Annotated in this window: 50 protein-coding genes (2 of these 50 cut by a window edge); 28 read left to right on the top strand and 22 right to left on the bottom strand. The window is 67.7% G+C overall.

Annotation, left to right across the window (positions count from 1 at the left end; genetic code table 11):
• Positions 1 to 374 carry the final stretch of a GNAT family N-acetyltransferase gene (locus tag OHA11_RS22895; protein ID WP_266499160.1) on the top strand. The gene continues 493 nt to the left of window position 1, outside the view, so the window shows 374 of its 867 coding nt (coding positions 494-867); the start codon falls outside the window, past its left edge; the stop codon is at positions 372 to 374.
• Positions 375 to 553: 179 nt separating this feature from the next.
• Here the strand turns inward: OHA11_RS22895 and OHA11_RS22900 are convergent, their stop codons facing one another.
• On the bottom strand, positions 554 to 973 hold the full coding sequence (locus tag OHA11_RS22900; RefSeq protein ID WP_266499163.1) for a heme-binding protein: 420 nt from the start codon (positions 971 to 973) through the stop codon (positions 554 to 556).
• Between the two features lie 150 nt (positions 974 to 1,123).
• Positions 1,124 to 2,350 (bottom strand): MFS transporter, encoded by a 1,227-nt coding sequence (locus tag OHA11_RS22905; protein WP_266499164.1) that lies wholly within the window; start codon positions 2,348 to 2,350, stop codon positions 1,124 to 1,126.
• Positions 2,351 to 2,489: 139 nt separating this feature from the next.
• On the opposite strand from OHA11_RS22905, the gene OHA11_RS22910 reads away from it, so the two are divergent.
• A complete protein-coding gene (locus OHA11_RS22910) occupies positions 2,490 to 2,954 on the top strand; it encodes a MarR family winged helix-turn-helix transcriptional regulator (protein ID WP_266499166.1) in 465 nt (154 codons plus the stop codon).
• A gap of 45 nt (positions 2,955 to 2,999) precedes the next feature.
• On the top strand, positions 3,000 to 3,452 hold the full coding sequence (locus OHA11_RS22915) for a GNAT family N-acetyltransferase (RefSeq protein ID WP_266499167.1): 453 nt from the start codon (positions 3,000 to 3,002) through the stop codon (positions 3,450 to 3,452).
• Between the two features lie 236 nt (positions 3,453 to 3,688).
• Here the strand turns inward: OHA11_RS22915 and OHA11_RS22920 are convergent, their stop codons facing one another.
• A complete protein-coding gene (locus tag OHA11_RS22920) occupies positions 3,689 to 4,912 on the bottom strand; it encodes an IS110 family transposase (protein WP_266491678.1) in 1,224 nt (407 codons plus the stop codon).
• Between the two features lie 544 nt (positions 4,913 to 5,456).
• Here OHA11_RS22920 and OHA11_RS22925 point away from each other — a divergent pair.
• On the top strand, positions 5,457 to 6,536 hold the full coding sequence (locus OHA11_RS22925) for an IS110 family transposase (RefSeq protein ID WP_266506901.1): 1,080 nt from the start codon (positions 5,457 to 5,459) through the stop codon (positions 6,534 to 6,536).
• Between the two features lie 79 nt (positions 6,537 to 6,615).
• On the opposite strand, the gene OHA11_RS22930 is transcribed toward OHA11_RS22925, so the two are convergent.
• Complete coding sequence (locus OHA11_RS22930; protein WP_266499168.1) at positions 6,616 to 8,001, bottom strand: serine hydrolase; 1,386 nt, start codon at positions 7,999 to 8,001, stop codon at positions 6,616 to 6,618.
• 74 nt (positions 8,002 to 8,075) lie between these two features.
• Positions 8,076 to 8,690 (bottom strand): class I SAM-dependent methyltransferase, encoded by a 615-nt coding sequence (locus tag OHA11_RS22935; protein WP_266499169.1) that lies wholly within the window; start codon positions 8,688 to 8,690, stop codon positions 8,076 to 8,078.
• Between the two features lie 131 nt (positions 8,691 to 8,821).
• Here OHA11_RS22935 and OHA11_RS22940 point away from each other — a divergent pair, with 131 nt between their 5' ends.
• On the top strand, positions 8,822 to 9,406 hold the full coding sequence (locus OHA11_RS22940) for a helix-turn-helix domain-containing protein (protein ID WP_266499170.1): 585 nt from the start codon (positions 8,822 to 8,824) through the stop codon (positions 9,404 to 9,406).
• A gap of 32 nt (positions 9,407 to 9,438) precedes the next feature.
• Here the strand turns inward: OHA11_RS22940 and dnaB are convergent, their stop codons facing one another.
• A complete protein-coding gene (gene dnaB / locus OHA11_RS22945; RefSeq protein WP_266499172.1) occupies positions 9,439 to 10,914 on the bottom strand; it encodes a replicative DNA helicase in 1,476 nt (491 codons plus the stop codon).
• Positions 10,915 to 11,373: 459 nt separating this feature from the next.
• Between dnaB and OHA11_RS22950 the strand changes: the two genes are divergently transcribed.
• Positions 11,374 to 12,711: an MATE family efflux transporter gene (locus OHA11_RS22950; RefSeq protein WP_266499174.1), complete on the top strand. Its 1,338-nt coding sequence runs from the start codon at positions 11,374 to 11,376 to the stop codon at positions 12,709 to 12,711.
• Between the two features lie 228 nt (positions 12,712 to 12,939).
• On the opposite strand, the gene rplI is transcribed toward OHA11_RS22950, so the two are convergent.
• The 4 genes from rplI to rpsF form a co-directional block, all read right to left on the bottom strand.
• Positions 12,940 to 13,386 (bottom strand): 50S ribosomal protein L9, encoded by a 447-nt coding sequence (rplI, locus tag OHA11_RS22955; RefSeq protein WP_055610620.1) that lies wholly within the window; start codon positions 13,384 to 13,386, stop codon positions 12,940 to 12,942.
• An 18-nt stretch (positions 13,387 to 13,404) separates the two neighbouring features.
• Positions 13,405 to 13,641: a 30S ribosomal protein S18 gene (gene rpsR, locus OHA11_RS22960; protein WP_003949403.1), complete on the bottom strand. Its 237-nt coding sequence runs from the start codon at positions 13,639 to 13,641 to the stop codon at positions 13,405 to 13,407.
• 57 nt (positions 13,642 to 13,698) lie between these two features.
• Positions 13,699 to 14,307: a single-stranded DNA-binding protein gene (locus OHA11_RS22965; protein WP_266499181.1), complete on the bottom strand. Its 609-nt coding sequence runs from the start codon at positions 14,305 to 14,307 to the stop codon at positions 13,699 to 13,701.
• Between the two features lie 79 nt (positions 14,308 to 14,386).
• Entirely contained in the window at positions 14,387 to 14,677 is a 291-nt protein-coding gene (gene rpsF / locus OHA11_RS22970) for a 30S ribosomal protein S6 (protein ID WP_010353482.1), read from the bottom strand.
• A 276-nt stretch (positions 14,678 to 14,953) separates the two neighbouring features.
• On the opposite strand from rpsF, the gene OHA11_RS22975 reads away from it, so the two are divergent.
• The 3 genes from OHA11_RS22975 to OHA11_RS22985 all read left to right on the top strand — a co-directional run bounded on the left by OHA11_RS22975 (position 14,954) and on the right by OHA11_RS22985 (position 17,716).
• The gene (locus OHA11_RS22975; RefSeq protein WP_266499187.1) at positions 14,954 to 15,274 is read left to right on the top strand and encodes a hypothetical protein; all 321 of its coding nucleotides are present in this window, start codon (positions 14,954 to 14,956) and stop codon (positions 15,272 to 15,274) included.
• A gap of 223 nt (positions 15,275 to 15,497) precedes the next feature.
• Positions 15,498 to 16,619, top strand: coding sequence for a peptidoglycan bridge formation glycyltransferase FemA/FemB family protein (locus OHA11_RS22980; RefSeq protein WP_266499190.1), 1,122 nt, complete (start codon positions 15,498 to 15,500; stop codon positions 16,617 to 16,619).
• Positions 16,620 to 16,684: 65 nt separating this feature from the next.
• Entirely contained in the window at positions 16,685 to 17,716 is a 1,032-nt protein-coding gene (locus OHA11_RS22985; RefSeq protein WP_266499193.1) for an alanine racemase, read from the top strand.
• 91 nt (positions 17,717 to 17,807) lie between these two features.
• Here the strand turns inward: OHA11_RS22985 and OHA11_RS22990 are convergent, their stop codons facing one another.
• Both OHA11_RS22990 and OHA11_RS22995 read right to left on the bottom strand, forming a co-directional pair.
• Positions 17,808 to 19,322 carry a glycosyltransferase family 87 protein gene (locus tag OHA11_RS22990; RefSeq protein WP_266507384.1) on the bottom strand — a complete coding sequence of 505 codons (1,515 nt, stop codon included), beginning with the start codon at positions 19,320 to 19,322 and terminating at the stop codon, positions 17,808 to 17,810.
• Between the two features lie 119 nt (positions 19,323 to 19,441).
• Positions 19,442 to 22,132 carry a transglycosylase domain-containing protein gene (locus OHA11_RS22995; RefSeq protein ID WP_266499195.1) on the bottom strand — a complete coding sequence of 897 codons (2,691 nt, stop codon included), beginning with the start codon at positions 22,130 to 22,132 and terminating at the stop codon, positions 19,442 to 19,444.
• Between the two features lie 374 nt (positions 22,133 to 22,506).
• Here OHA11_RS22995 and OHA11_RS23000 point away from each other — a divergent pair, with 374 nt between their 5' ends.
• The 4 genes from OHA11_RS23000 (at position 22,507) to OHA11_RS23015 (ending at position 26,277) form a co-directional block, all read left to right on the top strand.
• Positions 22,507 to 23,190, top strand: coding sequence for a PadR family transcriptional regulator (locus OHA11_RS23000; protein ID WP_266499198.1), 684 nt, complete (start codon positions 22,507 to 22,509; stop codon positions 23,188 to 23,190).
• A gap of 44 nt (positions 23,191 to 23,234) precedes the next feature.
• Positions 23,235 to 24,317, top strand: a complete 1,083-nt coding sequence (locus OHA11_RS23005) for an inositol-3-phosphate synthase (protein WP_266499201.1) — start codon at positions 23,235 to 23,237, stop codon at positions 24,315 to 24,317.
• A gap of 78 nt (positions 24,318 to 24,395) precedes the next feature.
• On the top strand, positions 24,396 to 25,661 hold the full coding sequence (locus OHA11_RS23010; RefSeq protein WP_266499203.1) for an MFS transporter: 1,266 nt from the start codon (positions 24,396 to 24,398) through the stop codon (positions 25,659 to 25,661).
• 115 nt (positions 25,662 to 25,776) lie between these two features.
• Positions 25,777 to 26,277 (top strand): hypothetical protein, encoded by a 501-nt coding sequence (locus OHA11_RS23015; RefSeq protein WP_266499205.1) that lies wholly within the window; start codon positions 25,777 to 25,779, stop codon positions 26,275 to 26,277.
• Between the two features lie 113 nt (positions 26,278 to 26,390).
• On the opposite strand, the gene OHA11_RS23020 is transcribed toward OHA11_RS23015, so the two are convergent.
• Entirely contained in the window at positions 26,391 to 27,857 is a 1,467-nt protein-coding gene (locus tag OHA11_RS23020) for a CCA tRNA nucleotidyltransferase (protein ID WP_266499207.1), read from the bottom strand.
• A gap of 235 nt (positions 27,858 to 28,092) precedes the next feature.
• Between OHA11_RS23020 and OHA11_RS23025 the strand changes: the two genes are divergently transcribed.
• The 7 genes from OHA11_RS23025 (at position 28,093) to trxA (ending at position 37,865) form a co-directional block, all read left to right on the top strand.
• Positions 28,093 to 30,471 (top strand): DUF6049 family protein, encoded by a 2,379-nt coding sequence (locus tag OHA11_RS23025; RefSeq protein ID WP_266499210.1) that lies wholly within the window; start codon positions 28,093 to 28,095, stop codon positions 30,469 to 30,471.
• Between the two features lie 46 nt (positions 30,472 to 30,517).
• Positions 30,518 to 32,791 (top strand): murein biosynthesis integral membrane protein MurJ, encoded by a 2,274-nt coding sequence (murJ, locus tag OHA11_RS23030; RefSeq protein WP_266499212.1) that lies wholly within the window; start codon positions 30,518 to 30,520, stop codon positions 32,789 to 32,791.
• A gap of 118 nt (positions 32,792 to 32,909) precedes the next feature.
• Entirely contained in the window at positions 32,910 to 34,637 is a 1,728-nt protein-coding gene (locus tag OHA11_RS23035) for a protein kinase family protein (protein WP_266499215.1), read from the top strand.
• Positions 34,638 to 34,663: 26 nt separating this feature from the next.
• Positions 34,664 to 35,377, top strand: coding sequence for an RNA polymerase sigma factor SigM (sigM, locus tag OHA11_RS23040; protein WP_266499216.1), 714 nt, complete (start codon positions 34,664 to 34,666; stop codon positions 35,375 to 35,377).
• Entirely contained in the window at positions 35,374 to 36,321 is a 948-nt protein-coding gene (locus tag OHA11_RS23045; RefSeq protein WP_266499219.1) for an anti-sigma factor, read from the top strand. The genes sigM and OHA11_RS23045 overlap by 4 nt, the downstream gene beginning before the upstream one ends.
• Before the next feature lie 195 nt (positions 36,322 to 36,516).
• Entirely contained in the window at positions 36,517 to 37,488 is a 972-nt protein-coding gene (gene trxB / locus OHA11_RS23050; protein WP_266499221.1) for a thioredoxin-disulfide reductase, read from the top strand.
• 44 nt (positions 37,489 to 37,532) lie between these two features.
• Complete coding sequence (gene trxA, locus OHA11_RS23055; protein ID WP_266499223.1) at positions 37,533 to 37,865, top strand: thioredoxin; 333 nt, start codon at positions 37,533 to 37,535, stop codon at positions 37,863 to 37,865.
• A gap of 127 nt (positions 37,866 to 37,992) precedes the next feature.
• On the opposite strand, the gene OHA11_RS23060 is transcribed toward trxA, so the two are convergent.
• The 9 genes from OHA11_RS23060 to rpmH form a co-directional block, all read right to left on the bottom strand.
• Positions 37,993 to 38,610, bottom strand: coding sequence for a GNAT family N-acetyltransferase (locus OHA11_RS23060; RefSeq protein WP_266499224.1), 618 nt, complete (start codon positions 38,608 to 38,610; stop codon positions 37,993 to 37,995).
• Between the two features lie 331 nt (positions 38,611 to 38,941).
• Entirely contained in the window at positions 38,942 to 40,045 is a 1,104-nt protein-coding gene (locus OHA11_RS23065; protein ID WP_266499225.1) for a ParB/RepB/Spo0J family partition protein, read from the bottom strand.
• Positions 40,042 to 41,115, bottom strand: a complete 1,074-nt coding sequence (locus OHA11_RS23070) for a ParA family protein (protein ID WP_323186775.1) — start codon at positions 41,113 to 41,115, stop codon at positions 40,042 to 40,044. Before OHA11_RS23070 ends, OHA11_RS23065 begins: the two co-directional genes overlap by 4 nt.
• Before the next feature lie 376 nt (positions 41,116 to 41,491).
• Positions 41,492 to 42,208, bottom strand: coding sequence for a 16S rRNA (guanine(527)-N(7))-methyltransferase RsmG (rsmG, locus tag OHA11_RS23075; RefSeq protein WP_266499227.1), 717 nt, complete (start codon positions 42,206 to 42,208; stop codon positions 41,492 to 41,494).
• 137 nt (positions 42,209 to 42,345) lie between these two features.
• Positions 42,346 to 42,858 (bottom strand): R3H domain-containing nucleic acid-binding protein, encoded by a 513-nt coding sequence (locus OHA11_RS23080; RefSeq protein ID WP_266499229.1) that lies wholly within the window; start codon positions 42,856 to 42,858, stop codon positions 42,346 to 42,348.
• 15 nt (positions 42,859 to 42,873) lie between these two features.
• Positions 42,874 to 44,160 (bottom strand): membrane protein insertase YidC, encoded by a 1,287-nt coding sequence (yidC, locus tag OHA11_RS23085; protein WP_266499231.1) that lies wholly within the window; start codon positions 44,158 to 44,160, stop codon positions 42,874 to 42,876.
• Positions 44,161 to 44,163: 3 nt separating this feature from the next.
• Positions 44,164 to 44,529, bottom strand: a complete 366-nt coding sequence (gene yidD, locus OHA11_RS23090) for a membrane protein insertion efficiency factor YidD (protein WP_266499233.1) — start codon at positions 44,527 to 44,529, stop codon at positions 44,164 to 44,166.
• Positions 44,526 to 44,897 (bottom strand): ribonuclease P protein component, encoded by a 372-nt coding sequence (gene rnpA, locus OHA11_RS23095; RefSeq protein ID WP_266499236.1) that lies wholly within the window; start codon positions 44,895 to 44,897, stop codon positions 44,526 to 44,528. The genes yidD and rnpA overlap by 4 nt, the downstream gene beginning before the upstream one ends.
• 18 nt (positions 44,898 to 44,915) lie before the next feature.
• Positions 44,916 to 45,053, bottom strand: coding sequence for a 50S ribosomal protein L34 (gene rpmH, locus OHA11_RS23100; RefSeq protein ID WP_006381191.1), 138 nt, complete (start codon positions 45,051 to 45,053; stop codon positions 44,916 to 44,918).
• Between the two features lie 397 nt (positions 45,054 to 45,450).
• Here rpmH and dnaA point away from each other — a divergent pair, with 397 nt between their 5' ends.
• From dnaA to OHA11_RS23140, 8 genes are all read left to right on the top strand, one after another.
• Positions 45,451 to 47,343, top strand: coding sequence for a chromosomal replication initiator protein DnaA (gene dnaA / locus OHA11_RS23105; protein ID WP_323186614.1), 1,893 nt, complete (start codon positions 45,451 to 45,453; stop codon positions 47,341 to 47,343).
• Between the two features lie 1,032 nt (positions 47,344 to 48,375).
• Positions 48,376 to 49,506: a DNA polymerase III subunit beta gene (gene dnaN, locus OHA11_RS23110; protein ID WP_033321309.1), complete on the top strand. Its 1,131-nt coding sequence runs from the start codon at positions 48,376 to 48,378 to the stop codon at positions 49,504 to 49,506.
• Between the two features lie 128 nt (positions 49,507 to 49,634).
• Positions 49,635 to 50,516, top strand: coding sequence for a phosphogluconate dehydrogenase (NAD(+)-dependent, decarboxylating) (gene gnd, locus OHA11_RS23115; protein ID WP_266499242.1), 882 nt, complete (start codon positions 49,635 to 49,637; stop codon positions 50,514 to 50,516).
• A gap of 93 nt (positions 50,517 to 50,609) precedes the next feature.
• Entirely contained in the window at positions 50,610 to 51,734 is a 1,125-nt protein-coding gene (gene recF, locus OHA11_RS23120) for a DNA replication/repair protein RecF (protein WP_266499244.1), read from the top strand.
• The gene (locus tag OHA11_RS23125) at positions 51,731 to 52,276 is read left to right on the top strand and encodes a DUF721 domain-containing protein (RefSeq protein ID WP_266499246.1); all 546 of its coding nucleotides are present in this window, start codon (positions 51,731 to 51,733) and stop codon (positions 52,274 to 52,276) included. Before recF ends, OHA11_RS23125 begins: the two co-directional genes overlap by 4 nt.
• Positions 52,277 to 52,562: 286 nt before the next feature.
• Entirely contained in the window at positions 52,563 to 54,647 is a 2,085-nt protein-coding gene (gyrB, locus tag OHA11_RS23130) for a DNA topoisomerase (ATP-hydrolyzing) subunit B (protein ID WP_323186615.1), read from the top strand.
• Between the two features lie 42 nt (positions 54,648 to 54,689).
• Positions 54,690 to 57,290 (top strand): DNA gyrase subunit A, encoded by a 2,601-nt coding sequence (gene gyrA / locus OHA11_RS23135; protein WP_323186616.1) that lies wholly within the window; start codon positions 54,690 to 54,692, stop codon positions 57,288 to 57,290.
• Between the two features lie 18 nt (positions 57,291 to 57,308).
• Positions 57,309 to 57,671: the 5' end (the start) of a DUF3566 domain-containing protein gene (locus OHA11_RS23140; protein ID WP_266499248.1), read on the top strand. Its footprint extends 462 nt past the window's final position; only the first 363 of its 825 coding nucleotides appear in the window; it begins with the start codon at positions 57,309 to 57,311; the stop codon falls past the right edge of the window.

Here is a 57,671-nt window from a genome sequence, read left to right on the forward strand (position 1 = left end):
AAGAGGTCTTCGGTACCGATCGCACGCACATGATCACGCGCCTGCCCGCCTTCGCCGACCAGCTGCGAGTCGCCGAGCAGGACGGACGGATCTCCGGGTATGCCGCCGCCTGGCCCAACATGGACAACCACGTCGTGGGCCCGCTGATCGCTCAGGACACGGAGACGGCCAAGGCACTCATCGCCTCGCTGGCCGCCCGAACCGACCGCGTGCTGCGCACCGACATCGACGTACGGCACGAGGAGTTGCTGGTCTGGGTGAAGGAACGCGGGCTCGCCTCCGCGGGCTTCAACGCGGTCATGACGTTCGGCATCGGGGAGTTGCCCGGCGACTGGACGCGGCGATTCGCTCCGCTCACGGTGGCGGCGGGCTGAGGAGTCGAGGAAAGGCTGAGCCGAGGATGAGCTGAGCGGAAGGTGAACTGAGCGAGGTGAGCTGAGCCGACGGCTGGGAGTTCGGCGGCCAACGCCGAAGCGCCTGCCCTGGATGGGCAGGCGCTTCGGCTTTCCCGGCGTTCGGGTGTTTCTTGGCGCTCCAGCGCTTCCGATGGCTGCTAGGCGAGCGCCTTCACTGCCGCGGTGGCAAAGGTGTGGTCCTGCTCGGGCGCGCCGCCGCCGACTCCGATCGCGCCGATCAGACGACCGTCACGGTGGACAGGGACACCGCCCGCGATGAAGAGAAGCGGGCGGTCGAGCGCGGTGGGCAGGGTGTGGAAGAGGCCACCCGGCTGGACCGCGTCGACAAGGTCGGCGGTGGGGGTGTCCAGCTGCAGTGCCGTGTACGCCTTGCGGGTGCTGGTCTCACCGGAGATCAGTACGGCCCGGTCGTCACGCCGGAAGGCAAGCAGATGGCCGCCCGCGTCGAGGACGGTGACGCTGACCGTCACATCGGCGGCTTCCGCGGCCCGACGGGCGGCGGTGACGAGAACCTCGGCGTCCTGGATGGTCAGCGGGGCGACAGCGGTGGTGCTCATGAGGGGTTTCTCCTTGGTGGGGTGGACTGTGTGAGTGGGGGACTTGTTCAGGTTGGGAGGTGGCTTGTTCAGGGGTGTGGTGGGACGCGGGGGCGGGCCTGACCCCACGACTGACCACGTCAGGACAGATACCGCCACCCAGACAGCGAGTCAGGGGTGGACTGTGGCCTTCTGCTGTACGGACTCGGTCGGCGCAGCCCCGGTGACAACCAGGCTGTCGACGTCGTCGGTGGCGGCCCGGCGCTCCAGAGCGGCCGAGAGGACGGCGAGCACCAGGGCAGCGGCCGCGAGAACGGCACCGACCCAGTTGGGAGCGGTGTAGCCGAGGCCGGCTGCGATGACGAGGCCGCCGAGCCAGGCGGAGAGGGCGTTGCCGAGGTTGAAGGCGCCGATGTTCACGGCGGAGGCGAGCGTCGGGGCGCCGTGCGCCTGGTCGAGCACCCGCTTCTGGAGCGGCGGCACGGTGGCGAACCCGAGGGCACCGATCAGCGTGATGGTCACAGCCGCCGCGATCTTGTTGTGCGCGGTGAGCGTGAAGAGGGCGAGTACGACCGCGAGCGCGCCCAGAGAGACGTACAGCATCGGCATCAGGGCACGGTCGGCGAACCTGCCGCCGACGAGGTTGCCGCCGACCATGCCGAGGCCGAAGAGCACGAGCAGCCAGGTGACGGAGCCGTCGGCGAAACCGCCCACGTGCGTCATCATCGGCGCGATGTAGGTGATCGCCGCGAAGACACCGCCGAAGCCGAGGACGGTCATCGCCATGGCCAGCAGCACCTGGACGTTCTTGAACGCGGCCACCTCGTGGCGCAGGCGCACGCCTTCCGGCTTGGGCATGTCGGGGACGAGCTTGGCGATGCCCGCCAGGCCGAGAACACCCAGGACCGCGACGATCGTGAAGGTCACGCGCCAGCCGACGGACTGACCGATGAGGGTGCCCAGCGGTACGCCGATTACGTTGGCGACGGTCAGGCCCGTGAACATCATCGAGATGGCGCCTGCCTTCTTGTCAGGCGCGACGAGGTCCGCGGCGACGACCGAGCCGATGCCGAAGAAGGCGCCGTGCGCGAGCGACGCGACCACGCGGCCGATCAGCATCACGGAGAAGGAGGGCGCGATGGCGGAGAGCAGGTTCCCGACGATGAAGAGCCCCATCAGGAGCATCAGCATCCGCTTGCGGGACACCTTGGTGCCGAGGACCGTCATGAGCGGCGCGCCGAACATGACGCCGAGCGCGTAGCCGGTCACGAGGAAGCCCGCGGTGGGGATGGAGACACCGAAGTCACTCGCGACATCGGGCAGCAAGCCCATGATCACGAACTCGGTGGTGCCGATTCCGAAGGCCCCGATCGCGAGGGCCAGAAGCGCGAGAGGCATGGGGATACCCTTCCAAGGTGGTTGCAGGAGCGCTTTACGTGCGTTCACAATACTTGCAGACGCGGGCTATATGCAAGCGCGGACTATTGCGACTGTGCTCTATCCTGGTGTGAGCCGCTCCGGGACGGAGGAAAACGCCATGACAGCGACGGACCCCGCGCTCACCGCCCTTGCCCAGGGCTGGTGTGCCCTCTCTCTGCTGCACGGGAGGATCGAGGCGCACATCGAACGGGCCCTGCAGTCCAAGCACAACCTGAGCGTTCGCGAGTACTCGCTCCTCGACGTTCTCAGCCGTCAGCACGACGGTGACGGCGGCCACCTGCAGATGAAGCAGGTCGCCGACGCGGTCGTCCTCAGCCAGAGCGCCACCACACGACTGGTGACCCGGCTCGAGGACCGCGGGCTGCTCTTGCGCTACCTGTGCCCGACCGACCGCCGCGGCATCTACACGAACGTCAGCGAGGCAGGTCTCAAGCTCCTCGACGAGGCCCGGCCCACCAATGACGCCGCCCTGCGCGAGGCGCTCGACGAAGCGGCCAGGAATCCCGAACTGGCTCCGCTGGTCCGCGTCGTGGAGTCCGCGAGCGTACCGGCCCCCTCGTAGGCCGCACCGCAGCTGCCTCGGGGCGCGTCTGCGTAGGCTGACGTCATGGGAGATCTTGAGATACGACCGGCCGGAGCGGACGATGTCCCCGCCATCGTCTCGATGCTCGCCGACGACCCACTGGGGGCGCAGCGAGAATCACCGGACGACCTGAGCCCCTATCTGACCGCCCTGGAGCGCCTGAGCGGCGACCCGAACCAGCATCTGGTCGTCGCCGTGCGTGAGGGCCGTGTCGTCGGCACGCTCCAACTCACGATCATTCCGGGGCTGTCCCGCAAGGGCGCGACCCGCTCGATCATCGAAGGCGTACGCGTCCATGCCGATGAGCGCGGCAGCGGCCTGGGCACCCGCTTCATCGAGTGGGCGATCGACCGTTCCCGGAGCGAGGGCTGCCAGTTGGTGCAGTTGACCTCCGACGTCAGCCGCACCGACGCCCACCGGTTCTACGAACGGCTCGGCTTCACGGCATCCCACGTCGGGTTCAAGCTGCAGCTCTGAGACGCATCCCAACGAGGGAGTCGGTCCACAGGTCCGTGTACGGGGAGGGGGGTGCCCCTATCTGTTTCGTCAACCCTGGTGGGGCTGACTTGTAGGGGTTGATCCGGGTTTTCGGGGACGTCTGGCGAAGCGGGATGTCCCCGGTGGATCAGGTGCTTGTTGGGCAGCCTGGTGGGCGGCTCGGCTCGTGGCCGTGCCGGTGTGCGGGCGGGACGGGGTCGCCAAGGGCAGGGTCGTCAGGCTACGAGGTCGACGTCGCTGGGGGTGTGTGGTTCGTAGAGGGCGCCGGTGCGGATCATCGCGTGGATGACGTTCACGCGTTGCCGGGCGAGGCGGAGGATTGCCTGGGTGTGGGTCTTGCCGCGTGCGCGTTGCCGGTCGTAGTAGGTCCGGGAGGACGGGTCGGTTTTGCAGCCGATCGCGGCGAACGCGGCCTGGAACAGGGCTCGTTTGAGGAGCCGGTTGCCGCGGTGGGGTGCGTGCTCGCCGCGAATCGAGGTGCCCGAGGACTTCGTGGCCGGGGCGAGTCCGGCGTAGGAGGCGAGGTGTCCGGCGGTGGGGAAGCCGGTGCCGTCACCGATCGCGACGATCACGGCCGCTGTGGTCCTGACGCCGAGGCCGGGCAGAGACGTCAGGAGGTGGAAAAGAGGGAGGGCCTCCAGCAGGGCGGCGATCTCCTGCTCGGTGGCCCGGCGCTGGGTGTGGGCGGCGGCGAGCTGGGCGGCCAGGCCGGGCACGATCAGCGCGGATGCCTCGGTGCCGGGAACGACCAGGGTCTGCTCGGCGAGCGCGTCGAAGATCTCGGTGGTGAGGTGGTGGGCCTTGCGCGAGCCGTGTGCCTTGAGCAGGGCCTCGCAGCGGGCCCGGCCGAGTTTCTTCAGTCTCGCCGGGGAGCCGTGCCGTTGGAGGAGGGCCTGGATATAGGGGTAGGCCAGGCGCGGGCCGAGCACGCGCTCGAGAGAGGGGTGGATCTGGGAGAGCAAGCCGCGCAGCCGGTTGGTGGCGCGGTTGACCTCGCCGGCCAGGTCGTTGTCGTAGCCGGTGAGCATGGTCAGCTCGGCCAGCACCTCGTCGTCGCGGTCCACCGCGCGCAGGGTGTGCGGCATGGTGCGGGCGGTCTCGGCGATCACGAACGCGTCGCGGACGTCGGTCTTGGCCTCGCCCGGGTGCAGGTCGGCGGCCCGCCGCATCGACAGACCGGGCAGGTAGGCCACCCGGCAGCCCGCCGCGCGGGCCACCGTCAGCGGCAGCGCGCCGATGTTGGCGACCTGGTCCACGATCACCAGGACAGTGCCGAACTTCGCCACCAGCCTGGTGAACAGTTCCAGCAGTTCCGGCTCGGTGTTGGGCAGCCGCTTGTCGTGCACGGTTGTGCCGTCCTCGGTCCGGCCGTGGGCGTGGTGGAACTCCTTGCCCAGGTCCAGGCCGAGGAAGAGATCTATCGCGGTCGTGTCGACCATGTGCGCGTGCCCCTCGCCACTCGTCTCCTCAACTCCTGGCCGTCCCTGTGGCACCACACGCCGGCAACCACGTTACGCAGACATGCCGCCCGTAAAGCGGCCCGGCATTTGCGCCGGACCAGGCGGTCGTCAGGCCCCTCATCAGCGGTCAAGCGGTGCCCCGAAGCCCGGCGGCAACACCCCCCAGGTCATCCACTTCGACAGGGGGCACACAGCCATACCGGACCCGGGGGCCAGGCGCCCCATTGCGGGGCCACGAAAAAGGTAACTGTGAGAGTAGAGCTGCGGCCCGGGTTGGGCTGCTGTCAGGATCGACGCCGACGTTCCGGCATGACTCACAAGGTAACTGACGGCTCGTCAGAGCTTGTCGTGCCCCCGAGATGTCTGCTGGACGTCGGCGTCGGCCTGGCCCACCCCGTTGGCTTGATCAGCAGCTTGTCCGCCATTTCGACGTGACTCATCACAGTTCTGCCACGCGGTGACTCCACCCAGGCCGACGCCGACCACGGCCGTCCCGCCCACGAAGGAGAACAACCACGTGACCATGCTCGCAGAACAGGTCGACGGCGTCATCGGCGTCGACACCCACCGTGACACCCTCGCCGCTGCGGCCGTCAGCCCCATTGGCGCCGTCCTGGCCAGCACTGATGCCCCCACCAACGCCCGTGGCTACCGGCGGCTGCTGGACTTCGCCCGCCAGCACATCCCCGGCCGTCGTTGCTGGGCCCTGGAAGGCATTGGCAGCTACGGCGCCGGTCTGGCCATCTTCCTCAATCAAGCCGGTGAACAGGTCGTGGAAGTCTGCCGGCCCAAGCGCCCCGCTGTCCGTGGCGGGCGCAAGACCGACATGATCGATGCGATCCGCGCGGCCAAGGAAGCCCTGGCCACCGAACATCTGATCCAGCCCCGGCTCCGCGGCTGGCGCGAGGCCCTGCGCGTCCTGCTCGCCACCCGCCACAGTGCCGTCCTCGCCTCCACCGCCGCGATCAATCAGCTCAAGTCGCTGATCGTGTCCGCGCCGGACGAGCTCCGCGCCGAGCTGCGGAAACTCAAGCGGCCGGTCCAGATTGCCCGCTGTGCTCAGCTGCGAGACCGCCCGGCACAGGACGTCGAGCATCGCATGACCGCGCGGGCCCTGCGATCCACCGCACAACGCATCCAAGCCCTGCAGGCCGAGGCCAAAGAGCTCGAGAACGAAATGCTCATCCTGGTCCGCGGGGTTGCGCCGGAGCTCCTGGACCTGCTCGGCGTCGGGCCGATCACAGCGACCCAGATCCTGGTCAGCTGGTCCCATCCCGGCCGGTTCAGGTCCGAGGCCGCCTTCGCGTCCTTCGCCGGAGTATCGCCGATACCCGCCTCCTCCGGGCTGACCAACCGGCACCGGCTCAACCGCAGCGGCGACCGGCAGCTCAACCGGGCTCTGCACACCATCTCGCTGATCCGTATGCGGCTCGACCCGACCACGAAGGCGTACGTCGCCCGCAGAGTCGCCGAGGGGAAGACCTCTCGCGACGCGCAACGCTGCCTCAAGCGAGCAATCTGCCGTCAGCTCTTCAAGATCCTCGAGCATTCCGGCCGAGAGAACGCCGTCACGAACTCCGAGAATCTCGACCAAGCGGCTTGACGCGATATAGCAGCCTCGGGGCATGTTTCACGTGAAACATGCCCCCCCTCCCCGTACAGATCACCCATCGCCGAGACAGCTACCGAATCCCGCGCCACCCCTCGGGATCCACGCCACCCGGCACGGAAGCCCCCTCCTCGTACGGCTGCCGCGTGAACACGAACGACCCGAGGTCCAGGTGACTCACCGACCCATCGGGGCGCTCTACGGCCCGCAGGGCCTCGCCCGCGTAGTAGCCGTCGAGTCCGGTCCAGGTGCCGTCCCCGTTGGCCCGGAAGCGCGACCGTCGGCCGTTGCCGGACAGCGGCCCGAGCGAGACGCCACCCTCAGCTGTGAGACGCAGCGCGAAGGCGTGCGTCCCCCAGTACCACGGCCCTGCCAACTCCAGCACGGACCGCTCGACTTCGGGCAGCGGCCGCCACGGCTCAGGAATGCGCGGCTCGGCCTCCGCAACGATACGTACGAGATCGGCGGCGACCGTCAACGTCAGCGGGCCTGAGGTGCAGTTCGCGAGCACGGCGGCGGCCAGGTCGTCCTCGACACTGATCATGAGACCGGCCAGGAAGCCGGGAAGGGATCCGCTGTGCCCCACGAGCGTCCGGCCGTCCCGGTACTGGATCTGCATGCCGAGGCCGTAGGCACTGCCGGCCGCCACCTCTTCGGCTTCGGCCGGTGCGGCGGGCGTACGCATCTCCCGTACGGACTCCGCGCTCAGCACCCGGTCGTCGCCCTTGGCCAGGAAGGCTGCGAAGCGCGCCAAGTCACCCGTGGTGGACCAGAGTTGACCTGCCGGTGCCATTCGGCCCAGGTCCTCGACGCGCTCCGGCAGCATCACGTCCGCCCAGGGATGCACGGCCCAACCGCCCGCGTGCGGTGCCCGAGGCTCCGCGCTCGTCCGGTGCAACCCCAGCGGTTCCAGCACCTCGCTCCGCAGCACCTCCTCCCACGGGGCGCCCCTCAGCTCCTCCACCATTGCGCCCAGCAACGTGTAGCCGGGGTTCGAGTAGTGGAACCGCCGTCCTACGGGATGCAGGTGCGGCTGCTCGCCCAGCACGTCGACGAGCTCGGGGCGCAGCGCTCCGGGGGTGCGCTCCCACCAAGGGGCGGGCGCTTCTGCCGCCAACCCGCCGGTGTGCGCAAGGAGTTCGGCGATCGTCGCCTCCCCCGCGCCGGTGCCCGGAAGATGCTTCTCCAGCGGATCACTCAGGTCCAGGGCACCTTCGTCGCGCAGCCGAAGGACCAGGACGGCGGTGAATGTCTTGGTGATCGAACCGATCCGGTACTGCACGTTCTCGTCCGGCCCATGACCCTCCACCGAGGTGCGGGCCCCGTGCCACACCGTCTCTCCGCCCCGGACGACCGCCGCCACCAACGACGGCGCCCGTCCTTCGGCCTGAGCGGTGGCAATTCGGTGCAGCAGGGCTCTGCGCGTGGCGGGAAGCAGTTCTTCCACAGGTGTCGTCATGGTCCAAGTCCACCTGCCCCGGCGTCCCGAGTCGAGCGCATTTGAGCCCGCCGCGAGATCTCGCGGCCCACGGATCACCGCAAGCGTTGCGCACGCAGGACGGTGTCATGGGTGTGGTGTGTGCCGGTGGGTGCGGGAGCGGTTCGTGGGCGGGTTTCGTTGATCAGGACGGTCCAGTCGCCGTCGAGGAGCGCGGCGATGTCAGCGGGCTGGTAGTAGTTACCGGGGTCGAAGCCCTGCTCCGGGCGTGGAGTCAGGTCGGCGAGGTCGTGGCTGACGAAGAGCAGGGTGCCGCCGGGCGCGACGGTGTCCAGCAGTCCGCGCAGCGCGGTGTGATCCGGCTGGAGTACGAGCGGGAAGTACTGGACGGACACCAGGTCGAACGCGTCGGCCGGCGGTGGCGTGATGTTCAGGTCGGCCCGTGTCCATGCAACGCGGCCCTCGATGTGCGCGGCTGCGGCGGCGCGTTCCAGAGCAGTCCTTGAGATGTCGACCGCGGTGACCTGCCAGCCGTGTCGGGCCAGCCAGAGGGCGTCGGCGCCTTCACCGCATCCGACGTCGAGCGCTCGTCCTGCCGGTAAGCCGGTGACTTCGGTGACGAGCACTCCGTTGGGGTCACCGCTGAAGACCTGGTCGCGGCTGCGATACATCTCGTCCCAGAACTGTGCGTCCGTTGTCTGCGCGTCCATTGTCTGTGCCTCGCGTAGTGGGTCGGAAGCCATGGTGCCGGTCGCCCATGGCCTGCCATCAACCTGTCCTCGCCCATGACGAACCGGCAAAGTTCTATGCGAGAACTGCAAAGCGTGGGCACAGTGAAGGCATGAGCGGCGAGTTCGACGCCGTGCTGGCCGCGGTCGGGCCACGGCTGCGCGAGTTGCGGCGCCGCAGCGGGGCTACCCTCACCGCCCTGTCGGAGACCACCGGTATTGCGGTCAGCACCCTGTCCCGGCTGGAGTCCGGGCATCGCAAGCCGGGCCTGGAACTGCTGCTGCCCCTGACCAGGGCCTATCAGATGCCGCTCGACGAACTCATCGGCTCCCCGGCCGGCCTCGACCCCCGGGTGTACCCACAGCCGTTCACCCGCAACGGCATGACGGTCATCCCGCTGACCCGCAAACCAGGCGGGCTCCAGGCGTTCAAACAGATCCTCCCCGCGGGCCCGACCGATCGCGAACCCGATCCCCGCTCACACGAGGGGTACCACTGGCTGTACGTCCTCAACGGACGACTGCGCCTCGTACTCGCCGACCAGGACCTCGTGCTCACCACGGGCGAAGTCGCCGAGTTCGACACCCACCTCCCGCACTGGTTCGGCAACGCCGACGAACGGCCGGTGGAGTTCCTGAGCATCCTCGGCCCTCAGGGCGAACGCTTCCACATCAGAGCTCGCTACCGACGCGACTGACCTCCGGCCCCACTCCGCTGTCCGGACGCCGATCAGGTCTGTGCCATGTCCACGAAGCGCGAGTAGTGGCCCTGGAAGGCGACCGTGATCGTGGCCGTCGGGCCGTTTCGGTGCTTGCCCACGATGATGTCCGCCTCGCCCGCGCGCGGCGACTCCTTCTCGTACGCGTCCTCGCGGTGCAGCAGGATCACCATGTCCGCGTCCTGCTCGATCGACCCGGATTCACGCAGGTCGGAGACCATGGGCTTCTTGTCCGTGCGCTGCTCGGGGCCACGGTTCAGCTGTGAGAGCGCGATCACCGGCAGCTCCAGCTCCTTGGCCAGCAGCTTGAGGTTTCGCGACATGTCGGAAACTTCCTGCTGTCGGCTCTCGGACCGCTTGCCGCCCGACTGCATCAGCTGCAGATAGTCGATGATGACGAGCTTGAGGTCGCTGCGCTGCTTGAGACGGCGGCACTTGGCACGGATTTCCATCATCGACAGGTTCGGAGAGTCGTCGATGTAGAGCGGAGCGGCCGAGACATCCGGCATCCGGCGCGCGAGCCGGGTCCAGTCCTCGTCGGTCATCGTCCCGGAACGCATGTGGTGAAGGGCCACGCGCGCCTCGGCGGACAGCAGACGCATCGCGATCTCGTTGCGGCCCATTTCGAGCGAGAAGATCACGCTCGGCATGTTGTGCTTGATCGAGCAAGCTCGTGCGAAGTCCAGCGCCAGCGTCGACTTACCCATGGCGGGACGGGCCGCGATGATGATCATCTGGCCCGGGTGCAGACCGTTCGTGAGCTGGTCGAGGTCGGTGAAGCCCGTCGGTACACCGGTCATCTCCCCCGACCGCGAACCGATCGCCTCGATCTCGTCGAGCGCGCCCTCCATGATGTCGCCGAGCGGCAGATAGTCCTCGGTGGTGCGCTGCTCGGTGACTGCGTAGATCTCGGCCTGGGCGCTGTTGACGATCTCGTCCACGTCGCCGTCGGCCGCGTAACCCATCTGCGTGATGCGGGTACCGGCCTCGACCAAGCGGCGCAGCACAGCCCGTTCGTGGACGATCTCCGCGTAGTACTCGGCGTTCGCCGCCGTCGGGACCGTCTGGACCAGGGTGTGCAGATACGAGGCGCCGCCGACCTTGGTGATCTCGCCGCGCTTGGTGAGCTCGGCGGCGACCGTGATCGGGTCGGCCGGCTCGCCCTTCGCGTAGAGGTCGAGGATCGAGCCGTAGATGGTCTCGTGGGCCGGACGGTAGAAGTCATGGCCCTTGAGCACCTCGACGACGTCGGCGATGGCGTCCTTCGAGAGCAGCATGCCGCCGAGAACGGACTGCTCCGCATCCAGGTCCTGCGGCGGCACGCGCTCGAAGGCCGAACCTCCGCCGTCCCAGGCTCCGTTGTCCGGTCCACGGTCGTGCTGATCGTCTCTGCTCCGGCCACCGTCGCGGCGCTGGCGGGAGGCGGGCAGACGATCACTGGGACCGCTGTCGGCCCACGGATCGTCCAAGGGCTCGGAAATACTCACCGGGCCACCTCCTCCCGTCCGCCGAGCGGACCTCGCCGTGCCCCTCATTCCTACGGCACGACACTGACAAATAAGATGCCCAACTCCGGTTCTGACGCGTCGGTTTTGTGAGGTTTCCGAGGACGGAGGAGCGAGCGGGCGCCGCCCCACGGTAGGCCCGCGGGCACCGTCAGCCAATCTGGTTATCCACAGGCCATGTGGACGACGGCCCCGATGCTGTGGAGAACCCAGCAAAACCTGTGCACGACCCGGTGGACAGGCCTGTGAACAAGCACTCAGCTCTTTTCTCGCACCCGCTCTGACCTGCATGTACGCCGTCCACTGGCTGTGTAGAAGAAAAACTTTCCCGACCGGATCAAGATCGCCGCGAATAGCGCGAGGCGGCGCACCCCACGAGAGCATTAGTAAGGGGCACTAGCTACTTGCGTCTCTTACCTGTGGAAGATTAGATTGATGCCCATGACACAGGCTCCCGCGGCACCCAAGGCCGCCCGGCGTCGGCATGACCGAGAGATCGTCGCGCTTGCCGTTCCGGCCTTCGGCGCACTCATCGCCGAGCCTCTCTTTCTCATGGTCGACACCGCGATCGTCGGACATCTCGGCACCGCACAACTCGCCGGTCTCGGCATCGCCTCGGCCCTCCTCGCCACAGCCGTGAGCATCTTCGTCTTCCTCGCGTACGCCACCACGGCAGCCGTCGCCCGACGGGTTGGCGCGGGCGACCTCCAGGCCGCGATCCGACAAGGCATGGACGGCATCTGGCTGGCCCTGCTGCTCGGCACCGCTGTCATCGCTATCGTCCTGCCCACCGCTCCCGCTCTGGTGGAACTCTTCGGCGCCTCGGACACCGCCGCCCCGTACGCCACCACCTATCTGCGCATCTCGGCCCTCGGCATCCCCGCGATGCTCGTCGTCCTCGCCGCCACCGGCGTCCTCCGTGGCCTACAGGACACAAAGACACCCCTGTACGTCGCCGTCGCGGGCTTCGTCGCCAACGGCGCCCTCAACGTAGGCCTTGTCTACGGCGCCGATCTCGGCATCGCCGGCTCCGCCTGGGGAACCGTCATCGCCCAGTGCGGCATGGCCGCGGCGTACCTTCTCGTGGTGATCCGCGGGGCACGGAAGCACGGGGCATCCCTGCGACCCGACGCCGCCGGGATACGCGCCTGCGCCCAAGCCGGTGTACCGCTACTGCTTCGCACTCTGTCGTTGCGCGCGGTCCTGATGATCGCCACCGCCGTCGCCGCTCGCCTCGGAGACACCGATGTCGCCGCGCACCAGATCATTCTGTCGCTGTGGAGTCTGCTCGCCTTCGCCCTCGACGCCATCGCCATCGCGGGACAGGCCATCATTGGCCGCTATCTCGGCGCGGGAGACGCCCAGGGGGCCCGTGAAGCGTGCCGTCGCATGGTGGAGTGGGGCATCGCCGTCGGTGTCGTGCTCGGCGGGCTGGTGATCGTCAGCCGTCCTCTGTTCCTGCCGCTCTTCACCAGTGACTCCATCGTCCATGACACCGCGCTGCCCGCCCTGCTCATGGTGGCGCTCTCCCAGCCGATCTGCGGGATCGTCTTCGTCCTGGACGGCGTGCTGATGGGAGCGGGGGACGGCCCGTATCTCGCATGGGCCATGATTCTCACCCTGGCGGTCTTCGCTCCGGTCGCACTGCTCGTGCCGGTGTTCGGCGGCGGGCTGACCGCTCTCTGGGGAGCAATGACCCTCATGATGACCGTGCGGATGCTGACTCTGTGGCTGCGCACCCGCTCGGGACGCTGGGTCGTCACAGGCGCCACGCGCTGAGCACACCCGTTCCGGCGCCGCGTTGGTGCGTGACTCCACTCGGTTTCACGTGAAACAACGATCGTTCCGCACCGTTCACCGACAACAACTGCGCTCTGTTTCACGTGAAACATCGGCGTCCCGCGAGCCCTCCCCAGCGGTGCTCCCGTCCGGGAAGCTCCGGCAAACGTGTGGGGCCGCACCCTTGAGGGTGCGGCCCCACACGTACTGCTTCAACCGGCGCAGCGCTTACGCGGCGACGACCTCGATGTTGACCTTGGCGGCAACCTCGGGGTGCAGACGCACGGACGTCTCGTGAGCGCCCAGCGTCTTGATCGGCGAGCCCAGCTCAATGCGGCGCTTGTCGACATCGGGGCCACCGGAAGCCTTGATCGCCGAGGCGACGTCGGCCGGGGTGACGGAACCGAAGAGACGACCGGCGTCGCCGGAGCGAACGGCCAGACGGACCTTCACACCTTCGAGGCGGGCCTTGATCTCGTTGGCCTGCTCGATGGTCTGGATCTCGTGGATCTTGCGAGCACGACGAATCTGCTCGACGTCCTTCTCGCCACCCTTGGTCCAACGGATCGCGAAGTTCCGCGGGATCAGGTAGTTGCGAGCGTAGCCGTCCTTGACGTCGACGACGTCGCCCGCGGCACCGAGGCCGGAGACCTCGTGGGTGAGGATGATCTTCATGAGTCGGTCACCCTTCCCTTATCGCGCGGTGGAGGTGTAGGGCAGCAGCGCCATCTCACGGCTGTTCTTCACAGCCGTGGCGACGTCACGCTGGTGCTGCGTGCAGTTGCCGGTCACGCGGCGGGCACGGATCTTGCCGCGGTCGGAAATGAACTTCCGCAGCATGTTCGTGTCCTTGTAGTCCACGTACGTGACCTTGTCCTTGCAGAAAGCGCAGACCTTCTTCTTCGGCTTGCGCACAGGCGGCTTCGCCATGGGTGTTTCTCCTGTGTGATCAAGAAGTGTGGGTACGGCCCACCCTCAGCCCGAGGGCTAGAAGGGGGGCTCGTCCGAGTAGCCGCCGCCGGAGCCGCCGGAGGAACCGCCGGAGCTTCCGCCCCAGCCTCCACCGCCGCTGCCGCCCTGCTGGCCGCCGCCGGCCGGAGCGCTGGTCGCCCAGGGGTCGTCGGCGGGAGCGCCGCCACCCTGCGGCTGACCGCCGCCGGAGCCTCCGCCCCAGCCGCCGCCCTGCTGGCCGCCGCCACCGCCGCCGCCGTAACCGCCCTGGCCGCCTCGACCTGTGGTCTTGGTGACCTTGGCCGTGGCGTTCTTCAGGCTGGCGCCGACTTCCTCGACGTCCAGCTCGTAGACCGTGCGCTTGACGCCCTCACGGTCCTCGTAGGACCGCTGCTTCAGCCGGCCCTGCACGACGACGCGCATGCCTCGCTGGAGCGACTCGGCGACGTTCTCCGCCGCCTGACGCCAGACCGAGCAGGTCAGGAACAGGCTTTCGCCGTCCTTCCACTCGTTGGTCTGACGGTCGAAGGTGCGGGGGGTGGACGCGACACGGAACTTCGCGACCGCCGCACCGGACGGGGTGAAGCGCAGCTCGGGGTCGTCGACAAGATTGCCGACGACCGTGATGACGGTCTCGCCTGCCATGGGGGAACCTCTCGGCGGGTTTGCTGCTGGCTGCTTTTGGTGCTGCTACTCGAATCCCGGGATCAGCTGAGCCGGAGGCTCAGTGGGTCTCGGGGCGGAGGACCTTGGTCCGGAGGACCGACTCGTTCAGGTTCATCTGGCGGTCGAGCTCCTTGACGATCGCGGGCTCAGCCTGCAGATCGATGACCGAGTAGATGCCCTCGGGCTTCTTCTTGATCTCGTACGAGAGACGACGACGGCCCCAGGTGTCGACCTTCTCGACCTTTCCGTTGCCCTCACGGACGACGGAGAGGAAGTTCTCGATCAGAGGGGCGACAGCGCGCTCCTCCAGATCGGGGTCGAGGATGACCATCACTTCGTAGTGACGCATGTGGAACCCACCTCCTTTGGACTCAACGGCCACGGTCGTTCCGTGGCAGGAGGGTTGTGATGCGTACGCAACGGTATCGGCCACCACTGACAATCGGGCCCGCCGATCAGCGAACTGAACGGGGGATCGTGCTGCGGCCTGGGCAGACACCGGTGCAGACGGTACAGACTACCCGCACACCGGCTTCCGGTTGAAATCAGGGGCCCGGGACCGTCAATCTGTACACGTCGGGTGTGTATGGCGCTACGATGCGCTGCCTTCCGCAGGAGGTGCCCCATGGCACAGGCATTGCGACCCAACTCCAACACCGTCGGTTCCCTGTTCGCCACCGACCACAAGCCCCATCCGCTCCAGGACACGCTGCTCGCCGTAACGCTGGTCCTCGGAGTGACGGCCTTCGTCACCGCGATGTTCCACAGCCTCCATCTGCTCAGCTCGTGGACAGGCCTGGTCGGCATCCTTACCGGGGCGGCCGGCCAGTTCGTCTCCGAGACAACCAGGGAGCGCTTCGGGCTGATCCTGGGTCTCGGTGCCTCCAGCGTCGGCTTCTTCCTCGGCATGGCGCACGGCGGCCTCTTCGGCGGCATCATCGGCTGACCGCCGCCCCGGCCACCGGAGTCACCGGCCCGTGGCCTTCCCAACTCCCGCCAACGCCCGGCCCCGCGGCCGGACAACGCTTATATGGGTGCCCCGGCCACGTATGGGTCGGGGCCCAGCTTCCATACGGCCAGACGAGGCGCTCGCAGGGCGCAGTAGGCTTCGGCGCGAGAGCCGGAGCCCCTGTACTCATGGGGACACACCAGCCCGAGGAGCGCCCCGAATGAGCCCGACCATGAGGACCATTAGCCGAGAGCAGCATCTGGCGTACATCCAGAGTCTGCCCGCGGCTAGCCACATGCAGGTCCCGGCCTGGGCGGACGTCAAGGCGGAGTGGCGCTCCGAGAGCCTCGGATGGTTCGACAGCAGGTCCGGCGAGATCATCGGTGCAGGTCTCGTGCTGTATCGCCAGCTGCCCAAGATCAAGCGCTATCTCGCCTATCTGCCCGAAGGCCCGGTCATCAACTGGTTCGCGCCGAATTTGACCGAGTGGCTGGATCCGATGCTCGCACACCTCAAGCAGCAGGGCGCCTTCTCGGTGAAGATGGGCCCACCCGTGATCATCCGGCGCTGGGACGCCGCCTCGATCAAGAAGGGCATCCAGGACCCGGACGTGAAGCGCCTGCGCGACACCGAGGCCGACTTCATCGAGCCGCGCGCCTTCGAGGTCGCCGACCGGCTGCGCCGCATGGGCTGGCAGCAGGGAGAGGACGGCGGGCCAGGCTTCGGCGACGTACAGCCCCGCTACGTCTATCAGGTGCCGCTGGCCAACCGGTCGCTCGAGGATGTCAGCAAGGGCTTCAACCAGCTGTGGCGGCGCAACATCAAGAAGGCCGAGAAGGCCGGCGTCGAAGTCGTCCAGGGCGGCTATCAGGACCTGGAGGAGTGGCAGCGCCTCTACGAGATCACGGCTCTGCGCGACCACTTCCGGCCCCGACCGCTCTTGTACTTCCAGCGCATGTGGACAGCCCTCAACACCGAGGACCCCAACCGCATGCGGCTGTACTTCGCCCGACGCGAGGGCGTGAACCTGTCCGCCGCGACGATGTTGGTCGTCGGCGGGCACGTCTGGTATTCCTACGGTGCCTCCGACAACATCGGGCGGGAGTTCCGGCCCTCGAACGCGATGCAGTGGCGGATGCTGCGCGACGCCTACGCGCTCGGCGCCACCGTCTACGACCTGCGCGGCATCTCCGACTCGCTGGATGAGACCGACCACCTCTTCGGTCTGATCCAGTTCAAGGTGGGCACCGGTGGACAAGCCGCTGAATACCTCGGCGAGTGGGACTTCCCGCTCAACAAAATGCTCCACAAGGCGCTCGACATCTACATGTCGCGCCGCTGACGCGCCAGAATTCGTCTTCACACCTCTGATACACCGCTGCCACGAGAAAGGTTCCGGTTCCGGTCATGGCGCTCACGCTCTACGTCGACACCGCACGCTGGCGGGCGCACCACAAGCACGTGTCCGAGCAGTTTCCGGGGCTCGTCCCCGTCTGCAAGGGCAACGGCTACGGCTTCGGCCACGAGCGCCTCGCGGACGAGGCCACCCGCCTGGGCTCCGATGTCCTGGCCGTCGGCACGACGTACGAAGCCGCGCGGATCAAGGACTGGTTCGGCGGCGATCTGCTGGTGCTGACGCCGTTCAGACGCGGCGAGGAGCCCGTACCGCTGCCCGACCGGGTCATCCGATCCGTGTCGTCGGTGGACGGGGTCTACGGCCTCGTGGGCGCCCGTGTCGTCATCGAGGTCATGTCCTCGATGAAGCGGCACGGAGTGAACGGGCAGGATCTGTCCCAGCTCCACGCCGCCATAGAGAACGTGCGCCTTGAGGGCTTCGCGATCCACTTGCCGCTGGACCGCACCGACGGCTCGGACGCCGTCGAGGAGGTTATCGGCTGGATGGACAGGCTGCGCGCGGCCCGGCTGCCGCTGCACACCATGTTCGTCAGTCATCTCAAGGCCGAGGAACTCGCCAGGCTGCAGCAGCAGTTCCCGCAGACCCGCTTCCGCGCCCGCATCGGCACGCGGCTGTGGCTGGGGGACCACGAGGCGACCGAGTACCGCGGAGCCGTCCTGGACGTCACCCCCGTTTCCAAGGGCGACCGTTTCGGCTACCGCCAGCAAAAGGTCGCCTCGGACGGCTGGCTGGTGGTCGTGGCGGGCGGTACGTCGCACGGCGTGGGCCTCGAGGCTCCGAAGGCCCTGCACGGCGTCATGCCGCGCGCCAAGGGCGTCGCCCGGGCCGGCCTCGCCACGGTCAACCGGAACCTCTCACCGTTCGTCTGGGGCGCCAAGCAGCGCTGGTTCGCGGAGCCCCCGCACATGCAGGTCTCGATCCTCTTCGTGCCCTCGGACGCTCCGGAGCCGAAGGTCGGCGAGGAGCTGGTGGCCCATCTGCGGCACACCACCACGCAGTTCGACCGCATCGTCGAGCGCTGACAGCGGGGAACGCCGAGCCCCGCACACAGGCGAAAGGCCGTACACGGACTCCGTGTACGGCCTTTTACGTGGCCACCCGCACCTTGTTCGCTCAGGGCGAACGCCGCTCCGTCGATTCATCGCCGCCGCCCCACTCCACGTACGGCCCGTCGAAGTGCGCCGCATGCCGCGGCGGGTGGGCCGCGGCGCCCAGGACGAACACGTCCTCCGCGCCGTCCAGCACCCCACCGGAGGGATCGTCGTCACCGGAGCGGCGCACCACGTCCCGCTCCGGCATGAGGATGTCGCGCACGATCACCGCGCCCAAGTACAGCGTCCCCAACAGGTGCACGGCGATGGCCAGTTGATATCCCTCTTGCGGCAGTCCCTTGTGGGCGTCTCCGCTGGTCGTGTACGCGAGGTACATCCAGATCCCGAGGAAGTACGCCACCTCGCACGCCTGCCAGATCAGGAAGTCCCGCCACTTCGGGCGGGCCAGCACGGCGAGAGGCACCAGCCACAACACGTACTGCGGCGAGTAGACCTTGTTGGTGAGGATGAAGGCCGCGACGATCAGGAACGCCAGCTGGGCGAAGCGCGGCCGACGCGGGGCCGTCAGCGAGAGAGCCGCGATGCCCACGCAGGAGATCAGAATCAGCACCATGGCGAACGTGTTGACGGTGTCGGTGTCGAGCGGGGTCTCCATGCGCTGGGACAGGATCAGCCAGAAGGACCCGAAGTCGACGCCGCGTTCCTGGCTGAACGTGTAGAACTTCGACCAGCCCTCGGGCGCGAGCAGCATGACCGGCAGGTTCACGACCAGCCAGGAGCCGACCGCACCGAGCAGGGCCGTACCGAACTCGCGCCACCTGCCCGCGCGCCAGCACAGCACGAGCAGCGGCCCGAGGAGCAGCACGGGATAGAGCTTGGCGGCGGTGGCAAGCCCCAGCAGGACTCCGAAGGCAAGGGGACGGCTCCGCGCCCACATCAGCATCGCGGCGGCCGTCAGAGCGACGGCCAGCAGGTCCCAGTTGATAGTTGCGGTCAGTGCGAAAGCGGGCGCCAGGGCGACCAGCAGGCCGTCCCAGGGCCGCCGCCGGTGGGTGCGGGTCACGCAGACGCCGATGACTGCCGTGCACGCCATCAGCATCCCGGCGTTGACCATCCAGTAGACCTGCTCCTGGTCCTGGATGCTGCCGCTGCCGGGCGTCAGCCATGAGGCGACCTCCATGAACACACCGGTCAGCACCGGGTATTCGAGGTACTCCATGTCGCCTTCGAGCTTGTCGAAGTACGGCATCAGCCCGTCGGCGAAGCCCCGCCCCTGGTAGAGGTGCGGGATGTCCGAGTAGCAGGCATGCGTGTACTGCGAGCTGGCCCCGAAGAACCAGGCGCCGTCGTAGCAGGGCAGCTTCTGCACCATGCCGAGGGCGAACATACCGATCGCGACGAGCGCGATGACCCGCACGGGAGTCCACCAGGACGTCCCGAGCAGCGCACGCCGTCCGAGAGGACCACCGAACAGTTCACTGCCGGCCGCGGCGACCGGGTCCTCCTTGGTCGGCCGCACCAGATCTGGCTCGTGCACGCTCGCGCGCGTCGTTTCTGCACTGGGCATGCCGCACATCCTGCCGTACGCGCCTAGGAAAACGCCGAGGGCTGTCGCACCGAGTCGGTGCGACAGCCCTCGTTTCACGTGAAACACCTCACTGCGGATGTTTCACGTGAAACACCCCGTGGTGGCAGCTACCCGGTCGGTCCTCCGAAGAGGCTGCCATTGCCATTGCCTCTGGTATTTCCGGGATCCTCAGATTCCGTGGGTGAAGAGGTCACCCCTCCGTCCGAGGTGCCGGCATCCGTTCCGCCCGCGTCGGCTCCAGCGGTGTCCTCGCATCCGAGGCCGAAGTTGCCACAGGTCTCGCTCGGGGAGGGCGAGGGAGCCGTCTCCGACTCACTGGGCTCCGTACTGGGTTCGATCGTCTCCTCTTCGGACTCAGTGGGCGTGGGGGTCACGCTCGGAGTCGGAAGGTCATTGACCACTTTGCCGATGGGCTCGGCCTGCGGGAAGTCTTCGGGCTTCGTTCCCTTGAGCGCCTGCTCCATGTAGTCGTGCCAGATCTCGGCCGGGAACGAGGCACCGTGGATGGTCTTCTGGCCACCCGTGCCGTACATCTCCAGGAACTGACGATTCTTGTTGGTCTCGTCGTCGTCCATGCGGTACATGCTGACCGCGGTCGACAGCTGCGGCGTGTATCCGACGAACCAGGCGGACTTGTTGCCGTCCGTCGTACCGGTCTTGCCGGCCACCTCGCGACCGTCGAGTTGTGCAGGCTTACCGGTTCCGTCGTCGACGACGGTCTTCAGGACGTCGGTGACGTTGTCGGCGACCTTCTCAGTGAAGGCCGGCTTGGGCGCCGCCTTGTGCTTCCACTTCGTAGCCCCTTCGTACTCGACGGACTTGACCGAGAACGGTTCGTTCTGCTCACCGCTGGCCGCGAACGTCGCGTACGCGCCGGCCATGCGGATCGAGCTGGGGTCCGAGATACCGATGGAGAAGGACGGGAAGGTGGTACCCGTCAGACTGCTCGGCCTGAGGCCGGCATTTTCGGCTGCCAGCTTCACCTTGTCCAGACCGACGTCCATACCGAGCTGCACGAAGGGGGAGTTCGCCGAGACCCTCATGGCCTCGCGCAGGTTGATCCGGTAGTTCGGCGCAATACCGTACGACGCGCCGCCGTCGTTGGTCTGGAGCCACTCCTCGTCCTTGTCGTTCTTCCAGATGCTGCCGTCGTAATTCTTGATCTTGAGCTTGTTCTTGCCACTGTAGAAGCTGTCCGGCGAGACCTGGGTCCGTTCGTCCTGCGCCTGGGACTCCCCGAGGTCGGGGTCACGCTTGCCGTCCTGCATGGCGGCGGCCAGGACGAACGGCTTGAACGTCGAACCGACCGCGGCACCGGTCTCGTCGGCGTTGTTGGTGAAGTGCTTGGTCGCGGACTCACCACCGTAAATGGCCACGATGGCGCCGGATTTCGGGTCCACGGAAGCCCCGCCGAACTGAACGTACTTGTCGGTCTTCGGGCGGCGCTTCTCGTCGAGGTTCTCCTTGCGGACCTTCTTCACGGCCTCTTCGAGCTTGTCGACCTTGTTCTTGTCGAAGGTCGTGTGGATCTCGTAGCCACCCCGCTGGAGCTGCTCTTCGGTGACGTCGGTGTTGTTGATGACGTAGCCCTTGGCCAGGTCGACGAGGTAGCCGATCTGACCGCCCAGCTCAGAGCTGGACCGCGGGTTCTGGAGCTTGGGGAGCTCCTTGTACTTGGCCCGCTCCGTGGCCGACAGGTACCCGTCCTTGACCATCTCGTTGAGGATCCAGGTCCATCGTTCCGTGGCCCGCCTGGTGTTGCCCTCTCGCGTGGCCCTCGGGTCGATCGCCGTCGCTCCCGCAGGGTCGTAGTACGTGGCGCCCTTCAGAACAGCGGCGAGGAGGGCGCACTCACTCGCGTCCAGGTCGGTCGCGTCCTTGCCGAAGTACGAACGAGCGGCCGCCTGGAGGCCATAGGAGGCACGGCCGTAGTAGGCGGTGTTCAGGTACCCCGCCATGACCTCCTCCTTGGGCTCGGTGCGGCCCACCTTGATGGAGACGAGGAGTTCCTTGAACTTGCGGGACACCGTCTGCGACTGGTCGTTCAGCATGGCGTTCTTCACGTACTGCTGGGTGATGGTCGAGCCGCCCTGCGTCTGGCCGCCTTTGGCCATGTTGAAGAGCGCACGGCCGATGCCCACGGGGTCGATGCCCTTGTCGGTCTCGAACTTCTTGTTCTCGGCCGACATGACGGCGAAGCGCATCGCCTGGGGGATCTGCTCGTACTTGATGTTCTGGCGGTTGGTCTCACCGCCCGTGGACACCATCGGCTTGCCGTTGGACCAGTAGTAGACGTTGTTCTGCGCCTTCGCGGCCGCCGCGACGTCCGGCACTCCCACCATGGCGTACGCGATACCGGCCACGGCCATCATGCTGCCGCAGAAGCCGATGAACGAACCCGTCACGAGCTTCCACGAGGGGACCCAACGCGCCCACCCGTACTTGCCCGCACGCGGATAGTCGATGATCCGCTTCTTCTCGGGCACGGGTCCGCGCCCTCTGCCCCGGCCGGGCCCGCCCGGAAGACCGCGCGGGCCGCCACCACCGTGACCGCCGCGCCCGGCGCCGTCAGCGGCTCTGCGCCTGGCGCCGCCGCTGCTTCTCTGTGCCGCACGCCGGGCCTCGGCACGGCTACCGAACGGACTCTCCTCCCCTCCCGAGTCATAGGAATCGGAAGGAGACCCAGTGGCGCTTCGCGGTGCCGCGCGGCGGCCGGAGGACGACCCGGTCTGGCCGCGTCGGGCCGCGGCACGTCCGCCACCCTGCGGCTGCGACGGTTTGCGACGGTGCTCGCTCATCGAACGATTACTCCTCGGGCAGGCGCACCTGAGCGCGCCTGGAAACGGCGGCTGGTTTCCGGTCCCCCCAAAGTACGGATGCGGTCGTTCTTGCATTCATCCGTACTGCACCGAGGACAAGGACGTCCCCATGCGTCACTCGGTTCCCGGTGGTTGGCATGGCCCACAGACTACGCACCGTCAAAACCCACCTAGCACCGAAGTTCACCCCAAAACAGGCAACTTGCTTCCTACGAATCGGTGATGTGACGCCGTTCACCGTGCCCCCTCTTGTCGCAGGCGGAGGACCGATCTATCGTTCTGATGTATCGAGTCGATACATCAGCTCGGCATAAAAGCCGTCACGGCCAGTCCGCGGCAGAGAGGAGGCGACGATGAGCCGGCGTTCCGGGATCCTCGAGTTCGCCATCCTCGGCCTGCTCCGCGAGTCCCCGATGCACGGCTATGAGCTGCGCAAACGCCTCAATACGTCACTGGGTGTGTTCCGTGCGTTCAGCTACGGGACGCTCTACCCCTGCCTCAAGACGCTGGTCGCCAACGGCTGGTTGATCGAGGAGCCGGGGAACACTCCCGAGGACGCGCTCGCGGCGCCACTCTCAGGGCGTCGCGCCAAGATCGTCTATCGGTTGACGGCGGAAGGTAAGGAACATTTCGAGGACCTGCTCTCACAGACGGGTCCCGACGCGTACGAGGACGAGCACTTCGCCGCTCGCTTCGCCTTCTTCGGCCAGACGTCACGGGACGTACGGATGCGGGTCCTCGAAGGCCGCCGCAGCCGTCTCGAGGAGCGCCTGGAGAAAATGCGCGCCTCTCTGGCACGCACCCGGGAGCGCCTCGACGACTACACCCTTGAGCTCCAGCGCCACGGAATGGAGTCCGTGGAGCGCGAAGTGCGCTGGCTGAACGAGCTCATCGAGAGCGAGCGGGCCGGACGGGACCAGCAGCGTCCCGGATCGGACGGCTCCGCTCAGCAGGACAGCACATCTGGGGAGTCGGGCGGCCTGCCCCGGCCCGGGGACACTCCCGGGCCGGATCCGTCCGATGACACTGCCACGTGAAGTCCTCCCAGGACTTCACCGAGTACACACAGGGAGCAACCGGAATGGGTTCGGTTCGCGTAGCCATCGTCGGCGTGGGCAACTGCGCCGCCTCGTTGGTGCAGGGAGTCGAGTACTACAAGGACGCCGACGCGGCGTCCAAGGTGCCCGGCCTGATGCACGTCCAGTTCGGCGACTACCACGTGGGTGACGTCGAATTCGTCGCCGCCTTCGACGTCGACGCGAAGAAGGTCGGCCTCGACCTCTCGGACGCCATCGGTGCCAGCGAGAACAACACCATCAAGATCTGCGACGTCCCGAACAAGGGCGTCACGGTCCAGCGCGGCCACACCTACGACGGTCTCGGCAAGTACTACCGCGAGACCATCGAGGAGTCCGCCGAGGCCCCGGTCGATATCGTCCAGATCCTCAAGGACAGGCAGGTAGACGTCCTCGTCTGCTATCTGCCCGTCGGTTCCGAGGACGCGGCGAAGTTCTACGCCCAGGCCGCCATCGACGCCAAGGTCGCCTTCGTCAACGCCCTTCCGGTCTTCATCGCCGGCACCAAGGAGTGGGCGGACAAGTTCACCGAGGCGGGTGTCCCGATCGTCGGCGACGACATCAAGTCGCAGGTCGGCGCCACGATCACGCATCGCGTGATGGCGAAACTGTTCGAGGACCGCGGTGTCCGTCTCGAGCGCACGATGCAACTCAACGTCGGCGGCAACATGGACTTCAAGAACATGCTGGAGCGCGACCGCCTGGAGTCCAAGAAGATCTCGAAGACGCAGGCCGTGACCTCGCAGATCCCCGACCGCGACATGGGTGCGAAGAACGTCCACATCGGTCCCTCGGACTACGTGGCCTGGCTCGACGACCGCAAGTGGGCGTACGTCCGCCTCGAGGGCCGCGCCTTCGGCGACGTCCCGCTGAACCTGGAGTACAAGCTGGAGGTCTGGGACTCCCCGAACTCCGCGGGTGTCATCATCGACGCCCTGCGTGCCGCGAAGATCGCCAAGGACCGTGGCATCGGCGGCCCGATCCTCTCCGCGTCGAGCTACTTCATGAAGTCGCCGCCGGTCCAGTACTTCGACGACGAGGCCTACGACAACGTCGAGAAGTTCATCAAGGGCGAGGTCGAGCGCTAAAACGCTTGATGTACAGCTCTGTTGAGGGTCCCCGGGTCGCAAGCCCGGGGACCCTCCTCGTATGTGAGGCTGAGCCCCATGGCTGTCGTGCGTGACCTGCGCGTCCTCCTGCGCTTCGAGAACTTCCGGCGTCTGCTCGCCGTCCGGCTGCTGTCGCAGGGAGCCGACGGCGTCTATCAGGTCGCGCTCGCCACGTACGTCGTCTTCTCACCGGAGAAGCAGACCTCGGCAGCGGCCATCGCCTCGGCGATGGCGGTCCTCCTGCTCCCGTACTCCTTCGTCGGCCCTTTCGCGGGCGTCCTGCTGGACCGCTGGCGACGCCGCCAGGTCTTCCTGTACGGGAACCTGCTGCGAGCGTCGCTGGCCGCCCTGACGGCCGTCCTGATGCTGAGCGGCGTGCCGGACTGGCTCTTCTACGCGTCCGCGCTGTGTGTGACCGCGGTCAACCGGTTCGTCCTGGCGGGCCTGTCCGCGGCGCTGCCCCGCGTCGTCGACTCCGAGCGCCTGGTGATGGCCAACTCCCTGTCGCCCACGGCCGGAACACTCGCGGCGACCGTCGGGGGCGGTCTCGCCTTCGTCGTACGCCTCGTCGCCTCCGACTCCGACGCGGCGGTGGTCCTCGTCGGAGCGGTCCTCTACGTGTGCTCCGCGCTCGCGTCGCTGCGCCTGGCACCGGAACTTCTGGGCCCCGACCGGGAGTTGGTGCAGCCACGGCTGAAGGCGGCGCTGCTCGGCACAGCGCGCGGCCTGACGGCAGGCGTACGCCATCTGGCCGCGCCCGCACGTCGGGAGGCCGCCTGGGCGCTGGTCGCGATGACGCTGATGCGGTTCTGCTACGGCGCACTGACAGTCATGGTGCTGATGCTCTGCCGGTACGCCTGGTCGTCGGGCTCGGACGACGACGGGCTCGCCCTCCTCGGCCTGGCCGTGGGGATCTCCGGAGCGGGCTTCTTCGCCGCGGCGGTAGTGACCCCGGCGGCGGTCGGCCGGCTCGGGCCCAGCGGCTGGATCATCGCCTGTGCCGGATCCGCCGCGGTCCTGGAGCCCGCGCTCGGCCTGCCGTTCGCGGAAGTCCCCATACTGGTCGCGGCCTTCGTTCTCGGTCTGACCACCCAGGGCGCGAAGATCGCCACGGACACCGTGGTGCAGTCGTCCGTCGACGACGGCTTCCGTGGCCGGATCTTCGCCGTCTACGACGTGCTGTTCAATGTCGCCTTCGTCGGAGCCGCCGCGGTGGCCGCTCTGATGCTGCCTCCCGATGGCCGATCCGTCCCGCTGGTGGTCACGGTGGCCGTTATCTACGGGGCAGTTGCTGCAACTATGGCCCGCTTTGCGCGGCAGTAAGTGTCACATCAATGCCACAGAGCCTCTTCGCTCTACAGAGTTGTCAGTGGCGGCCGGTAGCTTACGTGCGTCCAATTCGCGCCACGCGCTCCAATGTTCGAGGGGGACCCCCAAAGTGACTACTCCGCCGCCCCAAGGCCAGAACCCGTTCGCGCAGGGGCAGCCGCCCCAGGGCCAAAACCCTTATGGGCAGCCGCCGAGCGGGAACCCGTACGGCCAGCCGCAGCCCGGGGATCCCCAGCAGTCTCCGTACTTCAATCAGGGTGCGCCGGTTCCGCCGCCGCCCGCTCCGTCGCGTGGCGGCTTCAAGAAATACCTGCGGTTCATCATCCCCATAGCCGCGCTGTCCATCGCTGCCGGTGCCTATTTCCTCGGCGGCGACGACGCCACGAAGCTCAAGGCCGGCGACTGCCTGCGGAACACGGGCTCCGACTCCAACGCCACGGTCGAGAAGCTCGACTGCGGCGATTCGAAGGCCACCCACAAGGTTCTGGCGAAGAAGGACGGTTCCACGCTGGCGCAGCTTGCATGCCAGTCCATCCAGGGCACCACCGCTGCTCTCTCCTGGAAGGAAGGGTCCGACTCCTTCGTTCTCTGTCTGGCAGACAACAAGTAGGACCTCACGCGCACACGAGGGGCGGTGTTTCACGTGAAACACCGCCCCTCGGCATCTCCGGCTCCACGAGAGCAGGTCATGTTTCACGTGAAACATGACCCCGTCGCGCGTCCTCAGTTCTGCGCGGCCCACCATTCCTTGAGCGCCGATACCGCTGCGTCGTACTCCATCGGTCCGTTCTCCAGACGCAGTTCCAGCAGGAACTTGTAAGCCTGCCCGATGGCCGGGCCGGGCCCGACACCCAGGATCTCCATGATCTGGTTGCCGTCGAGGTCGGGTCGGATCGCGTCCAGTTCCTCCTGCCCCTGAAGCTGCGCGATGCGCTCCTCCAGGCCGTCGTACGCGCTGGAGAGCGCGGCAGCTTTGCGCTTGTTGCGCGTCGTGCAGTCGGAGCGGGTCAGCTTGTGGAGGCGGTCGAGGAGCGGACCCGCATCACGCACGTACCTCCGGACCGCGGAGTCCGTCCACTCCCCGGTGCCGTAGCCGTGGAAACGCAGGTGCAACTCGACCAGACGCGAGACGTCCTTCACGAGGTCGTTGGAGTACTTGAGCGCCGTCATACGCTTCTTGGTCATCTTGGCGCCCACCACCTCGTGGTGGTGGAAGGAGACCCGGCCGTCGTTCTCGAAACGACGCGTCCGCGGCTTGCCGATGTCATGGAACAGCGCTGCCAGACGCAGGGTGAGGTCAGGACCGTCCGTCTCCAGCGCCATCGCCTGCTCCAGGACGATCAGAGTGTGGTCGTAGACGTCCTTGTGCCGATGGTGCTCATCCCGCTCCAGACGCAGGGCGGGCAGCTCGGGCAGCACCCGGTCGGCGAGCCCTGTGTCGACGAGCAGCGTCAGCCCCTTGCGCGGGTGCGCGGACAGGACCAGCTTGTTCACCTCGTCACGCACCCGCTCGGCGGAGACGATCTCGATGCGCTCGGCCATGGCCTTCATCGCCGCAACGACCTCCGGCGCCACCTCGAAGTCGAGCTGCGCCGCGAACCGCGCGGCCCGCATCATCCGCAGGGGGTCGTCGGAGAAGGAGGCCTCGGGGGTGCCCGGAGTCTGCAGCACGCTCGCGGCAAGATCGTCGAGCCCGCCGTGCGGATCGATGAACGCCTTCTCGGGGAGCGCCACGGCCATCGCGTTCACTGTGAAGTCACGGCGCACCAGGTCTTCCTCGATGGAGTCGCCGTACGAGACCTCGGGCTTGCGCGAGGCACGGTCGTATGCCTCCGAGCGATACGTCGTCACCTCGATGTCAAAGCGCTGGCTGACGTCTCCGACGCGGGCCTCCTTCTGCGCACCGACCGTGCCGAAGGCGATCCCGACCTCCCACACCGCGTCCGCCCAGGGCCTCATGATCTTCAGTACGTCGTCGGGCCGGGCGTCGGTCGTGAAGTCCAGGTCGTTGCCGAGCCGGCCGAGGAGGGCATCCCGGACCGAGCCGCCGACCAGGGCGAGGGAGAACCCGGCCTCGTGGAAACGGCGGGCGAGATCATCGGCGACGGGGGACACCCGCAGCAGTTCACTCACCGCGCGGCTCTGCACCTGATTCAGGGACCTGGGATTGTCTTCGTTGGCATTCGGCACAACAGAAAAGGGTACGTGGCCCGGACGCCCGCATGCGCCTCCATTAAACGTGCACAGATACCTTCCCCCACCCCTCTGAAGGGCTCACTAGAGATACGTGGACATAATGGGACAGTGCCGTCTCCCCCCCCGATCTTGTGGACCGGACCGCGGCACTTACCCTCAGCGCGCATCGTTACCATGCGTGGACGCACATTCCGACGACCACTGACGACGACGAGGGACGGGCGAGCGCGTGGCCGAGGCGGCAGACTTCCAGGGGACGAGTCCCTCACCTGCCCGCCGCTGGCTGCGGCGCACCGGGGCTCTGCTCGCCGGCGCGCCCCTGCTGGCCGGCCTCTGCCAGCTGCCCGTGTCGCCGTCCGCGTACGCCGCCGAGCGCAGCGCCGCGGCGGAGGTTTCCGGTTCCCGTACGGTCGACGTCTCCCTGGACTCGCTGAGCCCCCGCGTGCCTTCCGACGGGGACACGCTCACCGTCTCCGGCAGGATCGTCAACAAGGGCAAGCAGACGATCACGGGCGCGCACGTCGGCCTGCGTGTGGGCCCCACGATGAACGGCCGCTCGGCGATCGACAACGTCGCGGCCGCCAATCCGTACGCGGGCACGAACGTCGGCGGCAAGTACGTGGCGGAATTCTCCAAGCTCGCGCCGGGTATCCCACAGACTTTCAGCATCTCCGTCCCCGTCGACAAGCTGCCCCTCGGGTCCGACGGCGTCTATCAGTTCGGTGTCACACTCACCGGCAGGACCCCCGCCGCGGCGTACGACCAGATCCTCGGTATCGAGCGGACCTTCCTGCCGTGGCAGCCCGAGGCGGCGGACACCAAGACCCGGACCACCTACCTCTGGCCGCTCATCTCCACCTCCCACATGACGGCCGAGACGGGGTCGAACGAGCAGCAGACCCCCGTCTTCGAGAACGACAGCCTGGCCGCTGAGATCGCCCCCGGCGGCCGCCTGCAGCAGCTCCTGGCGCTCGGCAAGAGCCTCGACGTCACCTGGGTCCTCGACCCGGATCTGCTGGCCTCCGTGGACGCGATGACCCGCAGCTACCGGGTCCAGGTGAACGGCTCCAGCGAAACGACCACGGCGGGCACCCACCAGGCGGTGGCCAAGCAGTGGCTCGCCGAGCTGGAGAACACGGTCGAGAACGAGGAAGTCGTCGCTCTTCCCTTCGCCGACCCGGACCTGGCGTCGCTGGCCCACAACGGAAAGACGGCCACCGGGACGCTCAGCCATCTCAAGGACGCGACCACCGTGGCCGCGACGACGGTGGAGTCGATCCTCCACGTGGTCCCCAGCACGGACTATGCCTGGCCCGCGAACGGCGCGATCGACCCCTCGATCGTCAAGGTCGCCACCTCGGCCGGGGCCGACACCGTGATCTCCCGCAGCGACAGCCTGAAGGAGACCGGAAGTCTGCCGTACACGCCTTCGGCGGCGCGACCGATCGGCGGCGGCACCACAGCGGTGGTCGCGGACGCCCGTCTGTCGACGGCGTTCCAGGGCGACATGACGGTGGCGAGCAACTCCACGCTCGCCGTGCAGAGGTTCCTCGCCCAGAGCCTGATGTTCGCGCTCCAGGTCCCGGACAAGCAGCGCAGTGTCGTGGTCGCTCCGCAGCGCATGCCGACCGCCAGCCAGGCCCAGGCAATGGCACAGGCGCTGACGGAGCTCCAGAACGGAAACTGGTCGCAGTCGGCGGACCTGTCCGCGGCCACCAAGGCCAAGCCTGACGCGGGGGCCACCACACGGGTCCCGTCGGCGTCCTCGTACCCCAAGTCACTGCGCAAGCAGGAGCTGCCGCAGACGGCCTTCGAGCAGATCGAGCGGACGCAGGGCAACCTCGACAGCTTCCAGGTGATCCTGGCGGACAAGTCCCGCGTGGTCACCCCCTTCGGACGGGCCATGGACCGGTCGATGTCCACGTCCTGGCGCGGCCGCACCACCGACGCGACGCTCTACCGCGACGGTGTGGAGGCGTACCTCACCCGGCTCACCGAGAGCGTCGGACTGATCAAGAAGTCCGAGGCGAAGCTGTCGGGCCGCAGCGCCACGATCCCCGTGACGGTGCAGAACAACCTCGTCCAGGGCGTCGACCGCCTGGTACTGCGCCTGACCTCGACCCAGCCGAGCCGCCTCAGCATCGGTGACGGCGCCTACGACGAGCAGCCGGTCGCGGTCTCGGGCGGGCACAGCCAGTCGGTGAAGTTCACCACCAACGCTCATGCGAACGGCCGGGCGGGGGTCGTCGCCCAGCTCTACACGGAGGACGGCCAGAAGTACGGCCCCGCCGTCTCCTTCGATGTGAAGGTCACCGAGATCACCGCCACGGTGATGCTGGTCATCGCCGGTGGTGTCCTGTTGCTCGTACTCGCCGGATTCCGGATGTACACGCAGCGCAAGCGCGCCGCCCGCGAGGCCACACGGGAATCGGCGAACGTCCACGGGGACGACGAGGACGATGAAACTCCCGAGGCGTCCGAGGCCGAGTCGGGGGAACCCGAGCCGGAAAAGGGGGCACGGGAGCCGGAGCACCCGAGTGACCCTTCACCGGACACCGCACCGGAAATCACGGACCCGTCCGGCACGGGTGAGAGAGTGGACCGTTGAGCGATGTCGCGGCCGGTGGGCCCGGGGACGATGAGGTGGGGTAACCATGAACGCGCCGTACGACGGTGACCGCGGCCAGGGCGCGGGCGGCTCCGGCCACCCCGACGACCCGCCGCAGGGCCCGCCGGAACCCGGCGAGGTGCCTCCGCAGCCCGCACCCGACGTGTACTTCCAGGATGCCTACGCCCAGGATCCCTACCGGGCGCAGGACCTCTCCGCCCAGGACCCCGTCACCGAGGCCCTCTACGACCGCGCCGCTCATCCCCCGCCGCCGCCCGGCACCTACCAGCCGCAGCCCCCGCTCTACGCCCAGCCGCCCCAGTCTCCGTACGCCCCCGACCCGCGTGTCTGGGCGCAGACCCCGGCCCCCGAGCCAGAAGGCCCCACCCAGTACCTGCCGTACGGCGACGATCCCCGCACGACCCAGTTCGTAGGCGTGGACGACCTGGTGACCCAGGCCGGCGAGCAGCGCCACGAGCCGGACGCGTTCGCCCATCTCTTCCGGGATCAGCAGCAGGGCGCCGGGTATCCCCTCCAGGACCAGCAGGGCAGCGGATATCCGCCCGCGGGTCCGCCCGGCGTGCCCGCGCCGACACCCGCACCGGCTCCGGCTGCCGCCCCCCCGCCGCCGCCTCAGCCTGCCCCTGCGCCCGCGCCCGCGGCTGCGACTGCGGCCGCGAAGAAGTCCGGTGGGCGTGCGTCCGGTCTCCTGAAGTCGAGCGCGGTCATGGCGGCGGGCACCATGGTGTCCCGTCTCACCGGCTTCATCCGCTCCGCTCTGATCGTCGCGGCACTCGGCGTCGGCCTCCTCGGTGACACCTTCCAGGTCGCGTACCAGCTGCCGACGATGATCTACATCCTGACCGTCGGCGGCGGCCTCAACTCCGTCTTCGTACCTCAGCTGGTGCGCGCCATGAAGGACGACGAGGACGGTGGTGAGGCATTCGCCAACCGGCTGCTGACCCTCGTCGTCGTGGCTCTCGGCGCGCTCACCGCACTCGCGGTCTTCGCCGCTCCGCTCCTGGTCCGCATGCTCTCGGCACCCGTCGCGAGCGATCCGGCGGCCAACGACGTCGCCATCACGTTCGCCCGATACTTCCTGCCCACGATCTTCTTCATGGGCATCCACGTGGTGATGGGTCAGATCCTGAACGCACGCGGAAAGTTCGGCGCGATGATGTGGACCCCGGTCCTCAACAACGTCGTCATCATCGTGACGCTCGGCCTGTTCATCTGGGTGTACGGCACCGCGGAGAACTCCGGCATGAAGGCCGCGACCATCCCGCCGGAGGGCGAGCGGCTGCTCGGCATCGGTGTCCTGCTCGGCCTCGTCGTCCAAGCCCTCGCGATGATCCCGTACCTCCGCGAGACCGGATTCCGACTGCGGCTGCGCTTCGACTGGAAGGGCCACGGGCTCGGCAAGGCCGCGATGCTCGCCAAGTGGACGGTGCTCTTCGTCCTCGCCAACCAGGCGGGCGCGATCGTGGTGACCCAGCTGTCCACCGCGGCGGGCAAGGACTCACCGGTCGACGGCACCGGCTTCGCGGCCTACGCCAACGCCCAGCTCATCTGGGGCCTCCCGCAGGCCATCATCACGGTCTCCCTGATGGCCGCTCTGTTGCCGCGGCTCTCGCGTTCGGCCCACGAGGGCGACAGCGGCGCGGTCCGCGACGACATCTCCCAGGGGCTGCGCACGACCGCCGTGGCGATCGTGCCGATCTCCTTCGGCTTCGTCGCGCTCGGCATCCCGATGTGCACGCTGATTTTCGGCGCCTCCGGGGCCGGCGAAGCGACGAACATGGGCTACATGCTGATGGCCTTCGGCCTGGGCCTGATCCCGTACTCCGTGCAGTACGTCGTGTTGCGCGCCTTCTACGCGTACGAGGACACCCGGACGCCCTTCTACAACACGGTCATCGTGGCCGCCGTCAACGCCGGGGCCTCGGCGCTCTGCTTCTTCCTGCTGCCCCCTCGCTGGGCCGTGGCGGGCATGGCCGCGTCGTACGGTCTTGCCTACGCGATCGGCGTCGGGGTCGCGTGGCGCAGGCTGCGGAAACGGCTGGGCGGCGACCTGGACGGTGCCCGAGTCCTGCGTACGTACGCACGGCTCGGTATCGCGGCGGTGCCGGCCGCGCTGCTCAGCGGTGCGGCCTGCTACGGAATCGCCCGCACACTGGGACAGGGCGTCGGCGGCTCGTTCGCCTCCCTGCTCGGTGGTGGTGTCGTACTGCTCGGTGTCTTCTACGTCGCGGCACGGCGGATGCGTATCGAGGAGCTGAACGGAATGGTCGGCATGGTCCGCGGGCGCCTCGGGCGCTAAGACGGGAGTAGGCGCACAACCATCGTCCGCGACCGCGTGTCGTGCATAGGGACGGACTGTGGGCACAATTGGCTTTGGCGTCGGAGAGCACGCAATGGATGGGGAGGCAGGAACGACGGTGGCGGAACGGAGCACGGCTGCCGTCGACGTGGCAGACAACAGCGGCGACGAGCCGCTGACCGCGAAGGCGGACCAGTCCACGGCCGACGGGGTGGCCCAGAACCGGGAGCGGGACACGGACAGCTCGGAGAGCGAAGAGGAACAGGGGAGCGGGGGGAACGAGAGCCCTGGCAGGACCTCGCCGCCCGAGCTGCACAGCGGACACAAACTCGCCAGACGCTACCGCCTGGAAGAGTGCGTCACCCGTCTGGACGGTTTCAGCAGTTGGCGTGCGGTGGACGAGAAACTCCGCCGCGCCGTTGGTGTGCACTTGCTGCCCGCCGACCATCCACGAGCGCGCTCCGTCCTGGCGGCGGCCCGTTCTTCCGCTCTCCTGGGTGATCCCCGGTTCGTCCAGGTCCTGGACGCGGTCGAGGAGAACGACCTTGTCTATGTGGTGCACGAATGGCTGCCGGATGCCACGGAGCTGACGCCTCTGCTGGCCGCCGGCCCTCTGGAGGTGCACGAGGCGTACCAGATGGTCAGCCAGGTCTCCCAGGCGATGGCCGCCGCACACCGCGAGGGGCTGGCGCATCTGAAGCTGACCCCTAGTGCCGTACTGCGCACCTCGTCCGGGCAGTGGCGCATCCGCGGCCTCGCCGTGAACGCCGCACTGCGCGGCATCAGCTCCGACACCCCGCAGCGCACCGACACAGAGGCGATCGGCGCGCTGCTGTACGCCGCGCTCACCCAGCGCTGGCCGTACGAGAACGATGCCTACGGCCTGTCAGGGCTGCCCAAGGGAGTGGGGCTCATCTCCCCCGACCAGGTACGGGCAGGCGTGCACCGGGGCCTCTCGGAGCTCGCGATGCGCGCGCTCGTCAACGACGGCGCGACCGCGTCCCGCCAGGAGCCTCCGTGCACCACTCCGGAGGAACTGGTGAAGGCGGTCGGCGAGATGCCCCGCATCCGGCCGCCGGAGCCCACGTTCACAGCACCGCCCGACTACCAGCGCACGACGTACCAGCAGGGCAGCTACGGCCGCTCCGGGGCCCACCCGGGCCCGACCCAGCCGGTACCGACTCCCCTGCCTCCGCTGCAGACCCGTACCGGCAAGGCACTCAAGTGGGCCGTGTCGGCTCTCTTGATCGCCGCGCTCGGCCTGGGCAGCTGGCAGCTGGCGGACGCCCTCATGGACCGCGGGAAGTCCGACGACACGGGCAACACCCAGCCGACGGACGACAACGACAAGAACGGCGACGAGGCCAAGCCGGCCAAGCCGATCACCATCGAGGGCGCCGAGGAGTACGTCGCGAAGGGTTCTGCCCAGGCTGCTGGGGACGTTGCCAAGACATACGACGGCGACAGCTCGACGTACTGGCGGAGCAAGAGCTTCGTGGACGGTCCGGCGATGAACCCGGCCTTCAAGCCGGGTGTCGGCATCGTCTACGACCTCGGCTCGCAGAAGGAGATCTCAGCCGCTTCCATAGGGCTCCGGTTCGCCGGTGACCACACGACGGTCACGCTGTATGCGACGGACTCGATGAGTTCCTCGACGTCGCTGAGCTCCATGCAGAAGATCGGGACTCTGACCACGAGCGAGACCACCGCGAAGGTGAAGGTCGACAAGAAAGTGAAGACCCAGTACGTGCTGGTGTGGTTCACTGCGCTGCCGTACGCACCTGGCGACCAGTTCAGCGACGCCGGTTACAAGCAGGCCATCACCGACGTGAAGTTCACTGGCTGAGCACTCACCGAGGGGGAGGGGGTTCGATGGCGGACGGCGCCGGATTCAGCGAAGTGAGCGATCAGGACCTCCTCGCCCGTCATGTGGAGGGCGATCCCGACGCCTTCGGCGAGATCGTGCGGCGTCACCGTGATCGGCTCTGGGCGGTGGCGCTGCGGACGCTGGGCGACCGCGAGGAGGCCGCTGACGCCGTCCAGGACGCCCTCGTCTCCGCCTACCGGGCCGCCCACACCTTCCGTGGCCAGTCGGCCGTCACAACGTGGCTGCACCGGATCACGGTGAACGCCTGCCTGGACCGCGCGCGCAAGGCGGCCTCCAGGAAGACGTCCCCCGTGGACGACACGGAACGGCTCGAACAGCTCCTGGAGCCGCACGAGTCCGCCTCCGCTCCCGCCGAGCGCAACGATCTGCACCGTGAACTGCTGCAGGCCCTGGGCACCCTGCCCCCCGACCAGCGGGCCGCCCTTGTCCTGGTGGACATGCAGGGCTACCCCGTGGCGGAGGCCGCCAGCCTGCTCGATGTGCCCACCGGCACGGTGAAGAGCCGCTGTGCGCGTGGCAGAGCCAGACTTCTCCCGCTGCTGAAACACCTGCGTACGGACAGCGGGAGCGACAGATCGAGCAAGAAGTCGGGTGAGGTACGGAACCGTACGCAGGGGGCATCCGTCCCACCCGCAGCGGGAGAACACGATGGACCAAGCGATTCAGCTGCTGTGAAGGGCGGAGGTGGGCGAGCGTGACATCCACGACCGACACGGCCGGGCACCCGGACGTCGAGGAGATCTCCGACCTCACCGAAGGTCTGCTCCCGCCCTCTCGCACGGCGGACGTGCGACAGCATCTGGACGACTGCGCACTCTGCGCCGACGTGTACGACTCGCTGGAGGAGATCCGCGGCATGCTCGGCACGCTGCCGGGCCCGCTCCGCATGCCCGACGACGTCGCGGGGCGTATCGACGCCGCTCTCGCCGCTGAGGCCCTGCTGAATGCCACGGCTCCCGCAGGCGACGCCACAGGCACCCTCGCGTCCGGGGACGCCTCACGTCCACTGTCCGACGAAGACGACAGCGACAGCGACAGCAGGCATGTTTCACGTGAAACATCGACCACGGCAGACCGCCCCGCAGGACGCCCCCGCGCCGCCACTGGCCCGGGCCGCACGAACCGCACGCGTCGCGGACGCCGCAGGACCGCAGTCCTGAGCGTCATGTTCACGGCCGCCGCGCTGGGACTCGGTGGACTGCTGCTCCAGACGCTCGGCAGCGACGGCTCGGACAATGACCCCCCGTCGGCGTCCGAGAATCAGACCGACTCCGCGAACACCTTCGCTGAGGGGAAGCTCAAGGGTCAGGTCGCCGATCTCCTCGACAAGGCCGACAAGAAGAAGGACGGCGGCCCGCGCACCTCGAATCCTTACGGCACCCAGTCCACGGACGAGCCGCGCATCCTGAACACGCCGTCCGCCTCGGTTCCTGATTGCGTCAAGCTCGGCATCGGCCGGGACGCGGAACCGCTCGCCTTCAAGGAAGGTTCCTACGAAGGCACGGATGCATATCTCGTGGTCCTGCCCGACGCCTCCGACACCACACGGGTCACGGCCTACGTCGTCGACTCCACCTGTGTGGACAAGCCGTCGATCACCGCCGGCAAGGTCCTGCTGACGCACTCCTACCCGCAGAGCTGACCGAGCCCGGCTCTGCCGGGGACCATCCTGAGCACCCCTGTGCCATCCGTGGCGTCGTCGCGCGGTGACGCCGTCTTCGTGTGCCCGGACACAGTGGGAATGCGCGCCCCTTAGGATCCGTTGGGTGGGGTGAGAGTTCTGAGAGAGGCTCCCACCGGTCGTACGAAGCAGTCTCCAGAGACGAGGAATCAAGCCGTGAGCGACGTCCGTAACGTGATCATCATCGGCTCCGGGCCCGCCGGCTACACGGCGGCGCTCTACACTGCGCGCGCGTCGCTTAAGCCGCTGGTGTTCGAGGGCGCCGTCACCGCAGGCGGTGCGCTGATGACCACCACTGAGGTGGAGAACTTCCCCGGCTTCCAGGACGGCATCATGGGCCCCGAGCTCATGGACAACATGCGTGCGCAGTCCGAGCGCTTCGGTGCCGAGCTGGTGCCGGACGACATCATCGCGGTCGACCTCAGCGGTGAGATCAAGACCGTCACCGACACTGCGGGCACCGTGCACCGGGCGAAGGCGATCATCGTCGCCACGGGCTCGCAGCACCGCAAGCTGGGTCTGCCCAAGGAAGACGCCCTCTCCGGGCGCGGTGTCTCCTGGTGCGCGACCTGCGACGGCTTCTTCTTCAAGGACCAGGACATCGCCGTGATCGGCGGCGGCGACACCGCCATGGAGGAAGCCACCTTCCTCTCCCGGTTCGCCAAGTCCGTGACGATCGTCCACCGCCGCGACACCCTGCGCGCCTCCAAGGCGATGCAGGAGCGTGCCTTCGCGGACCCGAAGATCAAGTTCGTCTGGGACAGCGAGGTCGCCGAGATCCAGGGCGATCAGAAGCTCTCCGGTCTACAGCTGCGGAACCTGAAGACCGGCGAGACGTCCGAGCTGCCCGTCACCGGACTGTTCATCGCGATCGGCCACGACCCGCGCACCGAGCTCTTCAAGGGTCAGCTCGACCTCGACGGGGAGGGCTACCTCAGGGTCGAGGCACCCTCGACCCAGACGAACCTGACGGGTGTCTTCGGCGCCGGCGACGTCGTCGACCACACCTACCGCCAGGCGATCACCGCGGCCGGCACCGGCTGCTCCGCTGCTCTGGACGCCGAGCGCTTCCTCTCCGCCCTCGCGGACGGCGAGGCTGCCGCGGAGCCCGCAAAGACCACTGTCTGACCCTCCATCCCGCCCCACCGCACCAACCAGTTAAGGAGCCCGCCGTGGCCGGCACCCTCAAGCACGTGACCGACGATTCCTTCGAGCAGGACGTCCTCAAGAGCGACAAGCCCGTCCTGGTGGACTTCTGGGCCGCCTGGTGCGGTCCGTGCCGTCAGATCGCTCCGTCCCTCGAAGCGATCGCCGCCGAGTACGGCGACAAGATCGAGGTCGTCAAGCTCAACATCGACGAGAACCCGGGTACGGCTGCCAAGTACGGCGTCATGTCCATCCCGACCCTGAACGTGTACCAGGACGGTGAGGTCGCCAAGACCATCGTCGGTGCGAAGCCGAAGGCCGCGATCGTGCGGGACCTTGAGGACTTCATCGCCGAGTAGATCGGCAGGCCGCCCACCCAGGCGGCGATGTTTCACGTGAAACACGTATGGGCCAACCCGGACGGGTTGGCCCATACGCATGTATGGCCGATGACTCAGGCGCCTCTCCAACGGACGCAGGAGCGACCTAGAGCGGACGCAGCACCGGCTCCTTCTGTACCGCCCCGAGCAGTCGGTCGAGCGCCAGCTCCACGTCTTCCTTCCACGAGAGTGTCGTCCGCAGTTCCAGACGCAGTCGCGGGTATGTCGGGTGCGGCCGGACCGTCTTGAATCCCACGGCCAGGAGATGGTCGGCGGGCAGCACGCAGGCCGGCTCCTTCCAGCGAGCGTCCCCGAAGGCCTCGATCGCCTTGAAGCCCCGCCTGAGCAGATCCTTGGCAACCGTCTGCACCATCACACGCCCAAGCCCCTGCCCCTGAAAGCCAGGCATGATGAAAGCCGTCATCAGCTGAACCGCGTCAGGGGAGACCGGACTGGTGGGGAAGGCCGTCGAACGCGGCACATAGGCGGGCGGCGCGTACAGCACGAAGCCCGCCGGTACGTCGTCCACATAGACGACCCGGCCGCAGGATCCCCATTCGAGCAGGACGGCGGAGATCCACGCCTCTTTCTCCAGCTCGGGTGTTCCTGCCTTTACCGCGGCCTGACCGCTGACTGGGTCCAACTCCCAGAAGACACAGGCGCGACAGCGCTTGGGAAGGTCCTGGAGGTTGTCCAGCGTGAGCGGTACGAGCCGACGCCCCATGAAGGCAGTTCCTCGCTTCCTTCGCCCGCAGCGTCGCGGGCGGCTGTCAGAGCGCTCCGTTCCCTGAGCAGGCTGCCGACGAACCCGCCGACCGCGCCGAGCCCCAAGCCCGCGCTCACCAATCCGGTGCGGCTCACCGTTCGCATGGCCCCTCGCCTCCCCATAGAAGGTGCTGCCAGGTGGATGCGCCATACCCGAACGCATCGTATCCACGATGCGATTCCATCGATACCGCCAGAAAGCAAAGAGCGGGCCGTGTTCCGGTACACACCGGACACGACCCGCTCCACTGATCGCAAGGGTCGCACGGTCAAACCGACCGACCCAGACCTCAGGCTTCCGAATCCTCGGAGTCGTCGTCCAGGAGGCTCTTCTGCAGAACCGGTCCCTCGCCCGGGGCGAGCGCACCGAGGATCCGCTCAAGATCGTCTATCGAGGCGAACTCGACGGTGATCTTGCCCTTCTTCTGACCGAGGTCGACCTTCACCCGAGTCTCGAAGCGGTCCGAGAGACGGGTCGCAAGGTCACTCAGCGCGGGAGAGACCCGAGTGCCGGCCCGAGGCCCCTTGGAGCGTGAGGCCGACTGCGGCCGCGAGCCCATGAGCGTGACGATTTCCTCGACAGCTCGCACCGAGAGGCCCTCGGCCACGATCCGGTGAGCCAGTCGATCCTGCTCCTCCGAGTCGTCGACGGAAAGCAGGGCTCGCGCATGTCCGGCGGAGAGCACCCCTGCTGCGACTCGCCGCTGAACCGACGGCGACAGCCTCAGCAGACGCAGAGTGTTGGAGACCTGAGGGCGCGACCGGCCGATCCGGTCAGCCAGCTGATCGTGCGTGCAGTTGAAGTCCTTGAGCAGCTGATCGTAGGCGGCAGCCTCTTCCAGCGGGTTCAGCTGAGCACGGTGCAGGTTCTCCAGGAGCGCGTCCAGGAGAAGCTTCTCGTCCTCCGTGGCCCGCACGATCGCCGGAATGGCCTCAAGCCCCGCCTCACGGCAGGCCCGCCAGCGCCGCTCGCCCATGATGAGCTCGTACTGCGCCGGACCCAGCTGCCGTACGACGACCGGCTGGAGAAGGCCGACCTCCTTGATGGAGGTGACAAGTTCCGCGAGAGCGTCCTCGTCGAACACCTCACGGGGCTGGCGCGGGTTCGGGGTGATGGAGTCGAGAGGCAGCTCGGCGAAGTACGCGCCGACGGGTGCCGACGGAGCCTCCCCGAACACGCTCGCCGACGGCTCATCCGTTTCATGTGAAACCTGGGCAGGCGGAAGCGTGGCCACCTTGGCCGCCGCCACCCCGCGCTCCGCGGTGAGCACGGGCACGACTCCCGGCGATGTGGACGATCCGCCCACCGCCGGTGGTGCCGCCTTCTCTCCTGTAGGTGCAGCCGGGATCAGTGCGCCGAGACCACGGCCCAACCCCCTCCGTCGCTCGCTCACTGGATCCCCTCCACCATGCTCTGTTCGTTGTGTGCGCCCATGTGGGCATGCTGCGCGTCGTACGCCACTCCGACTCCCCGCAGCGCGATCTCCCGCGCCGCCTCAAGGTAGGAGAGGGCACCGCTCGACCCCGGGTCGTAGGTCAGAACCGTCTGACCGTAGCTGGGGGCCTCGGAGATACGGACCGAGCGAGGAATGCTCGTCCGCAGCACCTCGTCGCCGAAGTGGTTGCGCACCTCGTCGGCGACTTGGGACGCGAGGCGGGTCCGGCCGTCGTACATGGTGAGCAGGATCGTCGATACATGCAGGTCGGGGTTGAGGTGCCCCCGCACCAGGTCGACGTTGCGCAGTAGCTGGCCCAGGCCCTCCAGCGCGTAGTACTCGCACTGAATCGGGATGAGAACCTCGGCACCGGCTACGAGAGCGTTGACCGTCAGGAGGCCCAGCGAGGGCGGGCAGTCGATGAGGATGTAGTCCAGCGGCTGCTCGTAAGCCTGGATCGCCCGCTCCAAGCGGCTCTCGCGTGCCACCAGGGACACCAGCTCGATCTCCGCACCGGCGAGATCGATCGTGGCAGGTGCGCAGAACAGCCCCTCGACATCGGGCACCGGCTGCACGACCTCGGAGAGTGGCTTGCTGTCGATCAGCACGTCGTAGATCGAAGGTACGTCGGCATGATGGTCAATGCCCAGCGCGGTGGAGGCATTGCCCTGAGGATCGAGGTCGACCACCAGGACGCGCCCGCCATGCAGAGCCAGCGAAGCGGCAAGATTGACCGTGGTCGTTGTCTTGCCCACCCCGCCCTTCTGGTTGGCTACCACCATCACACGCGTTTGCTCGGGCCGTGGCAGGCCCTCGCCGGCGCGGCCTAGAGCCTCCACCGCCAGTTGGGCAGCACGACCGATGGGAGTGTCGTCCATCGGGGGCGGTGTTTCACGTGAAACATCCTCCCCCATCGACTCGGTACGGGGACCGGGGACCGGATCGGTCATCGGTCCCGCGATGTTGGCGTCGGACCGCAAGGATTCACTCTCCTCGACTTCAGGCTCGCAATGAACAGAGCCTCCCATGCCTTCGGGGTCGTGAACCAGCGAGGCCCGTTGTTCTGTGGAGAAATCCACCTCTGTGGACAACTCCGTGCCCTCCGCGGGGGACGCACTGCCGCCAGGAGAGGGTCTTTTACCGAAGGATCCCCGGGATCCAAAAGGATTTCGGTCGCGGGGTTCGGCCGCGGCGCGACCGCGACTGATGATGCCGTGCAGCAGTGAGCGACGTTTCACGTGAAACACGATGCACAGCACGTGCGACCGCGGCCGTGCGACACTCCGGCATGTGTAGGTTTGGCAGCTTGTGTGGAGTACGTCTCGTCGTCAGGACGGATCAATCAACGAGCTCCGGCCCGACGACACATATCCCGAACGAGTCACCTTTCCCAGGCACCGGCGGTCAGCGACGCCGACGAGTCCGCCCCGTCCGGGCAGCCTTCGCCCGCTTGGCCGCAAAGCGCACACCACCGGGACTCTCCCCGACTTCGACCCTCACCACCGTGGCGAGGGGATCCACCACACCCTCACCGACGTGAAGCACGAAAGTCTCCACGGCGCCCAGCTTGCTCAGTGCGGCTCCGGCATTCTTGACCTCTTCCTCCGCGGTGTCGCCCTTGAGGAGGAGCATCTCGCCGTACGGGCGCAGCAGCGGGACGCCCCAGGCCGCGAGGCGGTCCAGCGGTGCCACGGCCCGCGCGGTCACCACGTGGACCGGAGGCAGCGTGCCAAGGACCTCCTCGGCACGCCCACGCACGACGGTGACATGGTCGAGACCAAGCAGCTCCACGACCTCGTTGAGGAAGTTCGTCCGCCGCAGCAAGGGCTCAAGAAGAGTGATCTTCAGGTCCGGGCGGACGAGGGCGAGCGGAATGCCCGGCAGGCCGGCCCCGGAACCGACGTCGCACACGGTCACGCTTTCGGGAACGACCTCCGAGAGCACCGCGCAGTTCAGCAGATGCCGTTCCCACAGGCGTGGCACTTCACGGGGGCCGATCAGACCCCGCTGGACTCCCGTGTCCGCCAGCAGTTCCGCGTACCGAACCGCGTCTGCGAAGCGATCGCCGAATACCGCCCGGGCCTGCTCGGGCGCAGGGGGAAGCTCCGCTGCCTCCGTCACGGGGAACCGTCCTTCCGTACCGCTTGAGCGCACTGCGCGCTGACTTCCAGGGCTATCAGGAACTATCGGGGACTATCAGGCTGACAAAGTTCGGCCCCGCCTGCGCGTACAGACGGGGCCGGAGAACGACTGCTGGATCAGGCGGGGAGCACGACGACGAAGCGCTGTGGCTCCTCGCCCTCGGACTCACTGCGCAGGCCCGCGGCCTTGACCGCGTCGTGCACCACCTTGCGCTCGAAGGGGGTCATCGGGTTCATCTTCACCGGCTCACCGGAGCTCCTGACCTCGGCCGCGGCCTTCGCGCCCAGCTCGGAGAGCTCCTCGCGCTTCTTGGCGCGGTAACCCGCGATGTCCAGCATCAGCCGGCTGCGGTCCCCGGTCTCCCGGTGCACGGCCAGCCGCGTGAGCTCCTGGAGGGCCTCCAGCACCTCACCGTCGCGGCCGACGAGCTTCTGCAGATCACGGCCGCTTGAGTCACTGATGATCGAGACCGCCGCGCGATCGGCCTCGACGTCCATGTCGATGTCGCCGTCGAGATCGGCGATGTCCAGCAGACCCTCGAGGTAGTCGGCCGCGATCTCGCCCTCCTGCTCCAGGCGGGTCAGGGTGTCGCCACCCTCAGGGGCAGCGGAGGTGGTGCCTTCCGTCACGGGATGGGCTCCTTCTTACTTCTTGGACGGGGACTTGGGCCGCTGCGGGCCCTTGCGCTGTCCGGACTGGGCCTTGCTGCGGGTGCCACCGGACGCGGGCTTGCCGCCCGCCGGCTTGGGGCCGGGCTTGGCGTCCTGCGGTTCGTCGGACTTGCTGAGCGAGGTCTTCGGCTCGGAGTCGTCCGCCGCCTTGGGACCACCGTGGGCAGCGCCCGACTGACGCTGGGACTTGCTCTGCCGCTTGGGCTGCTGACGCTTGGGCGTGGCGCTCGTCGCCGGGGTGCCGTCCTCGGTCTCGACCACGGTCGAGACCTCGCTCTTCACCACGGCGCCGTCGGCCTGGGCCGCCAGGCCCGCCTTGTTGAGGCCGTTGATGAACTTGCGCTCGAATTCGTTGCGGTCGCGGCCCTTGGCCACGATGGCCTTGACGATGGCCTTCTCACCGCGGCCGCGCGTCTTGCCGTGGTGCGTGACGCGCTTGTGCAGCCGCTCCAGATAGGAGGCCTGAGCCTTGGAACCCGGGGTCGGGTTGTTGTGGATGACGTACATCTGCTGGCCCATGGTCCACACGTTGGTGGTCAGCCAGTAGACGAGGACACCGACCGGGAAGTTGATGCCGAAGACGGCGAACATGATCGGGAAGACGTACATCAGCATCTTCTGCTGCTGCATGAAGGGCGTCTTCACCGTCGTGTCGACGTTCTTCGTCATCAGCTGGCGCTGCGTGTAGAACTGCGAGAACGACATCAGGACGATCATGATCGCCGTGACGACGCGCACGTCGGTGATCGAGGAGCCCAGCGCCTGGACCTTGGCGTCGCTGTCCGTGAACTTCGCGGCCAGCGGAGCCCCGAAGATATGCGCCTTCTGCGCGCTCTCCAGCAGCCGCTCGTTGATCACGCCGATGGTGTCGTTCGACGCGATGCTGTTGAGCACGTGGTAGAGGGCGAAGAAGAACGGAGACTGCGCCAGGATGGGAAGACACGAGGAGAGCGGGTTGGTACCCGTCTCCTTGTACAGCTTCATCATCTCTTCGGACTGGCGCTGTTTGTCGTTCTTGTAGCGCTCCTGGATCTTCTTCATCTCGGGCTGGAGCGTCTGCATCGCCCGGGTGGCCTTGATCTGCTTCACGAAGAGCGGGATCAGGCAGATACGGATCAGGATCACCAGGGACACGATGGACAAGCCCCAGGCCCAGCCCGTGTCGGGGCCGAAGATGGCGCCGTACACCGAGTGGAACTGGACGATGACCCAGGAAACGGGTGTCGTGATGAAGCTGAAAATACTGGCAATCGTGTCCACTAATCAGGCTCCTTGAGCATGGGACGGAGTCTCGGCGGCCGGGCTCGGGGGACGGTCGGACATACCGTGCCCCTCGATGGCCGGTTCGGCGGCGGAGGTTCCGCCCTTGCGTGCACGCCAGGCGTTACGCAGCACTTCGTGCCACCGCGGACGCTTGCGCGGCGGGACATGGTCCACGCCGCCCAGCGACCACGGATTGCACCGCAGGATGCGCCAGGCGGTGAGTGCCGTTCCCTTGATCGCACCGTGGCGGTCGATGGCCTGGTACCCGTAGTGGGAGCACGACGGGTAGTACTTGCACACCGGCCCGAGCAACGGGCTGATGGTCCACTGGTAGAGCTTGATGAGAGCCAGCAGTGGGTACTTCATCGCGCGCCCCCTCCCAGTAGCCGCTCCAGGGCGGCGTCCAGGTCTCGGGCCAGCTGTGCATGGTCGGCGTCGCCCGCACCGGGCAGCGCTCGTACGACTACCAGGCTACCGGGGGCCAGCAGAGCCACTCGGTCACGCATCAGATGGCGAAGCCGGCGCTTCACCTTGTTGCGTACGACGGCCCCGCCCACTGCTTTGCTGACAACGAAACCCGCACGCGTCGGGGGAGCGCTCTCCCCAGGCGCGTGCGGGTCCGTTGCACCGCTACGTAGATGGACGACAAGAAGCGGGCGTCCGGCCCGGCGTCCTCGGCGTACCGCGGTCGCGAAGTCCTCGCGCCGCCTCAGCCGATGCTCGGTAGGCAGCACGTCATGACCTGTAAGTGATCAGGCGGACAGGCTGGCGCGACCCTTGCCACGACGGTTCGCGAGAATCGCGCGACCGGCACGGGTACGCATCCGCAGGCGGAAGCCGTGGGTCTTGGCACGACGACGGTTGTTCGGCTGGAAGGTGCGCTTGCTCACTCGGGGGCTCCAGAGGAAATCGGTAGTTTCGGGGTGCCGTCCTGGCTGTCACCGTGCGCCCACGAGTAGCTCGCTTACGCCCGAGTGCACCGCTTCCCGATCACTCTTCGCGATCTGTGCCCATCGGAGGCAGGCGGCAGCAGCCATCGACAACTCGACCTGGTTACGGTACGCGCGGCTACGCCATCCGGTCAAACCAGCGCCGCCCGGGAGACACTATCCACAGCCTGGGGACAACAACTTGAACCGCATGGGTCGCCCTGACTACCGTGGCTGGACTCCGGTTCGTTCCCTTCTCCCCGCTCCATCTGATTCGTGCCGCCCGCCCCACCTCGAGTTCCAACCCCATCCGTCCCAGGAATCACACGTTCGTGGGACCCGTGAGAGAGCGTGCCCTGTGGCTGACGTACCTGCCGATCTTGCCGCAGTGTGGCCACGAGTATTGGAGCAACTTCTCGGTGAGGACCGTGGGCAGGGCGTCGAGACGAAGGACGAGCACTGGATCAAACGCTGCCAGCCGCTGGCGCTCGTCGCGGACACCGCACTGCTCGCGGTCCCGAACGAGTTTGCGAAAGGCGTGCTGGAGGGGCGTCTGGCGCCGATCGTCAGCGACACACTGAGCCGTGAGTGCGGCCGCCCGATCCGTATCGCGATCACTGTCGACGACTCCGTCGGCGAGCCCTCCCCGCCGGCGCCGCCCGCGCCTTCGCAGTCGCGCTACGAGGAGCCCGATCTCCCCTCCGCGCAGGGCCGTGACGGATACCGGGGGTACGGCCGCCACCGCGCGGACGACCACCGGGACGACCACCCGCAGGGCCGCCCCGACCAGCAGCCGCCCTCCCGCGGGGACCAGCTCCCGACCGCCCGTCCCGCGTACCCCGACTATCAGCGCCCCGACCCCGGCGGCTGGCCGAGGCCCTCGCAGGACGACTACGGCTGGCAACAGCAGCGGCTCGGCTTTCCGGACCGGGACCCGTACGCGTCGCCCTCGCAGGACTACCGGCCGCAGTCACCGGACCGCTCTCCCTACGATCAGCAGCGTTCCGACTACGAGCAGCAGCGGCCCGGGTACGACCAGCCGCGCTCCGACTACGACCAGCGCTCGGACCGCCGCGACCGGCGGCCCGAACCGCCGTCGCAGTCCGGCAACGGGCATCTCCACCGAGGCGGACCCGTCGGCTCCGGGCTGCCCTCCTCCAGTGGTGCCCCAGGTCCGCTGGCCGCACAGCCGGCGCCCGCGGCCGGTCCCGGCGAGCCCACCGCGCGCCTCAACCCGAAGTACCTCTTCGACACGTTCGTCATCGGCGCCTCGAACCGCTTCGCGCACGCCGCGGCGGTCGCCGTCGCCGAAGCGCCCGCGAAGGCGTACAACCCCCTCTTCATCTACGGGGAGTCGGGACTCGGCAAGACGCACCTGCTGCACGCGATCGGGCACTACGCGCGCAGCCTCTACCCCGGCACGCGCGTGCGGTACGTGAGTTCCGAGGAGTTCACCAACGAGTTCATCAACTCCATCCGCGACGGCAAGGGCGACAGCTTCCGCAAGCGGTACCGCGAGATGGACATCCTGCTCGTCGACGACATCCAGTTCCTGGCGGACAAGGAGTCGACGCAGGAGGAGTTCTTCCACACCTTCAATACGCTCCACAACGCGAACAAGCAGATCGTGCTCTCCAGTGACCGGCCGCCCAAGCAGCTGGTCACCCTGGAGGACCGGCTGCGGAACCGTTTCGAGTGGGGCCTGATCACCGACGTCCAGCCGCCCGAGCTGGAGACCCGGATCGCCATCCTCCGTAAGAAGGCGGTGCAGGAGCAGCTCAACGCCCCGCCGGAGGTCCTGGAGTTCATCGCGTCCCGCATCTCGCGGAACATCCGCGAGCTGGAGGGCGCGCTGATCCGGGTGACGGCGTTCGCGTCGCTCAACCGGCAGCCCGTGGACCTCGGTCTGACGGAGATCGTCCTCAAGGACCTGATCCCGGGCGGCGAGGACTCGGCCCCGGAGATCACCGCGACGGCCATCATGGCGGCGACCGCCGACTACTTCGGTCTCACGGTGGACGACCTGTGCGGCTCCTCGCGCAGCCGCGTGCTGGTGACGGCACGCCAGATCGCCATGTACCTGTGCCGCGAGCTCACGGACCTCTCCCTGCCGAAGATCGGCGCCCAGTTCGGCGGCCGCGACCACACGACCGTCATGCACGCCGACCGGAAGATCCGCGCGCTGATGGCCGAGCGCCGCTCCATCTACAACCAGGTCACCGAGCTCACGAACCGCATCAAGAACGGCTGACAGCCACGGCGGTACGTCGCTGAAGGCGCCCCGGGACACGTTCCCGAGGGCGCCTTTCGACGTTCCCGGACGCGTGCGCAGGCGTGCCGACGCGCGTCAGGCATCGTTCCGGCACCCCTCCGAAGACGATTCCACCGCTCTCGTACGCCTCCTGAGGGCCCTCATTCCGCCCGGATCCGCCTGGATCCGGGCTCGGGCGCCCCTCCCTGCTGTGCCCGCAGTCGTTCCGCCGACACCCGACGACCACCTGTTGTTCGAATACACGCCCCGGTTACGGCCGTCCTCCACAGATTCGGGGACTTTCTCGCGTCCACACCCTGGGGACTGGGAAGTTGTCCAGATCGTGTCCACAGGGTGTGCTGCCGAAAGGACGTCAGGCCAGGTCAGCCGGTTGTGGATTCGTGGACGAACGATCTCCACAGACTGTGGACGAAGAAAGAATCCACAGGGTGTGCAGAAAGTTGTCCACCGGCAGCCCACAGGCTGGGGGCGGTTGTCCCCAGCGACCGGAGGCTTCTCCACATCGCTGTCCACTGTTCGGCAACGCGACGCGCCTCCTCACCGTGTCGAGTGAAAGGCGTCACACGAAGGTGCCGGGTTGGGCTGTGGGGAACGTGGGTAAACCTGGGGACGGCGCTGGGGAGAAGTGCCCCGAGTCTGTGCATCGGGTGTGCAGAACTTTTCCCTGTCCACAGCGGACCCCGGTTTTCCACCGCCTCCACCCACAGGGTCAGTGGACAAAAAACCGACTCTGACCTGCGAATACGCGGTTATCCACGGTATCCACAGCCCCTACTACTACTCCCAACTAGAGAGAGCTTGGGAATCGATTCGAAGACGGGGCTGTGCACAACTCGCGCTCGGTGCCTCAGGTGCCGCTCGGTACGACTTGACCCCGAGGGGCACCGACTGTCAGTGCGGTGCGTCAGACTGGTCCCCGGTGTCCTTCCCCTGACAGGGCTGAGCGACACCGAGTCAGACGACGAAGGCGAAGCAGGGCGAGAGCGCCGGCAACAGACGGAGGCGGCAACGGTGAAGATCCGGGTGGAACGCGACGTACTCGCGGAGGCAGTGGCCTGGGCGGCACGCAGCCTCCCGGCCCGTCCGCCGGCGCCTGTGCTCGCCGGCCTTCTGCTGAAGGCCGAGGAGGGCGCACTGAGCCTCTCCAGCTTCGACTACGAGGTCTCGGCACGGGTCTCCGTGGACGCCGAGGTCGACGAGGAAGGCACGGTGCTCGTCTCCGGCCGTCTGCTCGCCGACATCTGCCGCGCTCTTCCCAACCGGCCGGTGGAGATTTCCACAGACGGTGTACGGGCGACCGTGGTCTGCGGCTCCTCCCGCTTCACCCTGCACACACTGCCTGTGGAGGAGTACCCGGCGCTGCCGCAGATGCCGTCGGCGACAGGCACCGTCCCCGGTGAGGTCTTCGCCTCGGCCGCTGCCCAGGTGGCCATCGCGGCCGGGCGAGACGACACGCTTCCCGTCCTCACGGGCGTCCGCATCGAGATCGAGGGCGACACGGTCACCCTCGCCTCCACCGACCGCTACCGCTTCGCGGTCCGTGAGTTCCTGTGGAAGCCTGAGAACCCCGAGGCGTCCGCGGTGGCCCTGGTGCCCGCCAAGACGCTCCTGGACACCGCCAAGGCCCTCACAAGCGGCGACAGCGTCATCCTGGCGCTGTCCGGCTCCGGCGCCGGCGAGGGTCTGATCGGCTTCGAGGGCGCGGGACGGCGCACGACCACGCGTCTGCTGGAGGGCGACCTCCCGAAGTACCGCTCGCTGTTCCCGACGGAGTTCAACTCGATCGCCGTCATCGAGACCGCCCCCTTCGTGGAGGCTGTCAAGCGCGTGGCCCTGGTCGCCGAGCGGAACACCCCGGTGCGGCTCTCCTTCGAGCAGGGCGTGCTGATCCTGGAGGCCGGCTCCAGCGACGACGCACAGGCTGTGGAGAGGGTCGACGCCCAGCTGGAGGGCGACGATGTCTCGATCGCCTTCAACCCCACGTTCCTGCTCGACGGCCTGAGCGCCATCGACTCTCCGGTGGCGCAGCTCTCCTTCACGACGTCCACCAAGCCGGCGCTCCTCAGCGGCAAGCCCGCCGTGGACGCGGAGGCGGACGAGGCGTACAAGTACCTGATCATGCCGGTGCGGCTCAGCGGCTGACGAAGGCCGCAGGTGGGGGCATACGTCTGAGCGGCTATGCCCACAGATGTGCGGGAGCGTCCGGGTTTAGGCTCGGACGCAGGTACGAAAGTGCCCTCCTGCCACATCGCTAGTGAAGGAACAACCTGATGGAGCTCGGTCTCGTCGGCCTCGGCAAGATGGGCGGCAACATGCGCGAGCGCATTCGCCGCGCAGGCCACACCGTCATCGGATACGACCGCAATCCGGACGTCGCCGATGTCCACAGCCTCGAGGAGCTTGTGGGCAAGCTCAAAGCTCCGCGCGCGGTGTGGGTGATGGTTCCGGCCGGGGCGGCCACCCAGTCGACGATCGACGAGCTCGCCGAGCTCCTGGCGCCCGGTGACGTCGTCGTGGACGGCGGGAACTCACGCTGGACGGACGACGAGAAGCACGCCGAGGAGCTGGCGGCCAAGGGCATCGGCTTCGTCGACTGCGGCGTCTCTGGCGGCGTCTGGGGCCTGCAGAACGGCTACGCGCTGATGTACGGCGGCGACGCCGAGAACATAGCCAAGGTCCAGCCGGTCCTCGACGCCCTCAAGCCCGAGGGCGACGCCGGCGTCGGCGCCGTACACGCGGGCAAGGTGGGCGCGGGCCACTTCTCGAAGATGGTCCACAACGGCATCGAGTACGCCATGATGCAGGCCTACGCCGAGGGCTGGGAGCTCCTGGAGAAGGTCGACTCGGTCACCGACGTGCGCGAGGTCTTCCGCTCCTGGCAGGAGGGCACCGTCATCCGCTCCTGGCTGCTCGACCTGGCGGTCAACGCACTGGACGAGGACGAGCACCTGGAGAAGCTGCGCGGCTACGCACAGGACTCCGGAGAGGGCCGGTGGACCGTGGAGGCCGCCATCGACCACGCGGTGCCGCTGCCCGCGATCACCGCGTCGCTGTTCGCACGGTTCGCGTCCCGGCAGGACGACTCCCCGCAGATGAAGATGGTCGCGGCGCTGCGGAACCAGTTCGGCGGCCACGAGGTCGAGAAGAAGTGAACCCGGCGAAGTGAGTCCGTCGAGCAGCGAGTAGAAGTAATCCACAGGTCCGCACCGCGGATCCACAGCCCTGGGGGAGGTCGGCGAACGACCATGCACGTCACGCATCTGTCGCTGGCCGACTTCCGCTCGTACGCCGGGGTCGAGGTCCCGCTCGACCCGGGCGTCACTGCGTTCGTGGGGCCCAACGGACAGGGCAAGACCAACCTCGTCGAGGCGGTCGGCTATCTCGCCACCCTCGGCAGCCACCGTGTCTCGTCCGACGCGCCCCTGGTGCGGATGGGTGCCGACCGCGCGATCATCCGGGCCAATGTCCAGCAGGGGGAGCGTCAGCAGCTCGTCGAGCTGGAGCTCAACCCCGGCAGGGCCAACCGCGCCCGCATCAACAGGTCCTCGCAGGTCAGACCGCGTGATGTGCTCGGCATCGTGCGGACCGTGCTGTTCGCACCGGAGGACCTCGCGCTGGTCAAGGGCGATCCGGGCGAGCGCCGGCGCTTCCTCGACGAGCTGATCACCGCACGCTCCCCACGTATGGCGGGCGTGCGTGCGGACTACGACCGTGTCCTGAAGCAGCGCAACACGCTCCTGAAGTCGGCCGCGCTCGCCCGTCGCCACGGCGGTCGCACGATGGACCTGTCCACGCTCGACGTGTGGGACCAGCACCTCGCGCGCGTGGGCGCCGAACTGCTCGCCCAGCGCCTCGACCTGGTCGCCGCGATCCAGCCGCTGGCCGACAAGGCGTACGAGCAGCTGGCGCCCGGCGGCGGTCCCGTGGCGCTGGAGTACAAGCCCTCCTCGCCCGAAATCGTCGGTCACGCGCGCGAGGAGCTGTACGAGCAGCTGATGGCGGCGCTGGCGGAGACCCGCAAGCAGGAGATCGAGCGGGGCGTCACCCTGGTGGGACCGCACCGGGACGAGCTGCTGCTCAAACTCGGCGAGCTGCCCGCGAAGGGTTACGCGTCGCACGGCGAGTCCTGGTCCTACGCGCTGGCGCTGCGCCTGGCCTCGTACGACCTGTTGCGGGCCGAGGGCAACGAGCCGGTGCTGGTCCTCGACGACGTGTTCGCCGAGCTGGACACCCGTCGCCGTGAACGCCTCGCCGAGCTGGTCGCCCCGGGCGAGCAGGTGCTGGTGACGGCCGCGGTCGACGACGACGTACCGGGCGTACTGACGGGGACGCGGTTCACCGTGTCCGGGGGCACGGTGGAGCGCGTATGAGCGAGAACACACCCGATCCGAAGCCCGAGCCGGCGAAGGACCCGGAGCCCTCCGGCGTCGACCTCGCGCGCGTGGCCCTGCGCGCGGCGAAAGAACAGGCACGCGCGCGTGGGGACGCGGCGCGGCAGAAGAAGCAGGCGCGGCGCGGCGGCCTGCGCTCGGGCGCGCACGCCGACGGCCGCGACCCGATGGCGCTCGGCTCCGCCATCAACCGGCTCATCACGGAGCGCGGCTGGGAGACCCCGGCCGCCGTCGGCGGTGTCATGGGCCGCTGGCCGCAGATCGTCGGCGACGACCTGGCCAACCACTGCGTACCGGAGAAGTACGACGAGGACGAGCGCGTACTGATCGTGCGCTGCGACTCGACGGCCTGGGCGACGAACCTGCGGCTGCTGGCTCCGCAGCTGGTCGCCCGCCTGAACGAGGACCTCGGGCACGGCTCGGTGCGGCTGATCAAGGTGCTCGGTCCCGCGGGTCCCGCCCAGCGCTTCGGCCCCTTGCGCGCGCCCGGCAGCACCGGTCCCGGTGACACCTACGGGTGAGGCAGACCGGATGGTATGCCGTTCGTAGCGCGGGGTTGACACCTCGAAGCGCTGAGTGGCGCTCTGCGCCTCTTTGAGCCCGGGTCCGCATATGGGGAGTCGGTGGAGACCGGTTCAGGGCGGCACATGCGGACTCAGGTACCGGCAAACCCCCATCACTGTCGGCGCTACCGGTAGACTGGAGGCTAATCCCGCCCCACTTGTGGGACGCACCGAGCAACGCTGACTAAGGCTTACCAACGCAACACGCCGCAGCCGCTCCGGCCACCTGCCGGGAGCTTGGCTTGTGCTGTGCCAGAAAGGGCGCTTCGTGGCCGATTCCGGCAACCCCAACGAGAACATCCCGTCCACCGACGCCGGCGCGAAGCGCGAGGCCAACACCTCGAACGGCGAGGTCACAGCCTCGTACGACGCCAGCGCCATCACCGTCCTCGAGGGTCTGGACGCGGTCCGCAAGCGACCCGGCATGTACATCGGCTCGACCGGTGAGCGTGGGCTTCATCACCTCGTGTACGAGGTGGTTGACAACTCCGTCGACGAGGCGCTGGCCGGGCACGCCGACACGATCGAGGTCACGATCCTCCCCGACGGCGGCGTGCGCGTCGTCGACAACGGCCGCGGCATCCCGGTGGGCATCGTCCCGTCCGAGGGCAAGCCCGCCGTCGAGGTCGTCCTGACCGTGCTGCACGCGGGCGGAAAGTTCGGTGGCGGCGGCTACGCGGTCTCCGGCGGTCTGCACGGCGTGGGCGTCTCCGTCGTGAACGCGCTGTCCACGAAGGTGGCCGTTGAGGTCAGGACCGACGGGCACCGCTGGACGCAGGACTACAAGCTGGGCGTCCCGACCGCCCCGCTCGCCCAGCACGAGGCCATCGAGGAGACCGGCACCTCGGTCACCTTCTGGGCCGACGGGGACATCTTCGAGACCACCGACTACTCCTTCGAGACGCTCTCGCGGCGCTTTCAGGAGATGGCGTTCCTCAACAAGGGTTTGACAATCAAACTCACTGATGAGCGCGACTCGGCGAAGGCCACGGCGGGCGCGGACGAGGCCGGTGCGGACGACATCGCCGAGGTCAAGACCGTCACGTACCACTACGAGGGCGGCATCGTCGACTTCGTGAAGTACCTCAACTCCCGCAAGGGAGACGTGGTCCACGACACCGTGATCGACATCGAGGCCGAGGACAAGGAGCGCATGCTCTCCCTCGAGGTCGCGATGCAGTGGAACAGCGGCTACAGCGAGGGCGTGTACTCCTTCGCCAACACCATCCACACGCACGAGGGCGGTACGCACGAGGAGGGCTTCCGCGCGGCGCTCACCGGTCTCATCAACCGGTACGCGCGCGACAAGAAGCTGCTGCGCGAGAAGGACGACAACCTCACGGGCGACGACATCCGCGAGGGTCTGACGGCGATCATCTCGATCAAGCTCGGCGAGCCGCAGTTCGAGGGCCAGACCAAGACCAAGCTGGGCAACACCGAGGCGAAGACCTTCGTCCAGAAGGTCGTCCACGAGCACATCAGCGACTGGCTGGACCGCAACCCGAACGAGGCCGCGGACATCATCCGCAAGTCCATCCAGGCGGCCACCGCGCGCGTGGCGGCCCGCAAGGCCCGTGACCTCACCCGCCGCAAGGGGCTCCTGGAGACGGCGTCGCTGCCGGGCAAGCTGAGCGACTGCCAGTCGAACGACCCCACCAAATGCGAGATCTTCATCGTCGAGGGAGACTCCGCCGGTGGCTCGGCCAAGTCCGGCCGCAACCCGGAGTACCAGGCGATCCTCCCGATCCGGGGAAAGATCCTCAACGTCGAGAAGTCGCGGATCGACAAGATCCTGCAGAACCAGGAGATCCAGGCGCTGATCTCCGCTTTCGGCACCGGGGTCCACGAGGACTTCGACATCGCGAAGCTCCGCTATCACAAGATCATCCTGATGGCGGACGCCGACGTCGACGGCCAGCACATCAACACCCTGCTGCTGACCTTCCTGTTCCGCTTCATGCGGCCACTGGTCGAGGCCGGGCACGTGTTCCTGTCGCGCCCGCCGCTCTACAAGATCAAGTGGGGCCGCGACGACTTCGAGTACGCGTACTCGGACCGTGAGCGCGACGCCCTGACCGAGCTCGGCCGCCAGGCGGGCAAGCGCGTCAGGGAGGACTCGATCCAGCGCTTCAAGGGCCTCGGTGAGATGAACGCCGAGGAGCTGCGCATCACGACGATGGACCAGGAGCACCGCGTCCTCGGTCAGGTCACGCTCGACGACGCCGCCCAGGCCGACGACCTGTTCTCGGTCCTGATGGGCGAGGACGTCGAGGCGCGCCGCGCGTTCATCCAGCGCAATGCCAAGGACGTCCGGTTCCTCGACATCTGAGTCGGTCTCAGCTGACCGCACCAGAAAGGATCTTCACCAGCAATGACCGACGAGACACCTCTTTCCCCCACTGGTCCGAGCACTCCTGAAGAGGGCGAGATCGCGTTGCGTGTCGAGCCCGTCGGGCTCGAGACCGAGATGCAGCGCTCGTACCTCGACTACGCGATGTCCGTCATCGTGTCGCGCGCCCTGCCCGACGTACGGGACGGTCTCAAGCCCGTCCACCGCCGCGTCCTGTACGCCATGTACGACGGCGGCTACCGGCCCGAGAAGGGCTTCTACAAGTGCGCCCGCGTCGTCGGCGACGTCATGGGCAACTACCACCCGCACGGCGACTCCTCGATCTACGACGCGCTGGTCCGCCTCGCGCAGCCGTGGTCGATGCGGATGCCGCTGGTGGACTCCAACGGCAACTTCGGTTCTCCGGGCAACGACCCGGCCGCGGCCATGCGGTACACCGAGTGCAAGATGATGCCGCTGTCCATGGAGATGGTCCGCGACATCGATGAGGAGACCGTCGACTTCACGGACAACTACGACGGCCGCTCCCAGGAGCCGACCGTTCTGCCGGCCCGCTTCCCGAACCTGCTGATCAACGGCTCGGCGGGCATCGCGGTCGGCATGGCCACCAACATCCCGCCGCACAACCTGCGCGAGGTCGCGGCCGGCGCCCAGTGGTACCTGGAGCACCCGGAGGCCTCGCACGAGGAGCTCCTGGACGCGCTGATCGAGCGCATCAAGGGCCCCGATTTCCCGAGCGGCGCCCTTGTAGTGGGCCGAAAGGGCATCGAGGAGGCGTACCGCACGGGCCGCGGCTCCATCACGATGCGCGCGGTCGTCGAGGTCGAGGAGATCCAGAACCGCCAGTGCCTGGTGGTCACCGAGCTCCCCTACCAGGTCAACCCCGACAACCTCGCGCAGAAGATCGCCGACCTGGTGAAGGACGGCAAGATCGGCGGCATCGCGGACGTCCGCGACGAGACGTCGTCCCGTACGGGCCAGCGCCTGGTCATCGTCCTGAAGCGGGACGCGGTCGCCAAGGTCGTCCTGAACAACCTCTACAAGCACACCGACCTGCAGACGAACTTCGGCGCCAACATGCTGGCGCTGGTGGACGGCGTGCCGCGCACCCTGTCGCTCGACGCGTTCATCCGCCACTGGGTGAGCCACCAGATCGAGGTCATCGTCCGCCGTACGCGCTTCAGGCTGCGCAAGGCCGAGGAGCGCGCGCACATCCTGCGTGGCCTCCTGAAGGCCCTGGACGCCATCGACGAGGTCATCGCGCTGATCCGGCGCAGTGACACCGTAGAGATCGCCCGAGAGGGCCTCATGGGCCTCCTGGAGATCGACGAGATCCAGGCCAACGCCATCCTCGAGATGCAGCTGCGCCGCCTGGCCGCTCTGGAGCGCCAGAAGATCGTCTCCGAGCACGACGAACTCCAGGCGAAGATCCGCGAGTACAACGCGATCCTGGCCTCGCCCGTGCGTCAGCGCGGCATCATCAGCGAGGAACTCGCCGCGATCGTCGAGAAGTTCGGTGACGACCGCCGCTCCAAGCTGGTGCCCTTCGACGGCGACATGTCCATGGAGGACCTGATCGCCGAAGAGGACATCGTCGTCACCATCTCGCGCGGTGGCTACATCAAGCGCACCAAGACCGAGGACTACCGCTCGCAGAAGCGCGGCGGCAAGGGCGTACGCGGCACGAAGCTCAAGGAAGACGACATCGTTGACCACTTCTTCGTGTCGACGACGCACCACTGGTTGCTGTTCTTCACCAACAAGGGCCGGGTCTACCGCGCGAAGGCGTACGAGCTTCCCGACGCCGGACGTGACGCGCGTGGACAGCACGTCGCCAACCTGCTGGCCTTCCAGCCGGACGAGGCGATCGCCGAGATCCTCGCGATCCGCGACTACGAGGCGGCGCCCTATCTGGTGCTCGCCACCAAGGGCGGACTTGTGAAGAAGACGCCCTTGAAGGATTACGATTCGCCCCGTTCCGGCGGCGTCATCGCGATCAATCTCCGTGAAACGGAGGACGGTTCCGACGACGAACTGATCGGTGCCGAGCTGGTTTCGGCAGAGGATGATCTGCTTCTGATCAGCAGAAAGGCACAATCGATCAGGTTCACGGCGACGGATGACGCGTTGCGTCCCATGGGCCGTGCGACCTCGGGTGTCAAGGGCATGAGCTTCCGTGAGGGAGACCGGTTGCTCTCGATGAATGTTGTTCGACCCGGTACGTTCGTGTTCACTGCTACAGACGGTGGGTACGCGAAGCGGACCGCCGTCGACGAGTACCGCGTTCAGGGTCGCGGTGGCCTGGGGATCAAGGCCGCCAAGATCGTCGAGGACCGCGGCTCGCTCGTCGGCGCGCTGGTGGTCGAGGAGACCGATGAGATCCTCGCCATCACGCTGTCCGGCGGTGTGATTCGTACGCGAGTCAATGAGATCAGGGAGACGGGCCGTGACACCATGGGCGTCCAACTGATCAACCTGGGCAAGCGCGACGCCGTAGTGGGCGTCGCACGTAACGCCGAGGCCGGTCGCGAGGCCGAGGAAGTCGACGCCGCGGTCGACGACTCGGACGAGGTCGAGACGGTCGCCGGCACGGACGAGGGCGAGGGGTCCTCGGACGAGTAGCGCGAGGAGTGAGCCATCGTGAGCGGAGCCACGGGCGCCGGTTCGACCGATACGGATACGGACGGCGGCCGTGGCCCCGCCACGGAGACGACCCACTCCCATGACTCTCATGGATCCCAGGGGGGAACTGTGACGGACACCAGAGGCCCGCAGACGCCGCAGTACGCGGCGGGTGCGGCCCCAGGCTCGCAGGTGCCTCCGGGCCCGGCGCCTTCTCCGGGGCCGGCGCCGGGGCCGGGACCAGCTCCGGGGCCGACTCCGGGACCGATTCCCGGGCCGCCTCCCGGGCCGCCTCCCGGGCCGGCGGCTCCTGTGGGCGCGGCGGTACCGCCGGCTCCGGGCTCTCCGCTGCCCGGGGAGCGGCAGCCGCAGCAGTCTGCT

Origin of the sequence: Streptomyces sp. NBC_00878, assembly GCF_026341515.1 — a bacterium.
Lineage (GTDB): Bacteria > Actinomycetota > Actinomycetes > Streptomycetales > Streptomycetaceae > Streptomyces.

What these genes read in the sequence shown, in the direction of transcription:
- gnd (WP_266499242.1), top strand. Translation starts at nt 49,635, where the DNA reads ATGGAGCTCGGTCTCGTCGGCCTCGGCAAGATGGGCGGCAACATGCGC.
- rplI (WP_055610620.1), bottom strand. Translation starts at nt 13,386, where the DNA reads ATGAAGATCATCCTCACCCACGAGGTCTCCGGCCTCGGTGCCGCGGGC.
- OHA11_RS23005 (WP_266499201.1), top strand. Translation starts at nt 23,235, where the DNA reads ATGGGTTCGGTTCGCGTAGCCATCGTCGGCGTGGGCAACTGCGCCGCC.
- OHA11_RS22950 (WP_266499174.1), top strand. Translation starts at nt 11,374, where the DNA reads ATGACACAGGCTCCCGCGGCACCCAAGGCCGCCCGGCGTCGGCATGAC.
- OHA11_RS22920 (WP_266491678.1), bottom strand. Translation starts at nt 4,912, where the DNA reads ATGGTCGACACGACCGCGATAGATCTCTTCCTCGGCCTGGACCTGGGC.
- recF (WP_266499244.1), top strand. Translation starts at nt 50,610, where the DNA reads ATGCACGTCACGCATCTGTCGCTGGCCGACTTCCGCTCGTACGCCGGG.
- yidD (WP_266499233.1), bottom strand. Translation starts at nt 44,529, where the DNA reads ATGAAGTACCCACTGCTGGCTCTCATCAAGCTCTACCAGTGGACCATC.
- OHA11_RS23000 (WP_266499198.1), top strand. Translation starts at nt 22,507, where the DNA reads ATGAGCCGGCGTTCCGGGATCCTCGAGTTCGCCATCCTCGGCCTGCTC.
- OHA11_RS22905 (WP_266499164.1), bottom strand. Translation starts at nt 2,350, where the DNA reads ATGCCTCTCGCGCTTCTGGCCCTCGCGATCGGGGCCTTCGGAATCGGC.
- murJ (WP_266499212.1), top strand. Translation starts at nt 30,518, where the DNA reads ATGAACGCGCCGTACGACGGTGACCGCGGCCAGGGCGCGGGCGGCTCC.
- gyrA (WP_323186616.1), top strand. Translation starts at nt 54,690, where the DNA reads ATGACCGACGAGACACCTCTTTCCCCCACTGGTCCGAGCACTCCTGAA.
- OHA11_RS22975 (WP_266499187.1), top strand. Translation starts at nt 14,954, where the DNA reads ATGGCACAGGCATTGCGACCCAACTCCAACACCGTCGGTTCCCTGTTC.
- sigM (WP_266499216.1), top strand. Translation starts at nt 34,664, where the DNA reads ATGGCGGACGGCGCCGGATTCAGCGAAGTGAGCGATCAGGACCTCCTC.
- OHA11_RS23060 (WP_266499224.1), bottom strand. Translation starts at nt 38,610, where the DNA reads ATGGGGCGTCGGCTCGTACCGCTCACGCTGGACAACCTCCAGGACCTT.
- OHA11_RS22925 (WP_266506901.1), top strand. Translation starts at nt 5,457, where the DNA reads ATGCTCGCAGAACAGGTCGACGGCGTCATCGGCGTCGACACCCACCGT.
- OHA11_RS22935 (WP_266499169.1), bottom strand. Translation starts at nt 8,690, where the DNA reads ATGGACGCGCAGACAACGGACGCACAGTTCTGGGACGAGATGTATCGC.
- OHA11_RS22915 (WP_266499167.1), top strand. Translation starts at nt 3,000, where the DNA reads ATGGGAGATCTTGAGATACGACCGGCCGGAGCGGACGATGTCCCCGCC.
- OHA11_RS22985 (WP_266499193.1), top strand. Translation starts at nt 16,685, where the DNA reads ATGGCGCTCACGCTCTACGTCGACACCGCACGCTGGCGGGCGCACCAC.
- OHA11_RS23070 (WP_323186775.1), bottom strand. Translation starts at nt 41,115, where the DNA reads ATGGGAGGCTCTGTTCATTGCGAGCCTGAAGTCGAGGAGAGTGAATCC.
- OHA11_RS22900 (WP_266499163.1), bottom strand. Translation starts at nt 973, where the DNA reads ATGAGCACCACCGCTGTCGCCCCGCTGACCATCCAGGACGCCGAGGTT.
- OHA11_RS22980 (WP_266499190.1), top strand. Translation starts at nt 15,498, where the DNA reads ATGAGCCCGACCATGAGGACCATTAGCCGAGAGCAGCATCTGGCGTAC.
- OHA11_RS22930 (WP_266499168.1), bottom strand. Translation starts at nt 8,001, where the DNA reads ATGACGACACCTGTGGAAGAACTGCTTCCCGCCACGCGCAGAGCCCTG.
- OHA11_RS22990 (WP_266507384.1), bottom strand. Translation starts at nt 19,322, where the DNA reads ATGTGCGGCATGCCCAGTGCAGAAACGACGCGCGCGAGCGTGCACGAG.
- OHA11_RS23010 (WP_266499203.1), top strand. Translation starts at nt 24,396, where the DNA reads ATGGCTGTCGTGCGTGACCTGCGCGTCCTCCTGCGCTTCGAGAACTTC.
- OHA11_RS22910 (WP_266499166.1), top strand. Translation starts at nt 2,490, where the DNA reads ATGACAGCGACGGACCCCGCGCTCACCGCCCTTGCCCAGGGCTGGTGT.
- OHA11_RS22995 (WP_266499195.1), bottom strand. Translation starts at nt 22,132, where the DNA reads ATGAGCGAGCACCGTCGCAAACCGTCGCAGCCGCAGGGTGGCGGACGT.
- rpsF (WP_010353482.1), bottom strand. Translation starts at nt 14,677, where the DNA reads ATGCGTCACTACGAAGTGATGGTCATCCTCGACCCCGATCTGGAGGAG.
- OHA11_RS22965 (WP_266499181.1), bottom strand. Translation starts at nt 14,307, where the DNA reads ATGGCAGGCGAGACCGTCATCACGGTCGTCGGCAATCTTGTCGACGAC.
- OHA11_RS23125 (WP_266499246.1), top strand. Translation starts at nt 51,731, where the DNA reads ATGAGCGAGAACACACCCGATCCGAAGCCCGAGCCGGCGAAGGACCCG.
- rpsR (WP_003949403.1), bottom strand. Translation starts at nt 13,641, where the DNA reads ATGGCGAAGCCGCCTGTGCGCAAGCCGAAGAAGAAGGTCTGCGCTTTC.
- OHA11_RS22940 (WP_266499170.1), top strand. Translation starts at nt 8,822, where the DNA reads ATGAGCGGCGAGTTCGACGCCGTGCTGGCCGCGGTCGGGCCACGGCTG.